This window comes from Brevibacillus sp. HB1.2, assembly GCF_013332495.1.
Lineage (GTDB): Bacteria > Bacillota > Bacilli > Brevibacillales > Brevibacillaceae > Brevibacillus > Brevibacillus porteri.
In genome coordinates this window covers 1-51,608 of sequence record NZ_JABMIU010000024.1, presented here as the reverse complement: position 1 = coordinate 51,608, position 51,608 = coordinate 1, and the positions used below count along the sequence as shown (strand labels likewise).

The following is a 51,608-nucleotide window of genomic DNA, read 5'->3' as shown; positions in this document are numbered from 1 at the left end:
CGTCCACCTCTGAGATACTCCTTAGAGGCACGACTTTGGACGCGGGTTTCTTTTTTTACATGGAGCTGGGCAGTCTAACCCCCAGCAGGTATCCCAAGAACTTGAGCGTTTTCTTCTTTTTTCTCTCCTCCACCTAAAGCTCGGCCGACGAACAAAAAAAGAGAGCACCGTATCAGCTCGGCGCTCTTAAGTAGGGATCTATTTAAAAATAGATAGAGGGGGGAACTTCAGATGCTGCATATATGCAAACGGGATAAAATGCATCCCGGAATTGCCCGTCAACGTTTGTTTCCTTCCCATGCCTGCCCGCAAAATGGCTTGGTCAGTACCTCTTACTGCTGTGGCGGAGCGGTCAGCTTCACTTTGGCAGTCTTCTGGATACCGTCACGATAGTACGTAACCTCCATTGTATCGCCCGGCTTTTTGCTCATCGTCAAGTACTTGCGCAGCTGAGCGCTATTGGAAATGTTCTTGTCATCTAGCTTGACGATGACATCGAATTGTCTCAAGCCTGCTTCACCCGCAGGAGAGAATTTGCCTACCTCTGTTTGCACAACGACACCAGCATTCACATTGTCAGGCAGATTCAAGGTTTCTTTCCATTCGTAGCGCGGTACATTTGCCAAGTCGAGCGGCTGCACACCGAGGTAAGAACGTGCCAGCGTACCTTTTTCCATCAGCTGGTCCACGATCACTTTGACATCATTGATCGGGAGGGCAAAACCTAATCCTTCGACCCCTGCTTTGGAAATTTTCAAGGTGTTAATCCCGATGACCTGACCCTCGATGTTCACGAGGGCACCACCGCTGTTACCAGGGTTGATCGCTGCGTCTGTTTGAATGACATCCAGCTCCCAGTCGTCCTGACCATCTTCGTTAAAGTCCATTGGCATGGAGCGTTCTTTGGAACTGATGATGCCTTGTGTGACGGTCCGGGAGAACTGCATACCCAGCGGATTCCCGATGGCAATGGCCGGTTCGCCCACCTGTAAGGTAGAGGAATCACCAAACTCAGCAACGTCCGTAACCTTGGCAGCGTCGATTTCCAGTACTGCCAGATCGGTGTAACCATCGGCACCGACCACTTTGGCCGATACTTTTTCACCTGTTGGCAGGGCGACCTCTAGTTTTTGCGCCTTATCGATTACGTGGTAGTTGGTAACGATGTAGGCTTTTCCGCCTTTTTTCTCAAAGATGACACCAGAGCCTTGGCCCTGCTCTACATCCATCGAGTTCTGCATCCAACTGTTTCTGCGCTGACCGATGTTGATTACACCAACGATCGCATTCTCCACTTTTTTCACCGCATCTACTGTACCAGAGCCCACACTTACAGATACTGGCTTGGCAAACGGGTTAGAAGAAGAGGCATTGCTGCTTAGCGCATTTTCTGTTCCAGGCTTAACCATATTAATATATCCGGCATTGGAGAGAGTCGGCAGCGTGAGCAGGACGACCATCCCCCCAATTACAGCGGACGTTACCGATGTCACAACCATTCGTCCAATACTAGAACCGCGTTGTTTTTTCCGCTCTACATGAGTTAAATCATCATAGAAACCCATGATTCATACTCCCCTTTCTACTTTCTACCATTACTAGCTTTACAGGTTTTTGATGCTCGTATACACAATGACATGCGCCGTAATTGGTTTGCATGATTGATTTCGTTGCTGTCTGTTTCCTTTTGACACCCTTAGTATACGACCCGCTTTCGGCAAAATGGCGTGAGAATTATGGAAAGGTTGTGGAATAGAAAAAAGCTCTCGGAATATTTCTCCGAGAGCACGGATATGATAGATTAAAAGCTTTTCTTCCCAAACCAAATAGAGAGGATTGATAGACTTGAAAGAAGTCCACCTCATCGCCAAGCTGGCTGACCTTCAGGAAGTAGACTACCACAATACGCTTGTCCTGCATGCCTTGATCGAGCTGCTAGTAGCCAAAGGACTGCTGACACATGACGAGCTGACTGCCAAAGTGAACGAGCTCGATACACAATTAACTTTCCATATCGATACGTACGCGAAGCTCACAGAGCGCATCGCCAGTCGTCAAACGGGGATCAAACCGATCTTATAGCTCTTCCAGCTTGGTAGGCCGATCCGGGTACGTATCACGCAGATGCACATCGTCACCAACAGATAGCCCTCGCTCCTCCAAGATGTTTTTGACCGTCAGTCGGGCCAAATCAATCATGTTGTTTTCCTTACTCAAGTGGGCGAGGTATACACGTTCTGCCCCACCTGTTAGACAATCGAGCAAAGCATCGCCCGCCGCTTCATTGGACAAGTGCCCGACATCACTCAAGATACGTCGCTTGATGCTCCAAGGATACTGCGACATGCGCAACAGCTCAACGTCATGATTGGACTCGAACACGTACGCATCTGCTCCACGAATCGTCTCCTTGATCCGATCGCTGACATACCCCAAATCTGTCGCGACACTGAGCTTTTTCTTGCCATCATAAAAACAGAAGCCCATCGGCTCGGCAGCATCGTGCGAGATTCCGAATGACTCGATGCCCAAATCCTCCAACTCTTTCTTTTCCCCCACAGAAAAGAAGCGTCGCTGATCTTCCTTGATCGTCCCGATCTGCCCATCCAGCTCCGACCATGTCTTTTCATTGGCGTAAATCGGCAATCCATATCGCCGCGCCATGACGCCAACTCCTTTAATATGGTCGACGTGCTCGTGGGTGACGAGAATGGCGCTCAGATCGGCCGGATTGACACCAATCGTCTCCAGTGCCGCTTCTGCCTGCTTTCCTGTAATGCCTACATCGATCAATACGGAGACACGGTCTGTCGCCACATAAATGGCGTTTCCCGTACTCCCGCTTGCCAACACACTAAATCTCACCGAACATCCCTCTTCCCGTATCTTTCCCAGGCTGTCTATCTATTCAGCGCTGCGTTACCATCGGACGCTCCAGCGCTCCTGTAATCGCGTTGACAAAATGCCATTTGCCATCGTGAACCACGCGCCATACAGGCACTAGCGTCTGAATATCCGCATCGTAAGAACCGTAATAACCCAGGCTCACATTCTCAATCCGTTCCCCTGGCGAAATGATTTGCTTGTCCACCAGAGAGCGTAGTGCCGCATAACCAGAGATCACCTGTCGTTCTCCCTGCTGCTTACGAAGGTGGAAAAAGGTCTGCCTATATCCGAGTATCGTTCCGTTGTCCAAATACATTTCCAAAGGAGCGACGAATACTGGCATTTTATCATAGACCTGCCAATACAAGAGCCGCGCTTGATTCGATTGATATGGATCGGCTACGTACTGATCGGAATAAATCAGCCTCGGTCCAATTTGACGCAAGAGCTCCTGCGGATTCAGTTGACCACGAATCTGAATCGGTGGTTCCAGCTTGGCAGCCAGCGCCATCTTTTCTACCGTCGCCTCAAGTCCTGATATCTCATGCAAGGAAATCGGATTAATTCCGATATACTCCGCATCCAAATTGGACATTTCCGGTGTATCCTGCGGTACTTCTGTATCCAATGTGATATTTTGCTGATTCAAGTACAGCTCTGTATTCCATTTCTCGCTCTGCGCGACTTCCTTGTCATTCCACAGGCTAATGCGCGTCACATACACCTGATACAGGAGAAACAAATCGAGGAGAAGAAAGGCCCAGATCAGAATCGTCTTGGTCCTACTCCAATCCATGCGCCTTCCCTCCTCCCTTATTTGTGTGCGCAGAAATATACAGGTTCGCCTGATTCGTCAATTCCACAACCCAGATTGGCATCAGGTCTACGTATCCTTCACCTACTTTGGTCTGATAAGCCAAATAAGCGTTCGTGATTTTTTCTGTGTCCGCCAGCTTTTTGTCGCGGATATATTGATACAGCTCTGGACCAGACATAACCGTCCACTCTTTGTTATCGATATACTTGTCCAAATCCAGCAGCGATCGGCTCATCGTCACAACCTGGCCTGCCTCTGAAGTGATTTGGATGGTATCGATCTGCTTGGCCTCCCCTTCACTGATCAAGGGATACGCCCCCAAGTACTGGCGGAACGTGATCAAGTCCTTTTCATTGTAGCTCTTCTTGATTCGTTCAAAATGATAATCATCAAGCCAGCCCAGGTGCTTATTCATGAAGGTAACGGCACTCTGCACTTTTTCTTCATCAGACAGCTCCTGATCCCGCTGTTGGTATGCCGGATCAGTAAACGTGAACGCCTGCTGCTCCGATCTCAATTGAATCGATCTGCTGCCATCTGTAAAAATAACCGTTTTGTCCCGCTCCATAATCTGTCTGACGAGCGACTGATCGATAAAGTAGGACTCGATCAATCTATCATTCGTAACAGGTACGTAGCTGTAGCGGAATTGCTGCATGCGCATCTGATTCTTGGGCAAATAGTAAGTGCTCCACATCAGCGCAGGTCCTTCCAAATCTACGAAGCTTCGCTCTGGTTTGACGATTTTCATGATTTGCTCAGGCATTAAATCACCAGAAGCCAAATACGATTCTCGCAAATCCTTAGGGCTGATCGATGTTCGAGAACGCATCATTCGACCTTCCTCAGTCGACAAAAATAACGCGTAGACGACATCCTCGTCCTTCTCGTAGTACAACCACAATCGGTCAATCCCTTTCATTCGGTTGTCAAACTCATCCCGAAAGGTTACCAGCCGACCTACAATTGACAAGGGAACCGTGCTCCGAAAGCGCACTTCCAAACCCATCTTTTCCCGGGCAATATCTTCCCATTTCTCATTGGAGATGGTGAGCGGAGAAAAATCGAGGAAGATCCATTTCGACATTTCTCGCACGATCAAACTATAAGGAGCATCGGTCGCGGATGCTTTTGTGTGGCGATCTTCCCCATAGTGAAAAACAACGGATTCGGGCGTAACGAGCTGTTCGAGTTGTTTTTCCTGAACTGGCTTTGACTGCGTGTACTCTGCCGGCTCAATAAATTGAAGGTTAGGTTGATTCGACCACAACATCGCTGTCAAAACAAAGCTGGCTAGCACTAGCAGATTGAGTAAGACGGTCTTGGCAGGCTCTAGCATCCGCTTCATCCCGTTTTTCCTCCTTGGGCAAATGGCACCCAGAACGTGACTGTCGTTCCTACGTTCCATTCGCTCGTAATCTCGATATCTGCACCGTGTGCCTGTACTAATTCACGGGCAATCGCCAACCCCAGGCCTGTTCCACCCTGACCGCGCGAACGCGCCTTGTCTACGCGGTAGAAGCGCTCAAAGATTCGCTTCAAATCGCGACTGGGAATACCGATTCCTGTGTCGGTGATGGAGATTTGGACCCGCTTTTGCTTGTGGTTCTCTTTTGCCATGAGAACCACAGTGCCTCCTTGAGGCGTATACTTGATCGCATTGGACAAAAGATTATCCAATACTTGATTGATCGCATCCAAATCAATATAAACCAGCGGAAGCTTGCTCGGCATATCCAGACTGAGCTGAACCTCCTGTTGCTCACTGAACATGGAAAAACGATCGGCAGCATAGCGAAGCAATCGATTGATGTCCGCTTCCTTACAATGCAGACGAACCCCCTGCGAATCAAAACGCGATAGCTGCAACAAATCGTTTACCAAGCGAATCATGCGCTCTGTCTCTGACGAAGTAACCTTCAAGAACCGTTGGGACAGCTCTGGATCTTCCACTGCACCATCCAGCAGCGCTTCCACATAGCTTTTAATGGTCGTCAGTGGTGTCCGCAGCTCATGCGACACATTCGCCACGAATTCGCGGCGCTGCTGTTCCAGTCGTTGCTGCTCCGTCACATCAGCTACGACAGCGATGATCCCACCCATTTTTTTGCTATCGTGCTGCAAGGGCGTAAACGTCACACGCAGGATCACTTCTTCCTTATTCGGCAGTGTCATCTCAATGAAAAGTGGTTCTTCCTGCGCATAGAGCGACATCTCATCCTCTGGCGGCAGACCCAGCAGATCGTACAAGGTGCGTCTCTTGAGAAGGACATCAGCCATTGTCACCTGCAACATATCTTCTGCAGCACGATTAAACAGGATGATTTGTCCATTCCGATTAGCGGCAATGACACCGTCCGTCATGTTGCTCAAAATTCCCGCGAGCTTCTCACGCTCTTCTTCTTGCTGCAAAATCGCTTCCTGCAAACGCAAAGTCATATGATTAAAGGCCATACCGAGTTGGCCAATTTCATCATCGCTATAGACACGTACACTACTGTTAAAATCCCCGTCTGCCACCAATCGTGCCTGACGGGTCATCTCCTTCACTGGCTTGGTGATGGTGCGGGCCAACACGACCCCGAGCACCGCAGTAATGACCATTGCGATCATCGTACCTGTCCCCAAGATACCATTCATTTTACCAATCGTCGCATAAGTGCCTTCCATCGAAGCGATCATGTATACCGCGCCGTATACGATCTGATCGCCCTTAACAGGTAGTGCCAATACTTTCACCCGCGCCCCCGTCTTCGGATCGATCCGCATCGATTCACTGCGCGTCCCGAGCAAGGCAACCGTCACTTCAGGCTGCGAGGTCCGCTGTCCTATTGTACTTTTGTCCTCTGTCGTCGCAACCACCGTTCTTGTCTGATCGATGACCTGCACATTCGCTCCATTGATTTTTACCAGGTTGTTGATCAGGTTGTCGATGTATTGACGGTTTTGTTCGGTGTTGGATTCCTTCCCGTCATGCGGGCGCAAATCGCTTTCCAGCAAACTCGCTAACAAACTAGCTTGTCCATTCAATGCCTCGGAAAAGTTGTTGATGTAGTAGCTCTCGACTTCCCGGGCAAAATAGGCGCTAATAAATTGCATCGCAAGCAAAATCAACAGCATGTAAATGATGACCATTTTCCACTGAACGGTTTTGAACAGCCGCCTCATCCAGGCTGGCCTCCCATGCCGGGATTGCGTAATGTATAGCCCAAACCACGCCGCGTGATAATATACTTCGGCTGGCTCGGATCATCCTCGATTTTTTCCCGCAAACGACGGATGGTCACATCTACTGTCCGTACATCGCCAAAATAGTCAAATCCCCAGACCGACTGCAGCAGATGCTCTCGCGTCAATACTTGTCCCTGATGGCGAACAAGGTATACCAGCAGCTCAAACTCACGGTGCGTCAGCTCTAATGCTTCTCCCACCTTTTCGACGGTATATGAGTTCAAATCGATTTCCAGCTCATGCACGCGCAGTACATGCTGGCTATCCTTTTCCTCCACTTTCGAGCGGTTACGTCGCAAATGGGCCTTTACACGGGCTACCAACTCACGCGTACTAAATGGCTTCGTCACGTAATCGTCCGCGCCCAATTCCAGCCCGAGTACTTTATCCAGTTCAGAGTCTTTGGCAGTCAGCATGATGATCGGAACATCATACGTTTGACGAACGGTTCGGCATACGTCCATTCCGTCTCTGCCTGGAAGCATAACATCTAGTAAAATCAGATCTGGTCGCTCATCCTTGACCACGACAAGTGCCTCATCACCATCGTAGGCGCATACGACCTGATATCCTTCTTTTTCAAACGTGAATTTCAAAATATCTGCAATCGGTTTTTCATCGTCAACTACGAGGAGTTTTGCCATCCTGCGCCCTCCTTTTTCTGTAAGTACGTGTTCCAACAGTCGTCTATTTCCTCTCAAACTGCCTCTTCAAGGATTCCACTTCGACCCTCACTATTCCTCTACAATACACCATGTACGCCATGTAAAGAAGGGCTTGGCATTCAATCCCTGCCAACAAAAAAAGGGCCCCTCCTAAGAGTTGCCCTTTCTTATCCAGAAATTACATGTCTATTTTAAGTAACGAATCGGGTTCTGGTTTCGTCCATTTTGTAGAACCTCAAAATGCAGGTGGACGCCGGTCGATTGTCCAGTAGAACCCTTTACGCCGATTTTCTTTCCTTGGCTAACAACATCGCCGACTTTCACATTAATGCTGCTCATGTGACCGTACAATGTCTTCATTCCATTGCCGTGATCGATGATAACCGATTTTCCATAGTCACCATTCCAACCAGCGAAGGTGACACGTCCATTGTCTGCCGCCATGACAGAACCAGAACCGGCAATATCAATTCCTTTATGCATGCTGCCCCAGCGTTTGCCGAAGCCGCTGCTGATATATCCGCTAGCAGGCCAGCTCAAACGGCCTGTCCCGCGCGATGGAATTACTTTTGTACCGCGCTCCATAATTTTGGTTACAGGCTGCACAGTTACATCTTGTTTGATGACTTTGCGATCGACTACTTGTCCATTTTCTTTCAAAACTTCGTATTTAACTGTTTTAGTGCCGTTTTTACCTTCTTGTACGACTTTTGTTTCGCCTTTAGGGACCTTGTCATTGTTATTAATTTGAGTATTAAAAGCAATGACCTCTTGCTGATCTACTTCTTCTTTGACTTGTACAGTAACCAGTGGACGTACTGCGGTTACATTGATTTCTTGTCCCAATTTAAGGACGGTATTTTCCGTGACGCCTGGGTTGTTCGCGTAAATATCTTTTGATGTAATGCCGTATTTCTTCGCGATGCAACCGATGCAATCGCCTTCTACGACCGTGTGCTTCATATCCTTGAAGGTGCCTTTTACCAGCAACTCCTCAAGTTTATCGGCAGACAAAATTTGAGATGCATCGACTGTTTCGGTTTGCATCTCTACGTTTTCTTTAAATGCGACTTCTTTTACCGGATTTGGTTTGACTGGGACTGCTGATGCTGCTGCTACAATAGCCTTTTTCCCTGTCGTTGCAGGAACTCCGGAATATTTTTGCTTCACTTCAGCCAGTACTTCATCAGCTGATTGCTGGTCTGGCAGGTAACCTACCACTTTGCCATCAATCGTCAGCTTAACGCTCTGAACCTTGAGATCCGCTACGGATGCCAGAGCTTGTACAGCGGCATCATTATTGAACGGTGCCTTGAATTCACGCTCTTCTTCAAATGCGATATAGTTAGCCAATTGCAAGTTAAGGCCTGTTTTTGCCTTTTCCTCTTCCAGCTTGGCTGCTGTCCAGTTATGTATCACATTTGGATCGTTTACCACGCCAATCTCTTTGCCGTTCACACTGACATGATAGACAGAATTGACGTTGCTTGTGTAATAGTATTGTGCAGATGCTCCACCAGCAATCGTCAATACTAGACCTGCCGCAATTGAAAGCGATTGTTTTTTATGCGACTGGATGTAAGAGCTTGTACGTTTCATTGTACGTTTCGCCAGATCACTGCAATCCCGAACGATTCGTGATGACCGTTCCTGCAGCTTGGCCTTCCATTCCGACCAATGCATAACTTGTCCCTCCTGAAAACAGATACAACTTGCTCGTTCTATTTCCTGAAAATTTTTAATTTATTGATTAGGTCGTATATCCCAAAATTTAGTTTCCATTTATCTGCCAAATTGCCTAAAGAAACCAACTATGTCGACTTTACCATAAGATAAACGACAACATCAAGTGTAAATTGCTGTCGAATAAAAAAATAGCCGTAGAGTCACTATATGTACAAATAATTGGTAGCATTTATCATAACTGGGAGCTGATATATGTGAAGGAACGTAACATTCTTGCAGGATTTCAAACCGAAGACGATGCCCAAGAGGCAGAAAAAGCACTTCGACAAGCTGGTTTTTCCATCATTCAGATCGACAGAATTGGACAATTCCCTGGTGACGGGAATGAACAGATCATGAATCCTATTTCCGGAGATTTTCCCAGCTTGGGCAGCCTTACATTGGCAGGTGACTTCCCAAGCGGCAGGGATGCAAGCATTATGGCAGCAGTAGATCCTGACGCCAGCGGCATGGCAGACCGGAGCGACGATAATTTATATCGGAGTGTCTTATTAACGGCAGTCGTACCAGAAGAACAAGGTGATCTTGCAATCGAGATCATCCGATCGTATGGAGGCATGATCTAAAATAAATATAGCCATCTTCCCTTAACTAACTAGGAAAGATGGCTTATTTCGTTATGGACATCTGTGAACTCACACCTCTTGCATCGAGGTAACGTCTTTTAACGCAAGTCTGCGTATTTTCGTTTTCTCGGCGTCATTTTGTTGTTTGTATGTGGTGATAAAGCATAAGTAGCCATTGTTGAAATGAGTCATGGTTCCCTTGATGACGACGCCATTGATCATCTTTACCTGTACATTTTTGCCCAGCAGCTTCATGGCCTTTTGGTCAAATCCAAAACCCATCATCACTTTTCACCTCTCCATTTCTCCCTATGTCTATCCATATGCCCAGAGGGTGTCGTTTCGTGTCTGTCCGTTGCAAAAAAAAGAAAGCTGCCGATTGATCGACAGCTTTCTTCTATTATATAGTCTATTGCTTATCCGTAAATGCCACGAACAATGACAGTTTGTTCACGATCCGGTCCTACGGAGAAGATCGACATTGGAATACCAGTCAGTTGCGTGATGCGCTCAATGTAGTGACGAGCGTTTTCTGGCAAGTCGTTCAGATTGCGAACGCCTGTGATATCCTCAGTCCAACCTGGCAACTCCTCATAAACTGGCTCACATTTCGCCAGCAGGTTGAGGTTCGCTGGGAACGCTTCGATAACTTCTCCATTGTATTTGTACGCTGTGCAAATACGCAGGGTCTCGATTCCAGACAGGGTATCCAGCTTGGTGATCGCCAAACCAGTGATACCACTGACACGACGAGCATGACGAACAACAACACTGTCAAACCAGCCTACGCGGCGTGGACGACCTGTTGTCGTACCATATTCGAATCCAACCTCACGAATATGGTCGCCAGTTGCATCAGTCAGCTCTGTCAGGAACGGACCATCACCTACACGCGTCGTGTAAGCTTTTGCAACCCCGATTACTTGGTGAATCTTAGTTGGTCCTACACCAGAACCGATAGTCACGCCACCCGCAATTGGGTTGGAGGACGTTACGTAAGGATACGTACCTTGGTCAATATCCAGCAATACGCCTTGTGCACCTTCAAACAATACGCGGTTGCCGCTATCAATGGAATCATTGAGGACAACAGATGTATCAGTTACGTAAGGACGAATGATTTCTGCCAGAGCCAAGTATTCATCCAGAATTTCTTGAAGCTCAAAGCCAGTTGTGTTGTACATTTTCTCCAGCAGCATGTTTTTCTCTGCCAGGTTGCGCTCGAGCTTGCGAGCAAACTCTTCGCTATCCAACAAGTCAGCGATACGAATACCGATACGTGCTGCTTTATCCATGTAAGCAGGTCCGATACCTTTACGGGTTGTACCGATTTTGTTAGCACCGCGGCTATCTTCCTCTACGCCATCCAGCTTGATGTGGTACGGCAGAATCACATGTGCGCGATCACTGATTTTCAAGTTGCTTGTAGAAAAACCGAAGCTATGAATGTACTCCAGCTCTTTTACCAATGCTTTCGGATCGATTACCATACCGTTTCCGATTACGCAGGTCTTGTCACTATAAAAAATTCCGGATGGAATCAAATGCAGCTTATACTTGTTACCATCAAAAATAATGGTATGGCCTGCGTTGTTACCGCCTTGGTAACGAGCCACTACCTCTGCACTTTCAGCTAGATAGTCTGTAATTTTACCTTTACCTTCATCGCCCCACTGGGTTCCGACGACAACGACTGTTGACATCGAAAAACACCTCCTGATATTATCATGTCTTTTCGGGCCTGAAACAATCTAAGTTTACTAAACGAGACTCCCCATGTCAACGCTAAATACGAACATTCATATAGTTAGTTCTTAATATGTTCGGCAATTCAATATAGAAAAAAAAGCCGGAATTTCTCCGGCTTTTTTTCCATTCCAACTATTAACCTGCTTGATTTCGAAAGCGATGATCCAAGTTAACAAACTTGTTGAATTCTTTCAAGAACGCCAACTCCACCGTCCCGGTCGGGCCGTTACGCTGTTTGGCGATAATGACTTCGATGACATTCTTGTTTTCTGATTCCTTGTCATAGTAGTCATCACGGTACAAGAAGGCAACGATATCGGCGTCCTGCTCAATCGACCCCGACTCACGGATATCAGACATCATCGGTCGCTTGTCCTGCCGTTGCTCTACACCACGGCTCAACTGCGACAGGGCAATAACTGGCACGTTCAGCTCACGCGCGATCCCTTTTAGCGTACGCGAGATCTCAGATACTTCCTGCTGACGGTTATCTCCTTTGCCTCGTCCATGAATCAGCTGAAGGTAGTCGATCAGGATCAGTCCCAAGCCCTTCTCTGTTTGAAGGCGACGGCATTTCGCCCGGATATCCTGTACAGTAACCCCGGGTGAATCGTCGATGTAAATCGGCGCTTTCGCCAGCGTACCAATTGCCATCGTTAGCTTTTGCCAATCATCTTCCTCCAGTGACCCTGAACGCATCCGGGACGCATCCAGATTGCCCTCCGCACAAATCATACGCTGTACCAACTGAGGAGCCCCCATCTCCAAGGAGAAGATGGCTACGGTCTCACCTGCACGAGCTGCTACGTTTTGGGCGAGATTCAAGGCAAAAGCCGTCTTCCCTACGGAAGGACGGGCTGCCAAGATAATCAGGTCACTGCGCTGCAATCCTGCTGTCATCTTGTCCAAATCCGTATATCCCGTAGAAATCCCCGTAATATCACCGCGTCGCTGACTCAAAAACTCAATCCGCTCATACGTTTCCAGAAGGGCATCACGAATCGGTGTAAAACCGCCACTGTTGCGATTTTGACCGATCTCCATGATGTACTTCTCCGCATCCGCGATGATCTGCGTGACATCATCTTCACGGGAATATCCGTCATTGGCAATCTTGGTAGCTGTATGAATCAATCGCCGAAGCAGCGATTTTTCTTCTACAATTTTTGCGTAGTATTCGATATTGGCAGCCGTTGGAACTGAGCTAGCGATTTCCGTGAGATACGTAACGCCACCGATTTCATCCAACAGCTTGTGGTCCTGTAGATCCGCTGTAACAGTAACCAGATCGACAGGTTCGCCTTTTTCATACAGGTCCACCATCGTTTGAAAGATGCGCTGATGCGCTGTCTTGTAAAAATCCTCCGGACGGAGAATCTCAATGGCCGTGATTAAAGCTTCCTTAGACAAGAACACGGCACCCAGTACCGATTGTTCCGCTTCCTTGTTCTGTGGCGGCACACGATCCAAAAACAGGTCGCTCACGTCACACCCCCCACAATTGAGACATTATTCTTCCACAACGTGTACTTTCAGAGTCACAGTTACTTCGTTGTGCAGTTTTACTTTGATTTGCGTCACGCCCAAAGCACGGATGGCATCCATTTCGAGCTTACGCTTGTCTACTTTGATTTTATACTGATCTTCCAGCGCTTGCGCTACTTGTTTGCTGGAAATTGCACCGAACAAGCGACCACCTTCGCCTGCTTTTCCTACTACTTTCACTGTCAGCTCTTCCAGCTTTTTGCCCAGCTCCTGAGCATCCAGCTTTTCTTGCTCCTTGCGCTTATCTTCGCTGCGCTTTTGAGCGTCGAGCGTTTTCACGTTGCTATCTGTCGCTTCTTTTACCAGCTTCTTTGGCAACAAGAAGTTGCGTACATAGCCCTCTGACAAATCCTTAACTTCGCCTTTTTTCCCTTGGCCTTTTACATCTTGAAGAAAAATGACTTTCATCATCGTTTCCCCCTTTATATTTTGGCCTATACGACCGAGTCAATCGCTTCTTTCAAACGACGTGTAGCTTCTTTTATTGATATGCCTTGAATTTGTGTCGCAGCACCAGTGAGGTGACCGCCTCCACCCAGCAGTTCCATGATGGACTGAACATTGATATCGCCCAGAGAACGTCCACTGATCAAGATTGTATCGTCGGATCGCTCTGCAACAACAAACGACGCCTGGATACCTGACAAAGTGAGTAGCTGCTCAGCAGCTTGCGCCACCTGTACCTGCGTGTAATCCTCGGACGGATCGCCTATGGCAATCGCCATGTTGTCGCGGTACGTTTCCGTGTTCATGATGATTTTTGCCCGCTTCACATACTGTCCCAGATCTTCCTTCAACAGACGCTGGACAGCCGCGGTATCGGCCCCGTTACGGCGAAGGAAAGACGCCGCTTCAAAGGTCCGTGAACCTGTGCGGAAGGCAAAGCTTTTGGTATCCACCACAATCCCTGCTAACAGTGCCGTTGCTATCAGATTGTCGATATTCAATCGCTCGCTCTGATATTGCAAGAGCTCTGTGACGAGCTCGGCTGTAGAAGAAGCATATGGTTCCAGATACAAGAGTACTGGCTCAATGAACTCCTCTGAACGTCGATGGTGGTCAATCACTACAATTCGGCTCGTTTCCGTCAACAGCTTCGGCTCAATCACCAGCGATGGTCGATGCGTATCAACAACTACCAGCAATGTGCGGCCAGAAATGAGTCGGATCGCCTGTTCTGGCGTGATAAAGGTCTCAGCCAACTCTTCATTGGCATAAATCTCTTTCATCAGACGCTCGACAGAATGATTGCCTTCATCCATGACGATATAAGCCGTTTTGTTGTGCAGCTGCACAGCCTTCAATACACCAAGTGATGCCCCAATGGAATCCATGTCAGGCTGTTTATGCCCCATGACAATGACGTGCTCCGCCTCATGAATGAGATCACGCAAAGCATGTGCAATAACACGAGCCCGGACACGTGTCCGCTTTTCCACCGCATTCGATTTCCCACCGTAGAAAGTGAGCTTGTTGCCAATCTTGACAGCGCACTGGTCGCCACCGCGCCCTAATGCGATATCCAAGCTTGATTGCGCCATTTGTCCCAGTTCAATGTAAGTGGTAGCAGCCGCTCCAACCCCGATACTAAGCGTAATCGGAATTTTGTTGTCAGCCGTCATCTCCCGTACTACATCGAGAATGTCAAATCGCGATTCTTCCAATTTATCAAGTGCTTCCCGTTCCATCAGAGCCAAAAACTTGTCGGCCGTGATTCGGCGAAGATATATGCCATGTTTGTTGGCCCACTCTGTAATCACACCAGCCACGCTTGTAGAGAGCAGCGTACGGCTCTGATCATCCATGACTTGTCCGACCTCGTCCAAATTGTCGAGGTGAATGACGGCAAGTGCAGCCTTTTCTCGATGGTAACGAGTCGTCAATTCTTTGAAGTCCGTAATGTCCTTAAAATACAAAAGGCGCTCATCGGGACGTACAATGACCTCGTATACTCGCTCGTTATAAGTAAACTCCAGCCGTTTTTGCTCCGGCTTCCAAACCAATTGGGGGAATACCTCCTGAAGGCTTTTCCCGATCATGGATTCATCCCCGGACATATGCGTCATATACGGGTTTACCCACTCAATTGCCTTTTCCTCGTTGTATAAAAGAATTCCGATCGGCAGCTCCTGGATAACGCCTTCTCCCGCCTTCTTCACGCGATGGGTAACTGTCGCCAAATACAGGCGCAAGTCTCGTTGGAACCCCTTTTCTGCTTGAAGAGCGTAAAGAACCAAGCCAATCAAGCAAATCATGCCGATCGCCCCGTACATCCAATGGAACAATGTCAAAATCCCCAACAACAGCAAGCTAAAGCTGAGTGCCAGGACCATATGCATCCCGTACCAACGCTTTAACAGGAACTTGGGCATTTCCTCAGCCCCTCTTCACTCTTGTTTCCAGTTTTTCACGCAAACGAATTCCTAGGTCAAATATCCCTACTAGACTAAGTACTAGACTAAGTGCAGTAAGTATAGTAGGTAAAATACTTGGAGGGAGAAGAATAAATAGACAGACAACGAGCGCAATAGTCCATCCCTTCCACCCGTACAAATAGGCAGCAAATAGACAAAAACTCAAACCCTGCAACACAAAAATAGCATCCAGCATGACTTTCAGGTTCATAAGGGCGATTTCCCAGAATGTGCCCTGCATGCTTTCGGCAAACAACAAAATACTGATCATCGTAATGAAATAGTAATAAAGCAACGATCGAGGGAAGCTCCATTCCCGAATTGGCTTCAAGGCTGGAATCGGTCTGCGCAGACGTCTTCCAATCAGACTCGCCAATCCATGAATAATGGCGCTAGATATAAAGCTAAATATGACGATACTTGTAGGAAGAACAATTTTGCCCTGTGCAATGAGCTGATCATACTCCCCTTTTGGCATCATCACTGATCGCAGTTCAGAAGCTTTTTGCATGATGGCATTGAAATCGACATTCATACCAAATGCCATGAATGCCAGCAGGGAAACGACACTCAAAAAGGCAACGCCCGCCCCTGCCACAATCGCCGGAAGTGCAGATTCCTTTTTCTGATAGACAATTCCCATGATCGAACCCCACACGGCATTTGAAAAAGCAAACACAGCTGCCAATGGACCAGTAATGATCCAGCCCAGAAACGTAAAGGCAAGGGAGATCCAAACCATGTTAGGTACTGTTCGATTTACTGCCAAAAGGATAAAAGGCAGAGGTATCAAGAAACTGACGAGTCCTCCCAGTATGGTATATGTACTGAGAAACAGCAGCACCAGTGCGATACCCAGCATAAGGGCATTTTCAGCCAAGTGTTTCGTTTTGGACGGCATGTCAGCACCTCATTATTCATGTCTCATGTACACTTTCCATAGAAAACTATGGAAAAAAGAGGGCCACGCAATTGTGCCCCTCTTTGTATAGCTTTTGAAAATTATTCAGCAGTGTAAGGCAACAGTGCTACTTGACGGGATCGCTTGATTGCGATTGTCAGTGCACGTTGATACTTCGCAGAAGTACCAGTTACACGACGTGGCAAGATTTTGCCGCGTTCGCTGATGAACTTTTTCAGCAAGTCAACATCTTTATAATCGATGTGCTTGATTTTGTTCACTTTAAAGAAGCATACTTTACGACGCTTATTAGGACGTCCTTTGCGTGCCATGATAGTCCCTCCCTCTTAGGAATGTGAAAGTTATACGATCTTAGAACGGCAAGTCATCATCTGAAATGTTGATCGGCTTGCCTGCACTCGCGAAAGGATCACCAAACGGATCATAGTCATTATTTCGTTGACCGGATGGTTTGTTACCGCCACCCATGCCTGGTCCTGGATCGTATCCTGAATTGTCTCCGCCGGATTCATTGCCTCGACCGCCCAAAAATTGAACGTTCTCCGCAACGACTTCCGTCACGTATACCTTTTTACCTTCTTTATTATCATAGGAACGTGTTTGCATACGTCCTTCGATGGCTGCTTGTCTACCTTTACGCAAATAGCTTGCGCACAGGTCGGCAAGTTTTTGCCAAGCGACAATGTTAATGAAGTCCGTTTCTCTCTCACCCGCTTGATTGGTGCGGGGACGATTGACGGCCACAGTAAAAGTAGCAACGGCAACGCCATTTGGCGTGTAGCGAAGTTCAGGATCTTTCGTCAGGTTGCCGATGAGAATGACTTTATTCATCTTGGTTCCCCCTCTGATCGCGACAATGATTACTTCTCATCACGAACAAACATAAAGCGGATTACGTCGTCATTGATTTTCATCAGACGCTCAGCTTCCGCAACAGCATCGGAGTTCGCTTTGAAGTTCATCAAAACGTAGTAACCTTCACGGAACTTGTTGATCTCGTACGCAAGACGACGTTTACCCATTTCTTGAAGCTTAGAGATTTCGCCACCATAGTTAGTTACAACATCGCTGTAACGAGCTACATTGGATTTTACTTTCTCTTCTTCAAGGTCTGGACGCAATACATACATTACTTCGTATTGGCGCATACCTTTTCACCTCCTTATGGACTTTAGCGGCCCTGTTCGGGCAAGGAGCGAGTGCTAAAACGAAACGCACAAAACATGCACTCCATAAATACTCGCATTATCGTATTATAGCAAACTGCCTAGTTCGAATCAAGAATTTCGTACTAAACATTGAAGCGGAAATGCATAACATCTCCATCTGCCACTACGTACTCTTTCCCTTCAAGACGGTACTTCCCACGTTCTCTGGCTACTGCTACGGAGCCAGCATCTACCAGATGATCATACGCAATCACTTCGGCACGAATGAAGCCGCGCTCGAAATCAGTATGAATGACGCCTGCTGCTCCTGGAGCCTTTGTACCCTGACGGATGGTCCAAGCGCGTACTTCTTGTACACCTGCTGTGAAGTATGTTACCAATCCCAGCAGCTTGTAAGCAGCACGAATCAAGCGGTCGAGACCAGACTCAGAAAGTCCCAACTCTTCCAAGAACATTTCTTTGTCTTCGCCCTCGAGCTCAGCAATTTCTGCTTCCACCTTCGCGCTGATGACAACCACTTCTGCGCCTTCACCCGCTGCATGCTGACGAACTGTCTGCACATGCGGGTTGTTGTCTGCATCGTTAATGCCGTCTTCTGCTACGTTGCACACGTACAGCATTGGCTTGATTGTCAGAAGATGCAAATCACGAATCCATTTGCGCTCTTCGTCATCGAGTTCAACACTGCGAGCAGATTGACCCTCTTCAAATGCTGCTTTCAATTTCTCCAGCACGTCCAGCTCTTGCTTGGATTCCTTGTCGCCGGATTTCACTTTGCGTGCAATTCGGTCAATACGACGATCAACAGAGTCCAGATCAGCAAAAATCAGCTCCAGGTTGATTGTCTCGATATCGCTCAAAGGATCGACACGACCTGATACGTGAGTGATGTTCTCATCTTCAAAGCAACGTACAACATGAGCAATCGCGTCCACTTCACGGATGTGTCCAAGGAACTGGTTGCCAAGTCCTTCGCCTCTGCTCGCGCCTTTTACCAAACCTGCAATGTCTACGAACTCAAACGCAGTTGGAACTACCTTGTTTGGTACAACGATCTGTGTCAGCTTTTCCAGACGCTCGTCTGGTACCTCTACGATCCCTACGTTCGGGTCAATCGTACAGAACGGGTAGTTAGCCGATTCAGCGCCCGCTTGTGTAATGGCATTAAACAATGTCGATTTTCCTACGTTAGGAAGACCTACAATCCCGCATGATGCACCCATCTATATACACCTCGTTCATTTATTATCCAACTCAAATAGTCTATCACATTCTGTCATTGCGTCCAATCAGCCATTAACTTGAAAACAATGAATACGATTTAAACTAGTAAACACCCCGTCTCCTAAAATAAGGTTGGGTTAAATAGGCTACTCACACGCTATTCCCATTTCGTGAGCCGATAGAAGTAGGTAATAAATACCTTTTTTAGCAGTAGGTGGATTCGTGATATAAATACGAGGTATAATAAAGCTAAATGTACCTATAACAGAGAGCGGAGAACAACTAGATTGGACGAATGCTGCGTACCATGTTCCATGGGAAGTCGAGCAGAGAAATAAGAGGAGGAGTAAAATGTTACTTAAAAAATCAAAAATAATGATTACTTTATCGCTTTTGTCAATCGTTTTCTTTAGTTTTTGGATTAATGATAGTAATGCCGTACAACAAAAAATATCTATTTATCTTAATGGTGAACAAAAGACAGCTTGGGATCCCCAATTCCTAAATGGGCGTGTCTATGTACCAGCTAAGTTAATTGCGGAATCTCTAGGTTCTAAAGTAAGTTGGGATGACAACAAAAAGACAGTTGATATTAACGCTGATATCAAAATGATTGCTTCTATTCCAGAAGAAGAAATTTACGTATATGCTTTAAATAAAAATGAAAACATGTATAAGGATTTAATAGTAAGCATTAATGGGGTTAAAAAAGTTTTTGATTGGGAAACCATTGCAAAGATTGAAGATTTACCTCAATTGCATTATTTAGATTTAAATAATGATCAAAAAAAAGAATTGGTTATTATTTTAAGTAAAGGTCATGGGACAGGTTTTTCTAACAAAACAATTCATATTGTAAATCCTGAAAACTTTACTGAGTATCATATAGAAAATCCATTAGATATCATTAAAAACAACGTTACAACAAAAATAATATCTGATACTGAAGTGGACATAAAAATAGGCGAAACTATTTCAAACATAAAGTTAAAGGATATCCCTTTTAAATTGTCCAAACTTATTCCTGAGAAAATTTCTGAAATTAGTTATGGAAATCTTATTTATTATGAAATCTCAAATCATACAATAAAGGCCATCATTGGTGTGGAAGGTGATTATTTGAAATATGTAGGAGACATAACCATTGAATATGATTTTAAAGATGGCAAATTCAAAATGAAAAATATTTCATTTAAAAAAACAAGCGAGACGAACTAAGTAATATTTCACAGCCCCTTGTATATAAAAAATAGGGAGTGTCACCAGACTACTACAAAGTAGTAAGGCGACACTCCCTTATCATTATCTTCAATTAATAATTGAAAAACCAATGATTCCCAAGTTGAAAGATATCTTTTGCTTTCGAAGATTTAGGTTTATTTGGCAAGAAGTATAGCCGGTTACCAATCGGATTATGCTGTTTAGCCATATCCGAAGCGATAGAAAGTGATTCCTCCCACGCTTGCGAATTTATATCTGGTTCCCGTGCCCTTTTCGTTGTCATACCTTCAAATTGACTTTCAGCTAACAATACCGCTTCATAAGTTTCACCAAATCGTCCATCAGCTTTTCTATTTTTAGCTACATGTGCAACTCCTTGTTTGCCTACGTACTCTTCCCCTTCGGCCTCACTATAAATCATTCTTGCGAGCAAATCCACGCTATCTCTACCTTTAAATTCCGAAAGATCCCACTTATCCTTCCCTTTATTCGCTATTGGTTCTCCGTACGTTGCCATAATTATCATTCTCCTTTTTGAGTTTCATTGATAAGCAACAGTTTTTGACCGGTCAATGTCGCCTTCACCTATCTAGGAAAAAAACAGGGGTACAACGGAACAGCTTATACGAAAAAAATGCGTAAATTTTTCATCCCCTGATTTTCTCAATAAACTGCGCTGTAATCTCCTGAATCCCCTCCTCTTTCGGGAGCTTAAGAAAACCAGCTAGGGAGTCAATTTCAGATCGCATCTCTTCCAAAACTCTTAGTAATGCCTCATTATCACCCTCTTTTGCTTGCTCCAACTTTAAACTGAATGCGTTATTACATAATTGTGTAGTTTCTTTAGGCCCCGATTTTTGCATTGATTCACGCCTCTTTCCCCCATTTGTAAACTTTCTCCGACCTCTTTTGCTGTGAAGCCTTCCAGTACAACCTTTCGAATTACGTATCTTTCCTTTTCACTAGAAAGTTGCTGTAACAGTTCCTCAACATAAAGACTATGGTCCTTATCAATCGTTCCTTGTTGCTTGCCAAAGTCGTCCAAGATCGGGCACTCATTACTCAACCGTTTTCTCTCTCGATAGTTCAGGTTCCAAGCAATACGTCGCAGTATTTTTCTGCATTCCTCTCTCGTCAAACGCTCACCTACTTTCCTGTTATGAAAGTTATAAGAACAAGATCGTACGTTCGGTTCTTAGAACAAAAAAATAAACGTACCAGCTTTACACTGGCACGTCTCTAATCAGCGCTTCCCATGCTGAGCACTAACAATAATTTTTACAGTTCTTCGTTCATAGTTTTATCCCCCTTCTGTAGTTTTTGTTCAACCAGCCTGCGTACCTCTGTGAAATTCCTGCTGCCCAAGCGGTTTCATTTCTATTTTTTTTATCTTACCAAATCATTCAATTCCATCACTGAAAACGTCTGATATGTAAATTTATGTAAAAGTATGTAATATTACACACTACCTTTCAGGTGGTGGGACAAAAAAAGAAATGCTAGACTGAAAAAAACTTGTTCTTTGAAATATCTCGACATTTTCATAAAAGAGGTGACTACAAAAATGAAGCTCTTACTTCTCGGTGCCACTGGTCGCGTAGGAAGCCATATCCTCGACTATGCATTAAAAGATGGGCATGAAATAACCGTGCTCGTTCGCTCAGCAGACAAGCTCGCTCACCTAGCTGCTGAAAACCTGCGTGTCCTGACGGGAAATGTCCTCGATCAAAAAGATGTTGCATCAGCCATGCGTGGAGTTGACGCGGTCATTAGCGCACTCGGAACAGACAAGGCAACGACGTTATCCGAGGGAACTCCTTATATAATTGAAGCAATGAAGCGAGAAGACGTTACACGCATTATTACGGTGGGCACCGCCGGCATCTTGCAAAGCAGAGTTTCTCCTGACCTGCTCCGCTATCAATCCAGTGAGTCCAGACAAAAATTGACGCGTGCTGCCGAGGAACATCACAAGGCATACTCGCTCTTGGAACAGTCCGAGCTCGATTGGACCATTGTATGTCCGACATATTTGCCTGATGGAGAGTATACTGGCAGTTACCGGGCCGAGGCTCACCAGCTGCCTGTAGATGGGATGCAAATCTCCGTGCCGGATACGGCGGAGTTTACGTATCAGCAGCTTTCTACTTCCGAATACATACGAGCGCGAGTCGGCATTGCCTATTGATACATACAGGAAAAAAACAGGCTCCTATCCGTAATGGAAGGGAGCCTGTTTTGCTTCTGCCGTTTCTTTACTTCTCGTTTACCAGCTTTTCCAGCTCATTCAATGTCTCTTCAAAGATTTCCATTGCTTGCTCGATTGGCTGGGACGTGGACATGTCCACACCTGCTGCTTTCAGTACCTCGATAGGCGGAGCAGAGTTACCCGCTTCGAGGAAGTTTTTGCGAACTCGATCCACTGCTGGCTGACCTTCATCCATGATTTGCTTCGCTAATGCTTGTGCAGCGGCAAAGCTCGTCGAGTATTGATAGACGTAGTATTTATAGTTATAGAAATGGCTCACACGTGCCCATTCCATACCGATTTCCTCATCGGAAACCATGTCTTTTCCGTAGTACTTTTTGTTGATGTCGAGGTAGATCTTCTTGATCGCTTCCGCATTCAGAGATTCCCCAGCTTGCTCCTTCTCGTGAATCGCTCTCTCGAACTCCGCGAACTGCGTCTGACGGAACAGCGTGGAACGGAAGTTTTCCAGATAGTGATTCAAGAGATACATCTTCTCTTCTTTCGTCTTCGCCTTCGCGTACATGCTCTTGAACAGCAGGGTTTCATTCATGGTTGAAGCTACTTCTGCCGTAAAGATTGGATAGTTGGACGAAATGTACGGCTGGTTTTTGTTCGTGTAATACGACTGCATGGCATGTCCCATCTCATGGGCGATGGTATACACATCATCGAGCGTACCTTGGTGATTCAACAGTACGAATGGATGTGTGTCATATGCCCCCCATTGGTAAGCACCGGTGCGCTTGTCATCCGTGGAATAGACATCTACCCAGCCGCCATCCAGGCCGTCAGACATTGCCTTCACATAGTCATCACCCATTACCTGTAACCCATTAACGACAATTTTCTTTCCTTCGTCGAAGGAAATATATTTGTCATCAGATGGAACGATCGGCACGTAAATGTCGTACATGTGCAATTCCTTCACGCCAAGCATTTTCTTTTTCAAAGAAATGTAGCGATGCAGCAATGGTAGATTGTCATTCACCGTGTCAATCAGCTCATCATACACCTTCGTCGGTACGTTGTTCGGTGTCAGGCTTGCTTCCAGTGCAGAATCGTAATTGCGTACAGCTGCGTAAAAATTATCGCCCTTTACTTTGGCAGCCAACGTCGATGCAAACGAGTCTTGGAAATTGATCAGTGCACCATAGTACGCTTTAAACGCTTCTCTGCGCACATTTTGATCCTTGCTTTCCAGATAGGAAATGAAATTGGCACGCGTCAACTGAACTTCCTTGCCTGTCTCATCCTTGATTTTAGGGAACCTCACGTCTTTGGACAGCATGCTGTAAATGTTTGTCGGTGCACCACCCAACGGAGAAGATTTTGCCAAGAGCTGCTCCATATCCGCAGAGAGTGAGTACGGCTTCGTTCTCAGCATGTCTTCGATAAACAGCTTGTAAGGCTCAAGCTCCTTTTCGGATAGCAAGCTCTTTATTTTGTCATCGGGAATCGCAACGATTTCAGGCTGTACCCACGAGGTTTTTTCTGTGACAAGCGTAGACATTTTCTCACCACGGTCTCCCAGCTTTTGCAGATCAGGATTCGCGGAGTTTACATCGAGAGACATATTTGCGTACACGTATGCTTTGTCATTTAAACGCATCAATTCAACATAGTCATCGAATGCCGCCTGCATCGCAGCAGATGATGTACCCAGCTTGCCTTGGTGCTTTGTGAAAGCGTTTGCCAAAGATTCAACCTTAGCAACATCCTTTTCCCATTCCTTAACAGTCGGATAAATATGATCTAGCTTCCACTTGTACGCATCTGGGATCTCAGCGCGAGTTTGATAAGAAGGCTTCTCAGCAGCAAGAGCTACCGCCTGCGTGCTGTAAGGAATGAATGGTACGGATACTGTCGACAATGCAATGGCCAAAGCCGTAACTGATGCAAATACTTGCTTCTTCAAATCTCAATCGCCCCTTTTCTTCTATCTATTTTTGCCAAAATTATAAGTGTGTAATTATATTTTCACCTGCCAAATTCCTTCTTACTAATAAAAATTTTTCAAATATTCAATAACAACCGTCAATTTATCCAGAGAAAATCCCCTTTTGTGGATAAGTCTGTGGATAAGTATTTACTAACAACTTTTTATCCCCCACAACGATTGCAGACACTCCTTTTTTATGCAAAAAGTTGTCCACATTTTCTGTGGATATGCTGTGAATAACTTATTTTCTTTGGAACTAGGGCATCCGCCTATACCTCATATTGGGTTCCTACATAGCATGAGTATTGAAACTACGGTAGGAGGTGTTAGCAAGTGGGTATCTTTAACGGCTTCGACGATTTCGCGCTGATCTTGGTTCTGTTCATCCTTCTCGTTATCGTAGGTTGCGACTGCGACTAACCTACTCCGCTGCCATCCAGCCTATCTGAAGGTAAGCTTGCATCCTCAGCAGCCTTACCTTCTCCATTGCACATAGATCATAACCAGGCGATGCAGCCCAGGGATAATGATCAGTCATAGCCTAAGTACCACCACCGGGAGATACATGTAATCGTACAAAATGAAAAAGGATGCGCCTCTATTGGCTGCATCCTTTTTTTTACCCACATGCTTGAATTATTTAGATCCTGTCTGAAAAGTTATCCACTGCACTTGATTTACATTACCTGCTGTGTCCTTTACCAAACCCATAATGAGACTTACCTGATATCTCGTATGTGGCTGCCATTTTCCTTTTGGCTTCACAGACAACATCCGCTTGCTTTTGTTCCACGTAATGGTATGCGGAACGATAACCCCTTTTTCATCTGTCACGCGAACTAATGGCCCGGCCGTTTTGCTGGAGAGGACTCCACCACCAACCAAAGCAATCTCTTCTGCAAACTGGAGTGTCACTTTATTCTGGAGCCCTACATTTTTTGCCCCGTGACCAGGCAATATGACTGCTTGTGGAGCGATATTATCCACAGGTTTTTTCGTTTGAAACGTGCTGGTCAGCTCTGGATTCAAATTACCGCGCTGATCCTTCACTTTTTTGGCCAGCAAGCTTATTCGATAAGACGCCCCTGCTTCCAGATTTCCTATCGGATCAATCGTCATGCTTCGATCTGTTTTGTTCCATTTTGCCGTAAAACGAACCTTCTTTTTTTTCGCATCCGTGAGCGAAATGATCGAGAGACCAGATTTGTCAGTGAGCTCTTGACCATTTTTCAACGATACTGTTCCCGAAAATGTCAGTGTAATGATTTCATCCGGGTCTATTTCTGCCGATTTGTCAGCCAGGGATATTCTCACTCCCCATTCGTTTGCTGACTTTGCCCACACTCCCTGTGATGGAAGTAGGAAAATCGCAAGCACTACTACCCACTGCAACCACCGAACACTCATCTTTTCCATCGAACCCCTCCCGTCTATAACGACAAAGCCCCTCCCTGAAGCATATAAACGCGTCGCTTCATCGTTTACAGGCATTGTAGAAAAAGACAGATGGGTTGATCAAAGAAATATGGTCTATGCTTGCGGTTCTTCCTCTGCGCGAATCAGTATCTTTTTCAGCTTGCGTTCAAACTCTAGTCGTCCAATCATCACACTATGATCGCAACCCGTACATTTGATTCGCACATCCATGCCCATGCGTATGACCTTCCACGCATTCGTGCCACATGGATGTGGCTTTTTCATCTGTACGACATCCCCCAGTCCAAATTGCTTGCGTTCCATTTCTCTTTCTCCTCTCTACACTGTTCCCTTTCCAGACACCGCGACAATTTTGGGATACGGAATTTGAATGCCTCGGTTTGTTAATTCCGTTCTGATCTTCGCACGCAAATTTCGATTGACCCCGTGATGCGTGTTCGGCTTGCACTCAGCCGTAACCCGGATGATGACTTCGGAAGGTCCCAGTGCATGTACTCCCAAAATTTGCGGCTCAGCTACGATATCCGTCAATTCCGTCTGAGCCGATGCCAACACTTCTTTGAGCACAGACTCAACTTGGTTCAGATCTTCTTCATACGCTACAGATACGTCGACAACCGCTAACGTATTTTGCAAAGAAAAGTTGGTCACTTGATTAATCGTGCCGTTTGGAAAGATGTGTACCTCACCCGTCCAGCTTCGCACCTTTGTAATGCGCAGACCAATCTCCTGCACCGTGCCCGTCAAATTGTTGATCGTTACAACGTCTCCGACAGCAAATTGGTCCTCAAAAATAATGAAGAATCCCGTAATGATATCACGAACGAGACTCTGCGCCCCAAAACCAACTGCCAGCCCCAGTACCCCTGCGCTTACCAAAACAGGACGCAAATCAATGCCCAACAGCTGCAAAATCATGAGAATCGCCAAAAAGTAAATGCCATACTGCACGACATTGTTGACAAGAACCCGCATCGTGTCTACTCGACGTTGATCCATTTGAATCTTGCTTCCATGCCGGTGCTGGAACACTTTATTTACGCCTGATTGCACAACCGACACGACGATTCGCGATAACAGGATAATCGCTGCGATTTTCAGTACAGCCATCCCTATATTTACCCACATATCTGCATCGGTCACATACGTATATACTTGGGCATAAATTCTCTCAAAAAAACCAGCCTGATTCATTCCTCCCGCTCCTTCTGCTCCCCGTTTTCGTCGACCTCGCTATACTGGCCAAAAAACTGACGGAAGTATCCTCGTATTACCACTTGTTGTTCCATCATGATCGCTTTCGCTCGTGAGTAATCCGACAGTGGGAACTCAATGGAAAGGGCACAGCCTGCCGTTATTTCTTTCGGTGTTGGTCTTGTATCGATCTCAATATCTTCGTACTCCAGCAGCATTTCTGCCCGCAAGGCTTGCTGCGTGGAATCAAACGCGATCAGCACTGTCTCTCCTCCCATTTCACTCCCCCTCATCTATTTCACACAAACTGCTATAGGCTCCTCTTATTTTACCTGTTCGTTTTCATGCATGCCAGCCTCACTGAGTTTTCAAAACCTACGTAACTTTCCCATTAGCAGGTATAAAAATGTCATATCGGTACGATACTGTGAATACTTTTATATAACCTTTTACAGGTTGGTTTAAGCCAAGTCGGCAAGAGTGGGGGTTTCCATGAGCACATCCGATAATCGCAAGGATTATTCTTTGCCACCTTTTAAAGTGGAATACCGCAGTGAAAACGCAGACGAGCATCTCGCCGGTCACCTTGCACAGCGCTTTCGCTTAAATCGGTTCGATGACGACCTTGTCATTGTATGTATTGGGACAGACCGTTCTACTGGTGATGCTCTAGGCCCATTAGTAGGAACCAAGCTCATCGCACAGTCAACTCGTTTTTTGCAAGTGTACGGAACGCTTGAGGACCCTGTACACGCCATGAATCTTAAGGAAAAATTAGAGCTCATCCAAGCGAATCATCCGACAGCTACACTCATTGCAGTCGATGCCTGTTTAGGTCAATTTAGCCACGTCGGAAACATCAATGTGATTAATGGTCCACTAAAACCAGGGGCTGGTGTTAAAAAAGAGCTACCTCCTGTTGGTTCCTTTCACATTACCGGGATTGTCAACGTAGGAGGATTCATGGAGTATTTTGTCCTTCAAAATACCCGCCTCTCCATCGTCATGAACATGGCAGATATCATAGCTTCCGGACTGGCAAAAGCCGTAACACTGGCTTCTACGCCGAGTCGATTCGATAGTGTCTTATATGATTGACCGTTTCTTTTTGCAAAAGGTTCCATCCCTCTTTAGAAAACTTGCTTTTCGATCTGTTCTCTCCCTCAACGGACGACAGGTCTATTTTTTTTACACAAAAATCGTCAGACGCTTTTCAATCACTTGAGCACTGATCGTCGTTGGCGCTACGCTTTCTCCATCTGCATGGACGGGCAGTTGTCCTGCTGCTTGTATCGTTACCTGCTTGCCCCTATAAAAACGGACACCCGGATGATGACGGTGAGCTCCTGTGAATATTTTCGGGAAAGCTGCTAACAATCCGAATCGACTCATACCACTTACTACGCAAATATCCGCAATCCCATCGTCCGGTATAGCATCGGGGCAAATTAGCATTCCGCCTCCGTAATTCGGAATATTGGCAGCGACAACTAGCCAGACAGCCTTTAATCGAACCTCAAGACCATCAACGTTCAGTACGATGTCACGTGGCTGATACGTAAATACGACGCGAATCACCGATATAATGTAAGCGAGTGCTCCTAGCTTGTACTGATTCAGCCAAGCTTTGTACACAGCTTGATCCGTTATCTTTGCTACCTGTGCATCGAATCCGGCCCCGATTGAATTCGCAGCCACTTCTCCATTCAATAAAATCAGATCGATTCGCTTTTCCCCTTTTTCCGACAGAATTCGTTCTAATGCCTGTAACGGTTTCATCGGAATTCCATGTCCGCGAGCGAAATCATTCCCGGAACCAGCTGGTACCAATCCAAATCGGCAATCTTGATTCGACTCGTATATTCCGTTTATCACGCCTCGGACCGTTCCATCGCCTCCGACAGCAATGATTTTATTTACTCCCTCTTTTTGAATCAGCTCTTTTGATAATTTTTCTGCTTCCCCCTCTCCTGATGTCATCCTGACATGAAAAGGCGCTCCTAGACGTCGTAGCGTTGGCTCAATTTCCCTCCATACTTTCAACCCTGTGCCATTGCCCGATACAGGATTGACGATTACACCCAACATAGTAATTCTCTCCCCAACATGCTGTCATACTGTACTGTTTCGTCCCACTTATCCATACTTGCTCGCAAATCAAGTTTTTGTATCATATTATCGCATGCTATTTTTATCGATGATAGTTGATTTTTCATTAAAAAAGACTCCTCCCGAAGGAAGAGCCTCTGTGCCATCTATGAAAACAGCTTTGAAATCCAATCTATAAAGGGAACTCCGACTGCTGCGATCACTAATGCTGGCATCATGTTGGCTACCCTTATCTGTTTGATCTCCAAGACGTTTAATCCAATGGCAATGATCATCAAGCCACCTACCGCCGTTACTTCTACCAGGATCGCATCCAGCATCGTTTCGCTTACCACACTGTAAATGCGTGTAGATAATAACGCAATCATGCCTTGATATAAAAACACGGGCACAGCCGAAAAGATAACACCGATTCCTAGCGTTGATGTGAAAATGATCGCAGAGAATCCGTCTAGCAATGCTTTCATAAACAATACATCATGGTTGTTACGCAAACCACTGTCCAATGCACCCAGTACAGCCATGGCTCCAATACAGTACACCAGCGTCGTCGTGATAAAACCAGTGGCGATACTGCCTTGGCTTCCCCCAACTTTCCTCTCCAGCCAATGCCCCACATTGTTTAAGCCTTTTTCTATCCCAATCCATTCACCTAGTACTGTTCCTAGCACAATACTGATAATCACGAGTAAAAAATTATCCGAACCCAGGCACATTTTAATGCCCAATATGAATACGGCCAGAGCAATTCCTTGCATGACGGTTTGTCGCATCGACTCCGGAATTCGCTTCAACATTCTGCCTAACAATGCTCCTAAGATGATTGCTCCGGCGTTGACCAATGTTCCAAGCAAGATCACTTGCGCTGTCCCCCTACAGATGCCTTACCCTTACACAAACGCTGCTGCTATTTCTCGAACAGCGTTATGAAGCGCTTCTACATCTTTCTCTGAGTTGAAAATTCCAAAGCTGGCGCGAACCGCTCCACGTTGTTCGGTACCGGCAGTCTGGTGACCCAGTGGCGTGCAATGAAAACCCGATCTGGTCGCAATCCCGTATTGTTGATCCAGGATAAACGATACCTCTGCTGCATCCACCTCTCCGATATTAAAAGCAACCACACCTACACGTTCCGTCTCAATCCCCGGTCCGTAGACATGTACACCCTCGATCTGCTGCAATCCAAGGATCGTTTGTTTCACTAACTCCCATTCGTGCTGACGAATGTTGTCTACACCTTTTTCCATGACAAAATCAACGCCTGCTTGCAGCCCTGCCAAACCAACCGTATTGAGTGTTCCGCTTTCGTATCGATCTGGACGAGTTGTTGGTTGATCGATCGCTTCAGACTGACTACCTGTCCCCCCATGAATCAAGGGCTCGAGATCAATATCATTGCTCACGTACAAACCACCTGTACCTTGTGGACCATACAGTCCCTTGTGCCCAGGAAAAGCAAGCATGTCAATATTCATTGCCTCTACATCGATAGGCAAAACACCAGCAGATTGAGAAACATCCACCAAAAACGTAATTCCGTGCTCTTTTGCCAGTTTCCCCAGTTCGGCTACAGGCAGAATGACACCTGTCAAATTGGAGGCATGACTCACAACGATTAACCGCGTCGCGGGCGTAATTGCCTTGGCAAAATCCTCTACATAGAATTGATGGTCTTCTCTCGGCTCGACAAAAGTAGCTTCTACCTGGTTGTTTTTGCGCATGTACTCGATGGGACGTCTTACCGAATTATGCTCAACAGACGAAGAAATAACATGATCGCCTGCTTGTAAGAATCCTTTTATCGCCTGATTAAGCGCTTGAGTAGCATTGAGATAAAAAAAGAGGTTATTCGGGTTTTGAATCCCAAACAACCGCGACACTTGCACCCGTGTCCGAAACACAGCTTTACTCGCTTTCATCGCCAGTGCATGTCCACCTCGGCCAGGATTTGCAGCAAAATCTTCGATGACCTCCGCCATCATGTCTTTGACTGCTGGTGGCTTCGGCCATGTAGAAGCTGCGTTATCCAAATAGATGATCGCCATGACTACCTCCTGGGCTTACTTCTCTATATTCAACATATCGATGATTCGCTCCAAGTCTTCCTGTGAATAGAAGTCAATCTCGATCTTGCCGCGCTTCGATCCTTTCTTAATCTTGACCGATGTTCCAAAACGACTGCGTAGCCGTTCCTCCATCTCGATCAATACTGGCTCGTTTTTCGCTGGCTTTTTCTTTTTTGTTTCACGTGAAACATTGAGCTGCTTCACAAGCTCCTCCAGCTGACGAACACTCAATCCTTTTTCCACCACGTCATTTGCGAGCTGTTGTTGTAATTTCTTATCCGTTACCCCAAGCAAAGCACGCGAATGTCCCATGGATAGTTCGGATGCCGAGACCATTTTTCGGATCTTCTCTGGCAGTTGCAGCAAACGCAGCATGTTGGCTACATGCGGTCGACTCTTCCCTATCTTTTGTGCAAGCTGTTCTTGCGTATAATCATGGTGAGAAATCAGCTTGTCATAAGCCTCTGCCTCTTCGAGTGGATTCAGATTTTCCCGTTGCAAGTTCTCAATCAGGGCAATCTCCATTAATTGCTGATCTGTGTACGCCTTTACTACTACCGGAACCTCTTTTAACCCCGCTACTTTTGCAGCACGCAATCGTCTTTCTCCAGCTACCAGCTCGTAACCTTTGATGCTTTTCCGAACAATCAGCGGCTGGATGATCCCATGCTCTTTGATCGATTGTGCTAGTTCCTCGATAGCCGATTGCTCGAATTCTTTCCGGGGCTGATAAGGGTTAGGACGAATCTCATTGATGGAAACTTCTTTTACCTGTTCCCCTTCTTCGATGAGATTGGAAGTAATAAGCGCATTCAGCCCTTTTCCCAATCCTCTACTCATACCCCTACCACTTCCTTCGCCAAATCAGTATAGACTTCCGCTCCTCTTGAGCGTGGATCGTACGTAATGATGGCTTGTCCGTGTGACGGCGCTTCACTCAAGCGAACATTTCGAGGAATAATTGTCTTGTATACTTTGTCCTGAAAATACTTTTTCACTTCTTCAATCACTTGCAAACCGAGATTCGTACGTGCATCGAGCATCGTCAGCACGACACCTTCGATAGCAAGCTGTGAATTCAAGTGTTTTTGGACCAAACGAATAGTGTTCAACAGTTGGCTTAATCCCTCTAGTGCATAGTATTCACACTGGATTGGAATTAAGACGGAATCAGATGCTGTCAAAGAATTAACGGTCAAAATCCCTAAGGATGGCGGGCAATCGATGATGACGTAATCGTACTTGTCTTTGACAACTTCCAGCGCCTTTTTCAGACGAACCTCACGAGAAATCGTAGGAACCAGCTCGATTTCCGCACCTGCCAATTGAATGGTGGCAGGAATGATCATTAATCCTTCAATTTCAGTTGGCAAAGTCGCATCGACGGGGTTGATATCATTGATCAGGACATCATAAATGCAGTACTTAACATCTGCCTTATTTACCCCGATCCCACTGGTTGCATTTCCTTGCGGATCAATATCAACCAGCAGCACCTTTTTCCCCAATGCGGCCAAACAAGCACTTAGATTGACGGACGTAGTCGTTTTCCCGACGCCGCCTTTCTGGTTCGCAACCGCAATGATTTTTCCCAACTTCTCCACCTCTTTTTTGTCGTGTAGGAAAGCTTGTGGTTTGACCAGTACACTCTCCAGTACGTCTTTCAAAGTCATCTTCTGTATCCTCATCTAGTTAGTCATTCGAGTCTATTTACGATTTGCTCGTATTCTTGTAAAACGATAGTCTTTTATACAATTTCCTTCGTTCGTTGCCATTCAGTAACCTTACATGGCCTGTACATAATAAGACGAAAAAAGTCTCTGCAAAGTTATCCTCATTTATTATCGAGTAAACCTGCAAGTATGCACAGGTTGGTACTCTCCATGTTATCAGATTTACAGCTTAGTCGTACGCTGTTTTTTTTAGATAGTGAGACAAAAAAGCCTGATTTTTGTCCCGAAAATGCAAATTTCCCTAGCTTTTTTTATACGAAATGCTTTTTTCTGGAAATTAAACATTACCGAAAGTCTCTTTTTCCTCTAAATAATCAGCATTTGCCCAAAAAGAAAGGCGACCTTGTCGCCTTTTTTGTTACCATCTCATTTATTTCCCTGTTTCCTTGTTTTTCGGAATACGAATGGTGAATTGATAGAATTCATCATGATCTTCTTCCGCCGTCTCTACAGGTAGGCCCGTCTGGATCACCATATCGATCGATTGTCGAACAGTATTAATCGCAATCCGCGTATCTCTTGAAAATGCTTTCCAGCGAGGCTTCGCATCTTTTTCCGATTTTGGGTTCTCAGCCAATTCTAGAAGCTGCTTCACGCGCACTTCCGTCTGTTTCACATTCCATTCCCGCTCCAAAATCTCCAACAGGACCTTATTTTGTAATTCTGGTTCTTTTAACGGAATCAGAGCCCTTGCATGACGCTCTGTTACTTTTCTGGACAACAATGCATCTTGAATTTCTTGCGGTAAATGGAGCAAGCGCAGTTTGTTTGCGATTGTCGATTGTCCTTTGCCTAAACGTTGAGCAAGACTCTCTTGCGTCAAATTGTGCAAATCAATCAGCTTTTGATATGCGACTGCCTCTTCAATGGCTGTCAAACCCTCTCGTTGCAAATTCTCAATCAAAGCGATAGAGGCTGTTTGCGAGTCATTAAACTCTTTGACAATCGCAGGAATCCTCTCCATGCCCAATTTTCTAGTTGCGCGCAAACGTCGTTCTCCAGCAATCAATTCATAACGACCATCGCGAACCCGCACGACAATCGGTTGAATGAGCCCATGAGTTCGTATCGTTTGACACAACTCATCAATTTTCTCGTCATCAAATACAGTACGAGGTTGATATGGATTCGGTACAATCTCCTCAACTGGTATTTGTTTGATTTCTTCGTTATCTGTCTTGTCCGTCAAGCCAAAAATCCGAGAAAATGAATCTTTAACTGCCATAGAAAAATCCCCCACTTCTACCCGTTCCATCCGTGCTATTTTAAAGTCTTTGAAGAGGTGTTCAAAAAGTCATTTTTGATCACGAAGTAATCCTGAAGAGATTGCGCAACAACGAAACAAGCGTTCACCTTCGAAGTCCTGGTGCTCATGTAGCTCCCCTACATTCCGCCCCTCCATCTTCAGCTTCTCGCCACTTTCTTGGTGCTGAAAAGACGACTTTTTGAATACGTCCTTGAAACTGAAAAAGGTCCTGTCCAATCAACGACAGAATCTCCCTCGAAACATTTTGTATCCCTCGCCCATCCATTGTCCGGATATGACAGATTGAATATGTTCTTTGATTATTGCTGCTAAGGAAAAATGGCATATTGGCGTCGTAAGTGAGTGCAGTCCTACTCTTTTTACATAGGTCCTCCTCTTACATCGTTAGAGACAGCATGCATTTATTTAAAAAAAGCTTCACAAGCCCTATCGTACACGCTGCTTAACAGACTCTTCCTGCCCATCCGGTCGGTTTGTAAAATTGCCTTTGACCTAATCTTCTTTCCCTATACGCTTTCTTCAGGTTCATTTATATATATGTAATTCTGCAAGATTCGTCCAATTCCTGCTAACGAAAAACGTTTCACGTGAAACATCAATCGTGATCTTCGTCATAAAAATCGCGATCGTCACGGTGCTTTGGCCTCTCTTCACTTCCAATGCTCTCATCAGTAGGATGTGAAATCTTGGTGACAGAAAACAATCGAGGGAAAAGTCTATGAAAGTCTAACGTCAGGTAAGAGAAAATCGCGGCAACGATCGCAGCGACATACATTCCTGCACTGAACATTAGACCAATGGCTGAAGCAACCCACATCCCTGCTGCCGTCGTCAGGCCTTTCACCGTACCATTGAATTTAATAATAGCTCCGGCTCCCAAAAATCCCATGCCCGTCACGACTTGTGCAGCTACCCTCCCTGGATCGTGATTTACACCACTCGAAGAAAAGCCATAAATAGAAGCTAGTCCAAAAAGACACGAACCAAAGCAAACGAGACTATACGTTCGAAACCCAGCACCTCTTTGCCTACTCACATCCTTTATGAATCTCTCTCGCTCCCATCCCATGATGGCACCTGCTAGAAAAGCAAGAAAGAGCCGAAGCAATATGGTCGGGAGTTCTGGCGGAAAAAAGGAGGAAAGTACTGCTGCTTGCATAGTCTAATCACCCTCTCATACGATGTCATTCCTTCGAAGGAGCTAGTACTATGTATATGCCGAGCTGTAGACTCCATGATCCAAGAAGCAAACCTGAGAGACTACTTTTGAGGCATACTTTCCATTTCATCAGGAATGGGCAATTTCACTTAAACTATCCATACGAAAAAAGGCCGCAGCACGTGGCTCCGACCCTCTCGTATGACTGACTCCTACACTAACGGCTTTTTCGCAGGAACTCCTGCCTTGCGCGGATAGCTTTTCGGTGTCGCTTCTATTTTTTCCATGATGACGATGTTACGCTCTCCCGCTTCCTCTAGAAGCTGGAATGTCTCGACCTTTCTCGTCTTTCCACCGAGCGTCTTGATTGCCTTTTTCGCTTCAGCAAGCTCTGGAGTAATCTCCGCTCCCTTGAGAGCGACGAAGTGTCCTCCGACTTTGGCAAAAGGAAGGCAGAACTCCGATAACAGATTGAGTCTCGCAACAGCACGTGCCACTACGAGATCAAACTTTTCCCGATAAATCGCTTCTTGCCCTCGATCCTCAGCACGCCCATGTACGGGATTTACGTTCTCCAGGCCCAGCTCCTTAGCTACATGCTGCAAAAAGCTCATTCGTTTATTCAAGGAATCAATGATCGTCATTTTCAGATGTGGGAAGCAAATTTTCAAAGGAATGCTCGGAAAGCCTGCGCCCCCACCGATATCTACAACCGATTGCACCTGGTCAAATGGGAAGTAAAAAGCCGGCGTGATCGAATCATAAAAATGCTTGTTGTACACTTGCCCCTCTTCGGTAATCCCGGTCAGGTTCATCTTCTCATTCCATTCCACCAGCAGGCGGTAAAAATGATCAAACTGCTCCTTCTGACGATCCGTCAAAGAAATCCCCTGGGCTGCAAGTACCTCGGCAAACTGTTCTTTCGTCATAGCTTTTCTCCTTATTCGGCTACTCCCACGCGTTTGTACTCCAGATATACCATCAACACGGAAATGTCTGCTGGAGTAACCCCTGCAATACGAGCCGCCTGCCCGATGTTCAATGGACGAATTTTGGTCATATTGTCGCGGGATTCCTTGGACAAACCAGAGATTTGGTGGTAGTCAATATCCGTTGGGATGCGGCGCTCCTCCATTTTTTTCATCCGCTCAACCTGTTGCAAAGACTTTTTGATGTAGCCATCGTATTTAATCTGGATTTCAACCTGTTCGGTCACATCCTCTGGCAGTGCTTCTGGTGCAGGGACCATTTGAGCAATGTGGCTGTAGTTGATTTCCGGACGACGCAGCAATTGAGCCAGCTCGATGACATCTGTCAGTTCAGGAGAGCCTGCGTTGCGCAAAACCTCTTGGACATGTGCCATTTCAGGGCGTACACGCGTGTTTGCCACACGTTCTTTTTCTTGCTCGATCAGCTCGCGTTTTTGGATAAATCGATTATAGCGCTCTTCGCTAATCAGACCAATTTCACGGCCGATATCCGTCAGGCGCAAGTCCGCATTGTCATGACGCAGCAGCAAGCGATATTCTGCACGAGAAGTAAGCAAACGATAAGGCTCATGCGTTCCTTTCGTAACAAGGTCGTCAATCAAGACACCGATGTACGCCTCTTCTCGTCCCAAAATAACTGGTGGTTTCTCTTGAACGCGACGTGCTGCGTTAATTCCTGCCATGAGACCTTGACCCGCTGCTTCTTCATAGCCAGAGGTACCATTGATTTGTCCTGCTGTGAACAAGCCAGGCAAGATTTTTGTTTCCAAAGAAGGCCAGAGCTGTGTCGGCACGACCGAATCATACTCAATCGCATAGCCAGGGCGCATCATTTTGACTTCTTCCATTCCAGCCATGGAGCGCAGCATGGAAAGCTGAACATCCTCCGGCAAGCTCGTCGACAAGCCTTGTACATACATTTCTTCGGTATTGCGTCCTTCTGGCTCCAAGAAAATTTGGTGACGCGGCTTATCGTTAAAACGAACTACTTTATCTTCAATCGAAGGGCAATAACGCGGGCCTGTTCCTTCGATCATCCCCGAGTACATTGGAGCACGATGCAGATTGCTATTGATGAGTCCATGCGTTTCTTCATTTGTATATGTCAGCCAGCAAGGAAGCTGATCCATAATAAACTCCGTTGTTTCATAAGAAAAAGCGCGCGGTACCGGATCACCAGGCTGAATCTCCATTTTAGAGAAATCCACACTGCTGCTATGAACACGTGGTGGCGTCCCCGTCTTGAAACGTGTCATTTCAAAACCGAGTTCCTTCAAATGATGGGCCAGACGAATGGACGGACGCATGTTGTTCGGTCCACTTTCGTATTGGAGATCTCCGAGGATGATCTTTCCGCGCAAATAAGTTCCCGTCGTCAATACAACAGATTTGGCCATGTATCGAGCCCCAGTTTGCGTAATAACCCCTTCACAGACACCGTCGATCACGATCAGCTCTTCCACCATCGCTTGACGCAGGATCAGATTCGGAGTATTTTCAATCGTTTTTTTCATTTCATGCTGATACGCAAATTTGTCTGCTTGTGCGCGCAAGGCATGCACAGCAGGTCCTTTCCCTGTATTCAGCATACGCATTTGGATATGGGTTTTGTCAGTATTGCGTCCCATCTCTCCACCAAGCGCGTCTAATTCGCGTACGACGTGGCCTTTTGCCGGACCACCTACGGAAGGATTACATGGCATATACGCCACAGCATCCAGGTTGATCGTCAACAGCAATGTACTGCAACCCATACGTGCAGCCGCCAATGCAGCTTCCGCACCGGCATGACCCGCACCAATGACAATGACGTCAAACGAGCCCGCTTCATATGCAGGTACAACGTTCATTTTTTGTCCTCCTCTATCACTTACCCAGACAGAACTGGGAGAAAATCTGGTCAATCAAATCCTCGCCGACGCTTTCTCCGATGACTTCCCCAAGCAGCTCCCACGACTTTTTAATGTCGATCTGAATCATGTCTACTGGCATCAAGTCGTCGATTCCACCCAGTGCTTCATATATGGCTCGCTCTGCCTGACGAAGCAGTTGAATATGTCTGGCGTTACTCACGTAGGTCAAGTCATCCTGCTGCACACGGCCACTGAAGAAAATCTCCCCAATTGCCTGCTCTAGAAGATCGATCCCCGTCTCCTCACGCGCAGACGTCATAATCAACGGCTGCTGAGGGAAATGACGCTTGATCTCTTCCAAATCCACTTTTTGCGGCAGGTCGAATTTATTAACAATCACGATCACATGGAACCCTTTTGCCGCTTCAAAAATCGCGTAATCATCGGCGGAGAGAGGCTCGTTGTAGTTGATCACGAGCAACACGAGGTCAGCCTTTTGCAGCAGCTGCCTGGACTTCTCTACCCCGATTTTCTCCACGATGTCCTCTGTATCACGAATTCCTGCGGTATCGATGAGTCGCAAAGGAACCCCACGCACATTGACATACTCTTCGATAATATCGCGTGTCGTTCCCGCAACGTCAGTCACAATCGCCTTTTCCTCTTGAACCAGACTATTTAATAGAGAGGATTTTCCTACATTCGGACGTCCAATAATCGCGGTCGACAAGCCTTCACGCAAAATTTTTCCTTGCTGTGCGGTCTGCAACAGTCGTTGGATTTCATCTTTAACCTCCAGGCACTTTCCTCGCAAGAAATTTTGTGTAAACTCCTCAACGTCATGCTCTGGATAGTCCAGTGTTACTTCTATATGGGCCATCGCTTCAATCAAGTTTTGGCGCAGCTGCCGAATGAGCCTGGACAGCTTCCCTTCTACTTGATTCAATGCGACCTTCATCGCTCTGTCTGTTTTCGCCCGGATCAAATCAATGACGGCCTCAGCCTGAGACAAATCGACACGTCCATTTAAGAACGCACGCTTTGTGAACTCGCCCGGCTCCGCCAATCTTGCACCATTATCCAAGATTAACTCCAGAACCTTTTCAACGGAAACAATTCCTCCGTGACAGTTGACCTCAACTACATCCTCCCTCGTAAATGTACGGGGAGCCTTCATTACGGAAACCAGTACCTCTTCCACTCGTTCACCTGTGTTTGGCTCATACAAGTGCCCATAATGGATCGTATGGCTGTCCACAGTGGACAACCGCTGCTTTCCTTTATATATCTTATCCACAACTTCGATCGCTTCCGTACCGCTTACCCGGATCACGGCAATACCGCCTTCACCCATCGGTGTTGCGACCGCCGCTATTGTATCGAATTTCATGCTGTTCACCTCAAGCTTTCCACTCTTACAAGTCAGCCACTAACTTACTAGCATAACAGATCGTCTAGAAAAATTCCAAAAGAAAGTGCAGCCAATCCATATGGCTAAACATCTAATAGGAAAAAGCAACCCTATCCGCCAAGGTTGCTGTCCATTTTGGTTATCCACAGTATAATCATTTTCGCAAATCCTCAACCATTTGGTCAATTATCCACAGTGGACAACTTTTTGAAGAGATTGTTCAAAATGTCGACGCTTGCTCACTTAATTTCAGGCAAAAAAAAGAAGCCTAGCGAGAGGCTTCTTTCGGTGCAATCACGATATAACGATTTGGCTCGTCTCCTTCACTGAAAGTAACCACATCCGCTCTCTTTTGCAAGAAGGCATGGATTACTTTCCGTTCAGCAGCAGACATTGGTTCCAGACGCACATCCCGTTTGGTCGATAACGCTTTTTTCGCCACACGATCTGCGAGCTGCTCCAATGTTTCCTTGCGACGCAGCCTGTAATTTTCGGCATCCAAAGTGATACGTACATGTTTGTCCGCATGACGGTTCGCTACGACGTTTACGAGATACTGTAATGAATCAAGAGTTTGTCCCCTGCGGCCAATAATGATTCCCAGATTGGTTCCCTGGATGTCAAACAGCATACCCTCTTCATTTGTACGCGTCTCCACTTTGGCATTCACCTTCATGTTTGACAAAACGTCTTGAAGAAAGTCACGTCCCTGTGCAACCGGATCAAAGTGAAATTCTACTTGCACTTTAGCGTCCTTTGCCCCAATCAGTCCAAACAATCCTCTGCTTGGTTCTTCTAGAACTTGGATCGTTGCCCGCTCACGCGGCACTCCCAATTCCAGCAAAGCTTTTTGCACAGCATCGTCGATCGTTTTTGCCGTAGCTACCACCTTTTTCACTTGGAGGCTCCCCCTTTAGGAGTAGGCATATTTCCTTTATCACGATACAGGAAGTAGGTTTGTACAATGGTAAACAGGTTACCGTATACCCAGTACAGAGACAGCGCTGATGGCAATGTGACGGCAATCGCCAAAATCATCAGCGGCATCATGATGATCATCATTTGCATTTGTGGATTTCCTTGTGTTGCTTGACCCATCATCTTGGACTGCAGGTACGTCGTAATCGCCGCAACAATCGGCAAAATGTAGTACGGATCTTTTTCTCCCAACGTTAACCACATGAACGTTTGCGAGTTAATCTCGGTCGTACGGATGATCGCATGGTAGAACGCGATCAAAATCGGCATTTGTACCAACATTGGCAAGCATCCAGCCAACGGATTGACACCGCTCTTCTGGAACAAAGCCATTGTTTCCGCTTGCGCTTTTTGTGGATCATTCTTGTGCTTCTCACGGATTTTTTGCATCTCCGGTTGAATCTCTTGCATTTTCTTGGAGCTCTTGATTTGCTTGACCATCAATGGAAGCACAATGATTCGGATGATGATCGTTGCAATCAGGATACCCAGACCGTAGTTGTTTCCGAGTATCAATGCGCTCTCTTTAATTAGCCAGGACAGTGGATAAACAAAATACTTGTCCCAAATGCCGGTTGCGTCAGGGCCAATTGGTGCAGCAGCTTGGGGGTTACAGCCCGACAAAACTAGAACCAGCATAGTCAGCATAAGAATGCTGAGTGTACGTCTACTCAAGGGTGATCCTCCTTTTCCCCGCTTCAATTGAGGTAATCTTATTTGTGCTGATCCGGGACTGGATCATACCCGCCCGGGTGGAACGGATGGCATTTCAAGATGCGACAAAGGGCCAACCAGCCTCCCCTCCACGCCCCAAATCGACGAATCGACTCGATTGCGTAGTGAGAACAGGTGGGCGCGAATCTGCATGAAGGTGGTTTATACGGAGAAATCATCAGTTGGTATCCCCGAATCAACCAAACCATGATCTTCACCATCATCGTTTCACCCTCTTTTTCCATCTCTTTTTCCATTATGTACGGGTGCCTGTTTGATCACTTTGGCTCGCTTCATCACATGTAACAGAGATTGCTCAATGGCTTCAAGCGTCATCGCTTCCACACCCGGACGGGCGATGATGACGAGATCGAGACTGACCGGAATATCAGACTCCATTCGAGCTACTGCTTCGCGTATAAGCCGCTTGACTCTATTGCGGACAACAGCATTGCCAATTTTTTTACTGACGGAAATTCCCGCGCGAAAAGCCGCTTGTCCTTCTTGCTTTGCTGAATACAAGACAAACTGCTTATTAGCAGCAGAACTTCCTCGTTGAAACACAGCTTGGAATTGCTCATTTTTTTTGAGCCGGTGTGAACGATGCAAAGGTAAACAACCCCTAACATCACAATTATAGTAGAAAACGTACACAGCATCTACCAGTATATCCTTGTTTCGTCCACTTTTTTCCCCTAAGTATACTCGGTTTAGAACAAAATCAAAAATTCAGTGGAAAAAATGAATGCTATCAGCCAATTTCCGCAATGATTTCTGCACTGGCATAGCGCAAGTCAGAGAGCAATTGCTCATCCGCTTGGAAAAAGCCCAATTTTTGAAGGGACAAGGAAAGCTTAGCAGGCAGATCCGCCCAATGATTCTCCAGCCATTCATCAGAATCCACGCTATGATATAACCAGATCGCCTCTGAAAATAATAAAAACCCGGCCATATCAAGCTGATTTCTCTCCTGCAATCTCTGAGCCTTTTTCTTTACTAACCAATCATTTTCAACCGCCAGCGCAAACTGGGTCCCCTCATATTTTGACCGTAGATGAGCTCGATAGTCTGCCAATAGCATGAGTGCATCCTGTACCTCTTCATTACGCTGGTATGTCTCCTGAAAAAAGCCTTCCATACCGTCCGAACGTCCTGCTTTCTGTACCAACTGATACAGCTGTGCATCACTCAATGAATGCCCCTGGAAAAAGGCACTCATTTGATACGCACCGATCCATCCTGCCCATGCAGCCAAATAAGCAGAGTAAGGGAAGCCTTCCATTAAGGCAGCCTGCGCCTCTTCGTGGAATGAATCTACCACCGCTTTTGCCTGTGCGAACATTTTCTCTTTTCCAGCCAGAGAATCCATGTAGGCACACATGTCATTCATCCAGGAAGTGAAACAATCCTCTGGGTCCAGAACAACCTTTGCTTCCTTTAAGTAACGCCATGCCCACGGATTCTCGTATACTTCTTCATCTGTAGGAGCAGCTTGGACCTGTAACTGTATCACATGCCCTCTAAACAGACGATTTTCACAGGAAGGATCACCTTCTCCCTCCACAAAGATGTGTAAATCGAGGTCGCTGTATGCGTCCGCTTCTCCCCTCCCGACAGATCCCCCAGCATAGGCACATACCAAGCTAGCTAGAGGCCATTCGTCAAGAAACTCGCGCGCCAACGATACAAAAAACTCGGTTACGTCCTTGCTTTGCTCCATCGGCCTCCTCCTGTCCCTTTAATAAATAGTAGGATTTTCGGTAGCTAGGTAACAATATCCCTCAAAAGGTTTCCACATCGGAGAGAGCCTTCCTCTTTTTATAAGAACAAAGAATTTTCAGACATATGTAAGCAAACAAAAAGGCCACTGAAAGTGTGGCCTAAGCGGAAAGAACTTTTCTACCTCTTTGACGACGAGCAGCCAAAATTTTGCGGCCATTCTTTGTGCTCATGCGCTTACGGAATCCATGATCCTTTTTGCGCTTGCGGTTGTTAGGATTGAAAGATGGTTTCATTACGTATACACCTCCGTCTTGCAAAGACATTCTTTTGCATTATAAGAACATATGCCTAAAAAGTCAAGTGACAGTGGAATTTCATTACCAAGGCAAATATCCCCATAAAACTATTTCCCGAACCTGTGGATATCATTTTATCCACAAAAACAGGTTTCGACAAGTTTATCTACAGCTTGTACACAAAATATAGGGATGTGAATATGTGGGGAGTACCAGAAGTTGTGTTTGTGGATAAGTATGAAAAAACCATTGATACCATGCCTTATATCTGTTATTATGTTTTTGTTTTGAAGCGTGAATAACTCCGATACGTAAATCGGTTTTTCCACAGGGTGTGGATAAGTTTGTGGACAGATTCTTTCCTATGTGTATGTCGTTACTCACAGGATTGAGGATAACCGTCTGCTTTTTTTCACTTCTACGAGCGGAATCCCTATATTTCGACTTTTTTTATCCACAGTCGCTACATTCGACTGTGTTGACAATTAGGTCACAACATAGCAGGTTTTTGCACTTTTTCTCGATCATTATGGATCGGTGCTTCATCAATTTTTCGGATGGTCCAGAGGGAGGGATTCTGGTTGGATGCAGCGATTAGCGAACTATGGCGCAAAGTACTCGCCAAGATAGAAAAATCGCTAAGCAAACCCAGTTTTGATACCTGGCTGAAGGCGACAAAGGCAACTACATTAGAAGAAGATGCACTGATCGTCGTCGCACCAAACGACTTTGCTCGTGATTGGCTAGAAACCAGGTACGCACAACTGATTACCGATACACTATATGAAGTGACGGGTATCAATATGAAAGTAAAGTTCGTCGCGATGCAAAATCCTGATGCGGCTTTTGCCGACGAACAACCTGCCCCACGGGTGAAAATGAGCGAGCCGCCAACAGTCGCGGATGACCAGCCACCCAGTATCTTAAATCCCAAATACACCTTTGACACGTTTGTCATCGGCTCAGGGAATCGATTCGCTCACGCCGCATCGCTTGCGGTTGCTGAAGCTCCTGCAAAAGCTTACAATCCCCTCTTCATATACGGAGGAGTCGGACTTGGCAAAACCCACTTAATGCATGCAATTGGCCATTATGTCATTCAGCACAACCCATCGGCGAAAGTGGTCTATTTGTCGTCTGAGAAATTCACCAATGAATTCATCAACTCTATTCGTGACAACAAAGCCGTCGAATTCCGCAATAAATACCGGAGTGTTGACGTTCTTTTAATTGATGACATTCAGTTTTTAGCGGGCAAAGAATCGACACAAGAAGAGTTTTTCCATACGTTCAATGCCTTGCATGAAGAAAGCAAACAAATCATCATCTCCTCCGATCGGCCTCCCAAGGAGATCCCGACACTGGAGGATCGTCTCCGCTCACGCTTCGAATGGGGACTGATTACGGATATTCAACCGCCAGACCTCGAAACGCGGATTGCGATTTTGCGTAAAAAGGCGAAAGCGGAAAATCTCGATATCCCTAATGAGGTAATGGCGTACATCGCCAACCAGATCGACAGCAACATCCGCGAGCTGGAAGGCGCACTGATTCGTGTCGTTGCCTACTCTTCCTTGATTAATCGCGATATCGACACGCAGCTGGCAGCGGAAGCACTGAAAGACATTATTCCTTCCTCCCGCCCACGCGTGATTACCATTATGGACATCCAACGAACGGTCGGAGAAGCGTTCAGCCTGAAACTAGAAGATTTCAAGGCGAAAAAACGGACAAAAACCGTCGCTTTCCCACGTCAGATTGCGATGTATCTCTCTAGAGAGCTGACGGATGCCTCCTTGCCGAAAATCGGTGATGAATTTGGCGGCCGTGACCATACGACAGTCATCCATGCCCATGAGAAAATCTCTCGTGCGCTGGCAAATGACCCTCATATGCAAACAACCATTCAGTCGCTCATTGAAAAGTTAAAAGCAAACCATTAAACCTGTGCATAACGCAAAAAGCCTATACACAACTTACCCACATGTGTATAGGCTCTCTTTTACGTATTGAACCCACATATCCACAAATCCACAGGCCCTATTACTACTTCTGTTAAAAAGATCTATCCTAATAAGTTATGATAAAGGCGCAGCCATTATGCAGATTCCAACCAAAAATAATGGCGCCGGAGAGGGAGGCTCACGTCGATGCATATTACCGTTCAGCGTGAAAAGCTATCGAACGCCGTATCGCATGTTAGCAAAGCAGTTTCTAGCAGAACTACGATTCCAATTTTGACCGGGATTAAAATCAAAACGGATGATGAAGGTTTGACACTCACAGCAAGCGATTCTGATGTGTCTATTGAAGTTCAGATCCCGCTGGAAGAAGCCGGAGAATGGGGAGTAACCGTACATCAACCTGGTAGCATTGTGTTGACTGCACGTATTTTCAGCGAAATCGTGCGCAAGCTGCCAAGCAATGAAATCGATATTCAAGTTGATGATCGTCTCGTAACCCAAATTCGTTCCGGACAAGCGGAGTTCACCATTAACGGAATGGATGCCAACGAATATCCACAGCTGCCGCATCTGGAAGAAGATAAAGTCTTCAGTGTTCCCTGTGATTTACTGAAGGCAATGATTCGCCAGACTGTATTTGGTGTCTCTACTTCCGAAATGCGTCCGATCTTGACTGGTTTGATGTGGTCGCTTGATCAAGGCAAATTGCGTTTTGTGGCAACCGACAGCCATCGCTTGGCTAGTCGTACTGCTATGGTCGAATGCCCAGAGGATCTTTCTTTCCATAACGTGGTTGTTCCGGGTAAAAGCTGCAATGAATTGGTAAAAATATTAGATGACGACCAAAATCTCGCGGATATCGTTGTTGCTGACAATCAAATTTTGGTGAAGTCCAAGCATATCTTGTTCTATTCCCGTCTCTTGGAAGGAACCTATCCAGACACGACCAGAATTATTCCACAAGGAAGTAAAACGGAAATCACCGTCAGCACCAAGGAGTTTTTGCAATCCATTGAGCGTGCTTCCTTGCTGAGCCGCGAAGGCAAATCGAACGTAGTCAAGCTCGTTACGATGCCTGATGGAACCGTCGAAATTACGTCCAATGCACCTGAGATCGGGAAAGTAACGGACATTTTGACGCCAAAAGCAATGAATGGCGAAGAATTGAAAATTTCCTTCAACGCCAAATACATGATCGATGCGCTGCGTGCAATCGATAGCGCGGAAATCAAAGCGAGCTTTAGCGGCCCGATGAGTCCATTTGTGATTCGTCCGACCGATCACGACTGGATGCTCCATTTGATTTTGCCGGTTCGTACGTACTAATTTGTTTTTACGTAAAAGAAAGGAGCCAAGCCATGCGTGAGGTTTCCATTAGCACAGACTATATTGCTCTCGGCCAATTTTTGAAGCTGGCTGAAATCATTGACACGGGGGGAATGGCCAAAGCTTTTTTGGCTGAGGTTCCGATCCAGGTCAATGGAGAGTTAGACAACAGACGTGGACGCAAGCTATATCCTGGCGATGAAGTGGCGATTGAAGGCTATGGTCGCTATCAAGTGGTACGCCCCTGAGAGGAGAGCGTGATTCTTGTTTCTCAAGAACCTGTCGCTAACCAATTATCGCAACTACGAAACGATGTCCCTGTCGTTTGACGGTCCCATCCAGTTGTTTATTGGCAACAACGCTCAAGGGAAAACGAATGCTCTCGAATCGATCTATGTTTTGGCACTCGCCAAATCCCACCGAACGCCCCGTGACAAGGAGCTAATTTCTTGGGATGCCGATTATGCCACGATCCGTAGCGATGTTCTTCGTCGCTACGGTTCTGTTCGTTTAGAGCTGCAGTTGACAACCAAGGGAAAGCGGGCCAAAATCAACGGAATGGAACAGCAGAAGCTGAGCGCCTATGTGGGGGCATTGAATGTCGTCATGTTTGCACCTGAGGATCTTTCCATTGTCAAAGGCGCACCTGCCCAGCGCAGACGCTTCATCGATATGGAAATCGGTCAGGTTTCACCTACGTATCTTTATTATTTGAGCAATTACAACAAAGTGCTGGCCCAGCGAAATCAGCTTTTAAAGGATTTGGCCATGAAAAAAAGTAACTCGCTGGAAATGCTGGCAATTTGGAATACCCAATTAGCCGATTTAGCGGTAAAATTGTTACGGAAGCGTTTTGAGTTCCTTCGGAAGTTGGAGACGTGGGCACAGGAAATCCACACCGGCATTACCGATGGCAGGGAAAGACTTTCTTTGCATTACGTAAACTCATCGCCCGTTACAGAAGAGATGACGATAGATCAGGCTGTAGATAAAATGCTTGCTGCCTACGAAGAGGTTCGCGACCGGGAAATCATGCGGGGGAGCACCCTTATTGGGCCACACCGTGATGATTTTTCACTTAAAGTGAACAACATGGATGTGCAAACGTATGGTTCCCAGGGACAGCAACGCACCAGTGCGCTGTCTATTAAATTAGCCGAAATTGAGCTGATTAAAGAAGAAGTGGGAGAATACCCCGTTTTGTTGTTGGATGATGTCTTGTCAGAGTTGGATGAACATCGGCAAACATTGCTACTCGAAACCATTCAGGATCGAGTACAGACGTTTGTAAGTACCACAGGTGTGGAAGGCTTAAAGCATCAGGTTCTCCAGCAAGCCTCTCGTTTTTACGTGAGGGAAGGGAAAATCTCCGGAGAAAGGTAGGGGGTACAGGGATGTTTATTCACATTGGTGGAGATACTGTGGTGAGCACGAAGGAAGTCATTTCCATTCTTGATCATCAGACTGTGAAATCCTCAAAAATCAACAAAGCGTTCTTACTCGAAAAAAGTAAGACAATTGTTGATCATAGCGAGGAAGAAACGAAGTCTTATGTAATCACCCAGAACGCCATTTACTGTTCACCTATTTCTTCTCTGACGCTGAAGCGACGCGCTCAGTTCGTGGACAGCTTGGATCAGTTTCCCTTTGTACAAGCTGAAGTGGAGGAGTTGACAGAGTAGTGGATCAAGTGACGACGAAAGATACAAACTACGATGCGAGTCAGATTCAGGTACTGGAAGGGTTAGAGGCAGTTCGGAAACGTCCTGGCATGTACATCGGGTCGACCAGCAGCCGAGGTTTGCATCACCTGGTATGGGAGATTGTCGACAATGCCATTGACGAGGCGCTGGCCGGTTATTGCGACGAGATCTTGGTGGTCATTCATCCAGACAACTCCGTATCTGTAACCGATAACGGTCGAGGAATCCCGACTGGCATTCATGAAAAGACCGGGAAATCCACTGTTGAAACCGTTTTGACTGTATTGCACGCCGGGGGTAAATTCGGTGGTGGCGGATACAAAGTGTCCGGCGGTCTTCACGGGGTAGGTAGCTCGGTAGTGAACGCGCTATCCGAATGGATGGAAGTCGAGGTTAAACAAAATAACCAGGTATACTACATGCGCTTTAAAGTAGGCGCACCGGATGCCGATCTTGCTGTAGTGGGCGAGACCGAAGAGACGGGAACAAAAGTTACCTTCAAGCCAGACCCGACTATTTTTACCGAAACAACGGTATTTGAATACGAGATTTTGCAAAAACGTATTCGCGAGCTGGCGTTCCTTAACAAAGGCTTGCGTATCACGCTGAAAGATACACGTCCAGATCAGCAGAAGGAAGAGTCCTTCCACTACGAGGGCGGTATCATCCAGTTCGTAGAATACTTGAATAAAAACCGGGAAGCCTTGCATGATGATGTGATTTATTGCGAAGGGGAAAAAGAAGGTCTTGTCGTGGAGGTTGCCCTTCAGTACAACGACAGCTATGTGAGCAACATCTACTCTTTTGCCAATAACATCAACACGCATGAGGGTGGTACCCACGAAACTGGATTTAAAACGGCTCTTACACGTGTTATCAATGACTATAGCCGCAAGTTTAACTTCCTGAAGGAAAAGGATCCGAATCTTTCCGGGGACGATGTGCGTGAAGGCATTACCGCGATTATCTCCGTAAAAATTCAAGAGCCTCAGTTTGAAGGACAAACAAAAACGAAGCTGGGCAACTCGGAAGCGCGAAGCATTACTGAGTCAGTCTTCGGTGACCGTTTTAACACCTTTATGGAAGAAAACCCGGGTGTAGCCAAAAAAGTTGTGGAAAAAGCACTCATGGCATCTCGTGCCCGTGAGGCAGCTCGTAAAGCACGTGAAATGACTCGTCGCAAGAGTGCCCTGGAAGTAAGTGCTTTGCCAGGGAAACTGGCGGACTGCTCTTCCAAGGACGCATCCGAATCTGAACTGTTCATTGTAGAGGGTGACTCTGCGGGTGGTTCTGCGAAGATGGGACGCGACCGTCATTTCCAAGCCATTCTTCCTCTTCGCGGGAAGGTATTGAACGTAGAAAAAGCACGTCTGGACAAAATTCTCGGGAATAACGAGATCCGTGCCATTATTACGGCTTTGGGAACGGGTGTTGGCGAAGACTTTGATATTTCAAAGGCACGTTACCACAAAGTCGTCATTATGACGGACGCCGACGTCGACGGGTCGCATATTCGGACGCTTCTGCTGACGTTCTTCTTCCGTTACATGAAACAGTTGATTGAAGCGGGGTATATTTATATTGCGCAGCCGCCTCTCTACAGCATCAAGCAAGGGAAGACGTTGCAGTATGCTTATACCGACAAGCAACGTGATGCGGTACTCGCTACCTTGAAGGCTCAACCCAAGCCTAACGTCCAACGTTATAAAGGACTAGGTGAGATGAATGCGGATCAATTGTGGGAGACTACGATGGACCCAGAAGTTCGTACGTTGCTTCAGGTAGATCTCGAGGATGCTATGGATGCCGATATGGTGTTTGAGACACTGATGGGAGACGAAGTAGAGCCTCGCAGGGAGTTTATTGAGCAATACGCGGCAAACGTACGCGATCTTGATATTTAAGTTGGAACGAAGAAAAGCTTGTCCTTTACCGGGCAAGCTTTTTCTTTATGAAAATATAAAAACACATTTGAAAAATACGATGAACATGACTTATAATAGAGTGTGCTTTTGTTAAGCTCGTATTCCACAAAAAAAGTTCACTCATGCAATAAAAAAAATCAAATTTTCTATTGCAATGAATTTAAAAGTGTGATAGATTTAAGTCCCGGAAGTAATTATGGGCCTATAGCTCAGTTGGTTAGAGCGCACGCCTGATAAGCGTGAGGTCGGCTGTTCGAGTCAGCCTAGGCCCACCACTTACATAGCTGACATGGCAATTGCGTCATTAAAGCGTTAGGATGGGGCTGTAGCTCAGTTGGGAGAGCGCCTGCCTTGCAAGCAGGAGGTCATCGGTTCGATCCCGTTCAGCTCCACCATTCTAAAATATGATTATTCCTCGGTAGCTCAGTTGGTAGAGCAATCGGCTGTTAACCGATCGGTCGGCGGTTCGAGTCCGTCCCGAGGAGCCATTGAAACGGCCCGTTGGTGAAGCGGTTTAACACAGCAGCCTTTCACGCTGTCATACAGGGGTTCGAATCCCCTACGGGTCACCTAGCAAAACGCCCTGCAATCGCAGGGGTCCTGGAGGCTTAGCTCAGCTGGGAGAGCATCTGCCTTACAAGCAGAGGGTCGGCGGTTCGATCCCGTCAGCCTCCACCACTTTTAACAACTGAATGTTTTACATGGAGCTGTGGTGAAGTTGGAGTTCACGCCGGTCTGTCACACCGGAGGTCGCGGGTTCGAGTCCCGTCAGCTCCGCCATTTTTCTCAAGCGATGGCGAAATAATTACGCTTGAGGCTCGGTAGCTCAGTCGGTAGAGCAGAGGACTGAAAATCCTCGTGTCGGCGGTTCGATTCCGTCCCGAGCCACCATTTATACAAAACACGCCGGTATAGCTCAATTGGTAGAGCACCTGACTTGTAATCAGGGGGTTGTGGGTTCAAGTCCTATTGCCGGCACCACTTTTTCTTTGAAAGTTGAATAAGGTTTACTTTTGAAGGACAAGCTTGGGGAGATAGTGAAGTGGCTAAACACGGCAGACTGTAAATCTGCTCCCTCCGGGTTCGGCGGTTCGAATCCGTCTCTCCCCACCATCTTTACTTCATGGCTATTGGGGTATAGCCAAGCGGTAAGGCAACGGACTTTGACTCCGTCATTCCTAGGTTCAAATCCTAGTACCCCAGCCATTTTTCGAGAGCCATTAGCTCAGTTGGTAGAGCATCTGACTTTTAATCAGAGGGTCGAAGGTTCGAGTCCTTCATGGCTCACCAGTTTTTAAAACGAGAGATAGATCTTCATATGCGGTCGTGGCGGAATGGCAGACGCGCTGGCTTCAGGTGCCAGTGGTGGCAACACCGTGGAGGTTCAAGTCCTCTCGACCGCACCAAGAAATTCCTT

The 51,608-nt window shown here is 46.3% G+C and carries 53 protein-coding genes and 12 tRNA genes; 24 read left to right on the top strand and 41 right to left on the bottom strand.

Annotated elements, in window-relative coordinates:
* Positions 1-332: 332 nt before the first annotated feature.
* Complete coding sequence (locus HPY28_RS28780; protein WP_017246806.1) at positions 333-1,565, bottom strand: S1C family serine protease; 1,233 nt, start codon at positions 1,563-1,565, stop codon at positions 333-335.
* Positions 1,566-1,845: 280 nt separating this feature from the next.
* On the opposite strand from HPY28_RS28780, the gene HPY28_RS28775 reads away from it, so the two are divergent.
* Entirely contained in the window at positions 1,846-2,082 is a 237-nt protein-coding gene (locus HPY28_RS28775) for a hypothetical protein (RefSeq protein WP_174226354.1), read from the top strand.
* Here the strand turns inward: HPY28_RS28775 and HPY28_RS28770 are convergent.
* The 6 genes from HPY28_RS28770 to HPY28_RS30845 form a co-directional block, all read right to left on the bottom strand.
* A complete protein-coding gene (locus HPY28_RS28770; protein ID WP_017246808.1) occupies positions 2,077-2,865 on the bottom strand; it encodes an MBL fold metallo-hydrolase in 789 nt (262 codons plus the stop codon). The two genes, HPY28_RS28775 and HPY28_RS28770, sit on opposite strands and share 6 nt — an antisense overlap.
* A 43-nt stretch (positions 2,866-2,908) precedes the next feature.
* Complete coding sequence (locus HPY28_RS28765; protein ID WP_017246809.1) at positions 2,909-3,682, bottom strand: two-component system regulatory protein YycI; 774 nt, start codon at positions 3,680-3,682, stop codon at positions 2,909-2,911.
* Positions 3,669-5,051, bottom strand: a complete 1,383-nt coding sequence (locus tag HPY28_RS28760) for a YycH family regulatory protein (protein WP_017246810.1) — start codon at positions 5,049-5,051, stop codon at positions 3,669-3,671. The genes HPY28_RS28765 and HPY28_RS28760 overlap by 14 nt, the downstream gene beginning before the upstream one ends.
* Positions 5,048-6,871, bottom strand: coding sequence for a cell wall metabolism sensor histidine kinase WalK (walK, locus tag HPY28_RS28755; protein WP_017246811.1), 1,824 nt, complete (start codon positions 6,869-6,871; stop codon positions 5,048-5,050). The genes HPY28_RS28760 and walK overlap by 4 nt, the downstream gene beginning before the upstream one ends.
* Complete coding sequence (gene yycF, locus HPY28_RS28750; RefSeq protein ID WP_017246812.1) at positions 6,868-7,578, bottom strand: response regulator YycF; 711 nt, start codon at positions 7,576-7,578, stop codon at positions 6,868-6,870. The genes walK and yycF overlap by 4 nt, the downstream gene beginning before the upstream one ends.
* Positions 7,579-7,785: 207 nt before the next feature.
* The gene (locus tag HPY28_RS30845) at positions 7,786-9,282 is read right to left on the bottom strand and encodes a LysM peptidoglycan-binding domain-containing M23 family metallopeptidase (protein ID WP_017246814.1); all 1,497 of its coding nucleotides are present in this window, start codon (positions 9,280-9,282) and stop codon (positions 7,786-7,788) included.
* A 173-nt stretch (positions 9,283-9,455) separates the two neighbouring features.
* Here HPY28_RS30845 and HPY28_RS28740 point away from each other — a divergent pair, with 173 nt between their 5' ends.
* Complete coding sequence (locus tag HPY28_RS28740) at positions 9,456-9,911, top strand: hypothetical protein (RefSeq protein ID WP_017246815.1); 456 nt, start codon at positions 9,456-9,458, stop codon at positions 9,909-9,911.
* A 69-nt stretch (positions 9,912-9,980) separates the two neighbouring features.
* Here the strand turns inward: HPY28_RS28740 and HPY28_RS28735 are convergent, their stop codons facing one another.
* The 10 genes from HPY28_RS28735 to ychF form a co-directional block, all read right to left on the bottom strand.
* Complete coding sequence (locus HPY28_RS28735; RefSeq protein WP_020477510.1) at positions 9,981-10,196, bottom strand: hypothetical protein; 216 nt, start codon at positions 10,194-10,196, stop codon at positions 9,981-9,983.
* 131 nt (positions 10,197-10,327) lie between these two features.
* Positions 10,328-11,614 carry an adenylosuccinate synthase gene (locus HPY28_RS28730; RefSeq protein WP_017246817.1) on the bottom strand — a complete coding sequence of 429 codons (1,287 nt, stop codon included), beginning with the start codon at positions 11,612-11,614 and terminating at the stop codon, positions 10,328-10,330.
* Positions 11,615-11,795: 181 nt separating this feature from the next.
* Positions 11,796-13,145, bottom strand: coding sequence for a replicative DNA helicase (gene dnaB, locus HPY28_RS28725; protein WP_174231880.1), 1,350 nt, complete (start codon positions 13,143-13,145; stop codon positions 11,796-11,798).
* Positions 13,146-13,169: 24 nt separating this feature from the next.
* On the bottom strand, positions 13,170-13,613 hold the full coding sequence (gene rplI / locus HPY28_RS28720; RefSeq protein WP_017246819.1) for a 50S ribosomal protein L9: 444 nt from the start codon (positions 13,611-13,613) through the stop codon (positions 13,170-13,172).
* Positions 13,614-13,639: 26 nt separating this feature from the next.
* Positions 13,640-15,577 (bottom strand): DHH family phosphoesterase, encoded by a 1,938-nt coding sequence (locus HPY28_RS28715; protein WP_174231879.1) that lies wholly within the window; start codon positions 15,575-15,577, stop codon positions 13,640-13,642.
* A 4-nt stretch (positions 15,578-15,581) separates the two neighbouring features.
* Complete coding sequence (locus HPY28_RS28710; protein WP_174231878.1) at positions 15,582-16,520, bottom strand: DUF2232 domain-containing protein; 939 nt, start codon at positions 16,518-16,520, stop codon at positions 15,582-15,584.
* 101 nt (positions 16,521-16,621) lie between these two features.
* A complete protein-coding gene (gene rpsR / locus HPY28_RS28705; RefSeq protein WP_016739387.1) occupies positions 16,622-16,852 on the bottom strand; it encodes a 30S ribosomal protein S18 in 231 nt (76 codons plus the stop codon).
* 40 nt (positions 16,853-16,892) lie between these two features.
* Positions 16,893-17,372: a single-stranded DNA-binding protein gene (locus tag HPY28_RS28700; RefSeq protein ID WP_016739386.1), complete on the bottom strand. Its 480-nt coding sequence runs from the start codon at positions 17,370-17,372 to the stop codon at positions 16,893-16,895.
* A gap of 29 nt (positions 17,373-17,401) precedes the next feature.
* Positions 17,402-17,689: a 30S ribosomal protein S6 gene (rpsF, locus tag HPY28_RS28695; RefSeq protein ID WP_007720183.1), complete on the bottom strand. Its 288-nt coding sequence runs from the start codon at positions 17,687-17,689 to the stop codon at positions 17,402-17,404.
* A gap of 143 nt (positions 17,690-17,832) precedes the next feature.
* Positions 17,833-18,933 carry a redox-regulated ATPase YchF gene (gene ychF, locus HPY28_RS28690; protein ID WP_017246821.1) on the bottom strand — a complete coding sequence of 367 codons (1,101 nt, stop codon included), beginning with the start codon at positions 18,931-18,933 and terminating at the stop codon, positions 17,833-17,835.
* 352 nt (positions 18,934-19,285) lie between these two features.
* On the opposite strand from ychF, the gene HPY28_RS28685 reads away from it, so the two are divergent.
* Entirely contained in the window at positions 19,286-20,152 is an 867-nt protein-coding gene (locus HPY28_RS28685) for a stalk domain-containing protein (RefSeq protein WP_174231877.1), read from the top strand.
* Between the two features lie 94 nt (positions 20,153-20,246).
* Here the strand turns inward: HPY28_RS28685 and HPY28_RS28680 are convergent, their stop codons facing one another.
* The 3 genes from HPY28_RS28680 to HPY28_RS31015 all read right to left on the bottom strand — a co-directional run bounded on the left by HPY28_RS28680 (position 20,247) and on the right by HPY28_RS31015 (position 21,200).
* Positions 20,247-20,672, bottom strand: coding sequence for a cell wall hydrolase (locus HPY28_RS28680; RefSeq protein WP_174231876.1), 426 nt, complete (start codon positions 20,670-20,672; stop codon positions 20,247-20,249).
* A gap of 130 nt (positions 20,673-20,802) precedes the next feature.
* On the bottom strand, positions 20,803-21,018 hold the full coding sequence (locus HPY28_RS28675) for a hypothetical protein (protein ID WP_174231870.1): 216 nt from the start codon (positions 21,016-21,018) through the stop codon (positions 20,803-20,805).
* Positions 20,961-21,200, bottom strand: coding sequence for a sigma factor-like helix-turn-helix DNA-binding protein (locus tag HPY28_RS31015; RefSeq protein WP_174231875.1), 240 nt, complete (start codon positions 21,198-21,200; stop codon positions 20,961-20,963). Before HPY28_RS31015 ends, HPY28_RS28675 begins: the two co-directional genes overlap by 58 nt.
* A gap of 519 nt (positions 21,201-21,719) precedes the next feature.
* On the opposite strand from HPY28_RS31015, the gene HPY28_RS28665 reads away from it, so the two are divergent.
* Positions 21,720-22,343 carry an NAD(P)-dependent oxidoreductase gene (locus HPY28_RS28665; RefSeq protein ID WP_173623511.1) on the top strand — a complete coding sequence of 208 codons (624 nt, stop codon included), beginning with the start codon at positions 21,720-21,722 and terminating at the stop codon, positions 22,341-22,343.
* Between the two features lie 67 nt (positions 22,344-22,410).
* Here HPY28_RS28665 and pepF read toward each other — a convergent pair whose 3' ends face one another.
* A complete protein-coding gene (gene pepF / locus HPY28_RS28660; protein ID WP_017246823.1) occupies positions 22,411-24,321 on the bottom strand; it encodes an oligoendopeptidase F in 1,911 nt (636 codons plus the stop codon).
* A gap of 357 nt (positions 24,322-24,678) precedes the next feature.
* Here pepF and HPY28_RS31010 point away from each other — a divergent pair, with 357 nt between their 5' ends.
* The gene (locus HPY28_RS31010; RefSeq protein WP_017246824.1) at positions 24,679-24,765 is read left to right on the top strand and encodes a YjcZ family sporulation protein; all 87 of its coding nucleotides are present in this window, start codon (positions 24,679-24,681) and stop codon (positions 24,763-24,765) included.
* 216 nt (positions 24,766-24,981) lie between these two features.
* On the opposite strand, the gene HPY28_RS28650 is transcribed toward HPY28_RS31010, so the two are convergent.
* The 4 genes from HPY28_RS28650 to HPY28_RS28635 all read right to left on the bottom strand — a co-directional run bounded on the left by HPY28_RS28650 (position 24,982) and on the right by HPY28_RS28635 (position 27,254).
* Positions 24,982-25,761: an Ig-like domain-containing domain gene (locus HPY28_RS28650; RefSeq protein ID WP_173623512.1), complete on the bottom strand. Its 780-nt coding sequence runs from the start codon at positions 25,759-25,761 to the stop codon at positions 24,982-24,984.
* Positions 25,762-25,875: 114 nt separating this feature from the next.
* Positions 25,876-26,085, bottom strand: coding sequence for a DUF951 domain-containing protein (locus HPY28_RS28645; RefSeq protein ID WP_007720174.1), 210 nt, complete (start codon positions 26,083-26,085; stop codon positions 25,876-25,878).
* Between the two features lie 15 nt (positions 26,086-26,100).
* The gene (locus tag HPY28_RS28640; RefSeq protein WP_017246827.1) at positions 26,101-26,976 is read right to left on the bottom strand and encodes a mechanosensitive ion channel family protein; all 876 of its coding nucleotides are present in this window, start codon (positions 26,974-26,976) and stop codon (positions 26,101-26,103) included.
* Positions 26,973-27,254, bottom strand: coding sequence for a putative Se/S carrier protein (locus HPY28_RS28635; protein ID WP_026042915.1), 282 nt, complete (start codon positions 27,252-27,254; stop codon positions 26,973-26,975). Before HPY28_RS28635 ends, HPY28_RS28640 begins: the two co-directional genes overlap by 4 nt.
* A gap of 214 nt (positions 27,255-27,468) precedes the next feature.
* Here HPY28_RS28635 and yyaC point away from each other — a divergent pair, with 214 nt between their 5' ends.
* Positions 27,469-28,074 (top strand): spore protease YyaC, encoded by a 606-nt coding sequence (yyaC, locus tag HPY28_RS28630; protein WP_017246828.1) that lies wholly within the window; start codon positions 27,469-27,471, stop codon positions 28,072-28,074.
* Between the two features lie 90 nt (positions 28,075-28,164).
* Here the strand turns inward: yyaC and HPY28_RS28625 are convergent, their stop codons facing one another.
* From HPY28_RS28625 to rpmH, 16 genes are all read right to left on the bottom strand, one after another.
* A complete protein-coding gene (locus HPY28_RS28625; protein WP_017246829.1) occupies positions 28,165-29,064 on the bottom strand; it encodes a diacylglycerol/lipid kinase family protein in 900 nt (299 codons plus the stop codon).
* Between the two features lie 167 nt (positions 29,065-29,231).
* Positions 29,232-29,945, bottom strand: a complete 714-nt coding sequence (locus HPY28_RS28620) for a DUF554 domain-containing protein (RefSeq protein ID WP_017246831.1) — start codon at positions 29,943-29,945, stop codon at positions 29,232-29,234.
* 30 nt (positions 29,946-29,975) lie between these two features.
* Complete coding sequence (locus tag HPY28_RS28615; RefSeq protein WP_017246832.1) at positions 29,976-31,130, bottom strand: aminotransferase class V-fold PLP-dependent enzyme; 1,155 nt, start codon at positions 31,128-31,130, stop codon at positions 29,976-29,978.
* Between the two features lie 15 nt (positions 31,131-31,145).
* The gene (locus tag HPY28_RS28610; protein WP_017246833.1) at positions 31,146-31,991 is read right to left on the bottom strand and encodes a ParB/RepB/Spo0J family partition protein; all 846 of its coding nucleotides are present in this window, start codon (positions 31,989-31,991) and stop codon (positions 31,146-31,148) included.
* Positions 31,988-32,746 carry a ParA family protein gene (locus HPY28_RS28605; protein ID WP_015894094.1) on the bottom strand — a complete coding sequence of 253 codons (759 nt, stop codon included), beginning with the start codon at positions 32,744-32,746 and terminating at the stop codon, positions 31,988-31,990. The genes HPY28_RS28610 and HPY28_RS28605 overlap by 4 nt, the downstream gene beginning before the upstream one ends.
* A gap of 508 nt (positions 32,747-33,254) precedes the next feature.
* On the bottom strand, positions 33,255-34,109 hold the full coding sequence (gene noc, locus HPY28_RS28600; RefSeq protein ID WP_017246834.1) for a nucleoid occlusion protein: 855 nt from the start codon (positions 34,107-34,109) through the stop codon (positions 33,255-33,257).
* A gap of 637 nt (positions 34,110-34,746) precedes the next feature.
* Positions 34,747-35,310 (bottom strand): MgtC/SapB family protein, encoded by a 564-nt coding sequence (locus HPY28_RS28595; RefSeq protein ID WP_017246836.1) that lies wholly within the window; start codon positions 35,308-35,310, stop codon positions 34,747-34,749.
* 212 nt (positions 35,311-35,522) lie between these two features.
* Positions 35,523-36,239, bottom strand: coding sequence for a 16S rRNA (guanine(527)-N(7))-methyltransferase RsmG (rsmG, locus tag HPY28_RS28590; protein WP_017246837.1), 717 nt, complete (start codon positions 36,237-36,239; stop codon positions 35,523-35,525).
* A gap of 11 nt (positions 36,240-36,250) precedes the next feature.
* Positions 36,251-38,149 (bottom strand): tRNA uridine-5-carboxymethylaminomethyl(34) synthesis enzyme MnmG, encoded by a 1,899-nt coding sequence (gene mnmG / locus HPY28_RS28585; protein WP_174231874.1) that lies wholly within the window; start codon positions 38,147-38,149, stop codon positions 36,251-36,253.
* Positions 38,150-38,165: 16 nt separating this feature from the next.
* The gene (mnmE, locus tag HPY28_RS28580) at positions 38,166-39,542 is read right to left on the bottom strand and encodes a tRNA uridine-5-carboxymethylaminomethyl(34) synthesis GTPase MnmE (protein WP_174231873.1); all 1,377 of its coding nucleotides are present in this window, start codon (positions 39,540-39,542) and stop codon (positions 38,166-38,168) included.
* Positions 39,543-39,831: 289 nt separating this feature from the next.
* Entirely contained in the window at positions 39,832-40,461 is a 630-nt protein-coding gene (gene jag / locus HPY28_RS28575; protein WP_007720132.1) for an RNA-binding cell elongation regulator Jag/EloR, read from the bottom strand.
* Positions 40,458-41,216 (bottom strand): membrane protein insertase YidC, encoded by a 759-nt coding sequence (yidC, locus tag HPY28_RS28570; protein WP_017246840.1) that lies wholly within the window; start codon positions 41,214-41,216, stop codon positions 40,458-40,460. Before yidC ends, jag begins: the two co-directional genes overlap by 4 nt.
* Before the next feature lie 38 nt (positions 41,217-41,254).
* Positions 41,255-41,479 (bottom strand): membrane protein insertion efficiency factor YidD, encoded by a 225-nt coding sequence (gene yidD / locus HPY28_RS28565; protein ID WP_217444920.1) that lies wholly within the window; start codon positions 41,477-41,479, stop codon positions 41,255-41,257.
* 4 nt (positions 41,480-41,483) lie between these two features.
* The gene (gene rnpA, locus HPY28_RS28560) at positions 41,484-41,864 is read right to left on the bottom strand and encodes a ribonuclease P protein component (protein WP_017246841.1); all 381 of its coding nucleotides are present in this window, start codon (positions 41,862-41,864) and stop codon (positions 41,484-41,486) included.
* Between the two features lie 142 nt (positions 41,865-42,006).
* The gene (locus HPY28_RS28555; protein WP_174231871.1) at positions 42,007-42,975 is read right to left on the bottom strand and encodes a nucleotidyltransferase family protein; all 969 of its coding nucleotides are present in this window, start codon (positions 42,973-42,975) and stop codon (positions 42,007-42,009) included.
* 160 nt (positions 42,976-43,135) lie between these two features.
* Positions 43,136-43,270, bottom strand: coding sequence for a 50S ribosomal protein L34 (rpmH, locus tag HPY28_RS28550; protein ID WP_007720125.1), 135 nt, complete (start codon positions 43,268-43,270; stop codon positions 43,136-43,138).
* A 584-nt stretch (positions 43,271-43,854) separates the two neighbouring features.
* Here rpmH and dnaA point away from each other — a divergent pair.
* From dnaA to HPY28_RS28460, 18 genes are all read left to right on the top strand, one after another.
* Positions 43,855-45,216 (top strand): chromosomal replication initiator protein DnaA, encoded by a 1,362-nt coding sequence (gene dnaA, locus HPY28_RS28545; protein WP_017246844.1) that lies wholly within the window; start codon positions 43,855-43,857, stop codon positions 45,214-45,216.
* Positions 45,217-45,423: 207 nt separating this feature from the next.
* The gene (gene dnaN / locus HPY28_RS28540; RefSeq protein WP_017246845.1) at positions 45,424-46,563 is read left to right on the top strand and encodes a DNA polymerase III subunit beta; all 1,140 of its coding nucleotides are present in this window, start codon (positions 45,424-45,426) and stop codon (positions 46,561-46,563) included.
* A gap of 32 nt (positions 46,564-46,595) precedes the next feature.
* Complete coding sequence (gene yaaA, locus HPY28_RS28535; RefSeq protein ID WP_017246846.1) at positions 46,596-46,811, top strand: S4 domain-containing protein YaaA; 216 nt, start codon at positions 46,596-46,598, stop codon at positions 46,809-46,811.
* A gap of 16 nt (positions 46,812-46,827) precedes the next feature.
* Positions 46,828-47,946, top strand: coding sequence for a DNA replication/repair protein RecF (gene recF, locus HPY28_RS28530; protein WP_106835596.1), 1,119 nt, complete (start codon positions 46,828-46,830; stop codon positions 47,944-47,946).
* A gap of 11 nt (positions 47,947-47,957) precedes the next feature.
* A complete protein-coding gene (remB, locus tag HPY28_RS28525; protein WP_017246848.1) occupies positions 47,958-48,245 on the top strand; it encodes an extracellular matrix regulator RemB in 288 nt (95 codons plus the stop codon).
* Positions 48,245-50,170: a DNA topoisomerase (ATP-hydrolyzing) subunit B gene (gyrB, locus tag HPY28_RS28520; RefSeq protein WP_017246849.1), complete on the top strand. Its 1,926-nt coding sequence runs from the start codon at positions 48,245-48,247 to the stop codon at positions 50,168-50,170. The genes remB and gyrB overlap by 1 nt, the downstream gene beginning before the upstream one ends.
* Before the next feature lie 219 nt (positions 50,171-50,389).
* Positions 50,390-50,466, top strand: a tRNA-Ile gene (locus HPY28_RS28515).
* A gap of 44 nt (positions 50,467-50,510) precedes the next feature.
* Positions 50,511-50,586, top strand: a tRNA-Ala gene (locus HPY28_RS28510).
* A gap of 17 nt (positions 50,587-50,603) precedes the next feature.
* Positions 50,604-50,679, top strand: a tRNA-Asn gene (locus tag HPY28_RS28505).
* A gap of 7 nt (positions 50,680-50,686) precedes the next feature.
* A tRNA-Glu gene (locus HPY28_RS28500) sits at positions 50,687-50,760 on the top strand.
* A 33-nt stretch (positions 50,761-50,793) separates the two neighbouring features.
* Positions 50,794-50,869, top strand: a tRNA-Val gene (locus HPY28_RS28495).
* A gap of 25 nt (positions 50,870-50,894) precedes the next feature.
* A tRNA-Asp gene (locus HPY28_RS28490) sits at positions 50,895-50,971 on the top strand.
* A gap of 35 nt (positions 50,972-51,006) precedes the next feature.
* Positions 51,007-51,082: transfer RNA gene (locus HPY28_RS28485), tRNA-Phe, on the top strand.
* 14 nt (positions 51,083-51,096) lie between these two features.
* Positions 51,097-51,172, top strand: a tRNA-Thr gene (locus tag HPY28_RS28480).
* Between the two features lie 47 nt (positions 51,173-51,219).
* Positions 51,220-51,304: transfer RNA gene (locus tag HPY28_RS28475), tRNA-Tyr, on the top strand.
* Between the two features lie 18 nt (positions 51,305-51,322).
* A tRNA-Gln gene (locus tag HPY28_RS28470) sits at positions 51,323-51,397 on the top strand.
* Between the two features lie 8 nt (positions 51,398-51,405).
* Positions 51,406-51,481: transfer RNA gene (locus HPY28_RS28465), tRNA-Lys, on the top strand.
* Between the two features lie 30 nt (positions 51,482-51,511).
* Positions 51,512-51,597: transfer RNA gene (locus HPY28_RS28460), tRNA-Leu, on the top strand.
* Positions 51,598-51,608: the final 11 nt, after the last annotated feature.

Coding starts and splice junctions, on each gene's coding strand:
- rpmH (WP_007720125.1), bottom strand. CDS start 43,270: ATGAAACCATCTTTCAATCCTAACAACCGCAAGCGCAAAAAGGATCAT.
- HPY28_RS28640 (WP_017246827.1), bottom strand. CDS start 26,976: ATGAATCAGGCTGGTTTTTTTGAGAGAATTTATGCCCAAGTATATACG.
- yyaC (WP_017246828.1), top strand. CDS start 27,469: ATGAGCACATCCGATAATCGCAAGGATTATTCTTTGCCACCTTTTAAA.
- HPY28_RS28675 (WP_174231870.1), bottom strand. CDS start 21,018: ATGCAAAAATCGGGGCCTAAAGAAACTACACAATTATGTAATAACGCA.
- rpsF (WP_007720183.1), bottom strand. CDS start 17,689: ATGCGCCAATACGAAGTAATGTATGTATTGCGTCCAGACCTTGAAGAA.
- noc (WP_017246834.1), bottom strand. CDS start 34,109: ATGGCAGTTAAAGATTCATTTTCTCGGATTTTTGGCTTGACGGACAAG.
- remB (WP_017246848.1), top strand. CDS start 47,958: ATGTTTATTCACATTGGTGGAGATACTGTGGTGAGCACGAAGGAAGTC.
- yaaA (WP_017246846.1), top strand. CDS start 46,596: ATGCGTGAGGTTTCCATTAGCACAGACTATATTGCTCTCGGCCAATTT.
- dnaN (WP_017246845.1), top strand. CDS start 45,424: ATGCATATTACCGTTCAGCGTGAAAAGCTATCGAACGCCGTATCGCAT.
- rsmG (WP_017246837.1), bottom strand. CDS start 36,239: ATGACGAAAGAACAGTTTGCCGAGGTACTTGCAGCCCAGGGGATTTCT.
- walK (WP_017246811.1), bottom strand. CDS start 6,871: ATGAGGCGGCTGTTCAAAACCGTTCAGTGGAAAATGGTCATCATTTAC.
- mnmG (WP_174231874.1), bottom strand. CDS start 38,149: ATGAACGTTGTACCTGCATATGAAGCGGGCTCGTTTGACGTCATTGTC.
- HPY28_RS28765 (WP_017246809.1), bottom strand. CDS start 3,682: ATGGATTGGAGTAGGACCAAGACGATTCTGATCTGGGCCTTTCTTCTC.
- HPY28_RS28625 (WP_017246829.1), bottom strand. CDS start 29,064: ATGTTGGGTGTAATCGTCAATCCTGTATCGGGCAATGGCACAGGGTTG.
- yycF (WP_017246812.1), bottom strand. CDS start 7,578: ATGGCAAAACTCCTCGTAGTTGACGATGAAAAACCGATTGCAGATATT.
- HPY28_RS28645 (WP_007720174.1), bottom strand. CDS start 26,085: ATGGAACGCAAGCAATTTGGACTGGGGGATGTCGTACAGATGAAAAAG.
- HPY28_RS28730 (WP_017246817.1), bottom strand. CDS start 11,614: ATGTCAACAGTCGTTGTCGTCGGAACCCAGTGGGGCGATGAAGGTAAA.
- rpsR (WP_016739387.1), bottom strand. CDS start 16,852: ATGGCACGCAAAGGACGTCCTAATAAGCGTCGTAAAGTATGCTTCTTT.
- HPY28_RS28650 (WP_173623512.1), bottom strand. CDS start 25,761: ATGGAAAAGATGAGTGTTCGGTGGTTGCAGTGGGTAGTAGTGCTTGCG.
- ychF (WP_017246821.1), bottom strand. CDS start 18,933: ATGGGTGCATCATGCGGGATTGTAGGTCTTCCTAACGTAGGAAAATCG.
- HPY28_RS28595 (WP_017246836.1), bottom strand. CDS start 35,310: ATGCAAGCAGCAGTACTTTCCTCCTTTTTTCCGCCAGAACTCCCGACC.
- HPY28_RS28760 (WP_017246810.1), bottom strand. CDS start 5,051: ATGAAGCGGATGCTAGAGCCTGCCAAGACCGTCTTACTCAATCTGCTA.
- mnmE (WP_174231873.1), bottom strand. CDS start 39,542: ATGAAATTCGATACAATAGCGGCGGTCGCAACACCGATGGGTGAAGGC.
- HPY28_RS28610 (WP_017246833.1), bottom strand. CDS start 31,991: ATGAGTAGAGGATTGGGAAAAGGGCTGAATGCGCTTATTACTTCCAAT.
- HPY28_RS28735 (WP_020477510.1), bottom strand. CDS start 10,196: ATGATGGGTTTTGGATTTGACCAAAAGGCCATGAAGCTGCTGGGCAAA.
- HPY28_RS28715 (WP_174231879.1), bottom strand. CDS start 15,577: ATGCCCAAGTTCCTGTTAAAGCGTTGGTACGGGATGCATATGGTCCTG.
- HPY28_RS28710 (WP_174231878.1), bottom strand. CDS start 16,520: ATGCCGTCCAAAACGAAACACTTGGCTGAAAATGCCCTTATGCTGGGT.
- HPY28_RS30845 (WP_017246814.1), bottom strand. CDS start 9,282: ATGCATTGGTCGGAATGGAAGGCCAAGCTGCAGGAACGGTCATCACGA.
- HPY28_RS28700 (WP_016739386.1), bottom strand. CDS start 17,372: ATGAATAAAGTCATTCTCATCGGCAACCTGACGAAAGATCCTGAACTT.
- HPY28_RS28555 (WP_174231871.1), bottom strand. CDS start 42,975: ATGGAGCAAAGCAAGGACGTAACCGAGTTTTTTGTATCGTTGGCGCGC.
- HPY28_RS28780 (WP_017246806.1), bottom strand. CDS start 1,565: ATGGGTTTCTATGATGATTTAACTCATGTAGAGCGGAAAAAACAACGC.
- HPY28_RS28665 (WP_173623511.1), top strand. CDS start 21,720: ATGAAGCTCTTACTTCTCGGTGCCACTGGTCGCGTAGGAAGCCATATC.
- HPY28_RS28685 (WP_174231877.1), top strand. CDS start 19,286: ATGTTACTTAAAAAATCAAAAATAATGATTACTTTATCGCTTTTGTCA.
- HPY28_RS28680 (WP_174231876.1), bottom strand. CDS start 20,672: ATGGCAACGTACGGAGAACCAATAGCGAATAAAGGGAAGGATAAGTGG.
- HPY28_RS28635 (WP_026042915.1), bottom strand. CDS start 27,254: ATGGGAGGAGAGACAGTGCTGATCGCGTTTGATTCCACGCAGCAAGCC.
- yidD (WP_217444920.1), bottom strand. CDS start 41,479: ATGATGGTGAAGATCATGGTTTGGTTGATTCGGGGATACCAACTGATG.
- rplI (WP_017246819.1), bottom strand. CDS start 13,613: ATGAAAGTCATTTTTCTTCAAGATGTAAAAGGCCAAGGGAAAAAAGGC.
- HPY28_RS28615 (WP_017246832.1), bottom strand. CDS start 31,130: ATGGCGATCATCTATTTGGATAACGCAGCTTCTACATGGCCGAAGCCA.